The 57,213-nt window shown below is 33.1% G+C and carries 61 protein-coding genes (1 of these 61 running past the window's edge); 31 read left to right on the top strand and 30 right to left on the bottom strand.

Annotation, left to right across the window (positions count from 1 at the left end; translation table 11 throughout):
- On the top strand, window positions 1–874 hold the 3' portion of the coding sequence (locus LUU93_RS05700) for an aminotransferase-like domain-containing protein (RefSeq protein WP_232679230.1). Its footprint begins 608 nt before the window's first position; only the last 874 of its 1,482 coding nucleotides appear in the window; the start codon falls outside the window, past its left edge; the stop codon is at window positions 872–874.
- A gap of 231 nt (window positions 875–1,105) precedes the next feature.
- On the opposite strand, the gene LUU93_RS05695 is transcribed toward LUU93_RS05700, so the two are convergent.
- The 8 genes from LUU93_RS05695 to LUU93_RS05660 all read right to left on the bottom strand — a co-directional run bounded on the left by LUU93_RS05695 (window position 1,106) and on the right by LUU93_RS05660 (window position 8,802).
- Window positions 1,106–2,224, bottom strand: a complete 1,119-nt coding sequence (locus LUU93_RS05695; RefSeq protein ID WP_232679228.1) for an ABC transporter permease — start codon at window positions 2,222–2,224, stop codon at window positions 1,106–1,108.
- Entirely contained in the window at window positions 2,221–3,327 is a 1,107-nt protein-coding gene (locus LUU93_RS05690) for an ABC transporter permease (RefSeq protein WP_232679225.1), read from the bottom strand. Before LUU93_RS05690 ends, LUU93_RS05695 begins: the two co-directional genes overlap by 4 nt.
- A 199-nt stretch (window positions 3,328–3,526) precedes the next feature.
- A complete protein-coding gene (locus tag LUU93_RS05685) occupies window positions 3,527–4,267 on the bottom strand; it encodes an ABC transporter ATP-binding protein (RefSeq protein ID WP_232679223.1) in 741 nt (246 codons plus the stop codon).
- Between the two features lie 205 nt (window positions 4,268–4,472).
- Entirely contained in the window at window positions 4,473–5,381 is a 909-nt protein-coding gene (locus LUU93_RS05680) for an ABC transporter ATP-binding protein (RefSeq protein ID WP_232679221.1), read from the bottom strand.
- Complete coding sequence (locus LUU93_RS05675) at window positions 5,381–6,274, bottom strand: HlyD family secretion protein (protein WP_232679219.1); 894 nt, start codon at window positions 6,272–6,274, stop codon at window positions 5,381–5,383. The genes LUU93_RS05680 and LUU93_RS05675 overlap by 1 nt, the downstream gene beginning before the upstream one ends.
- 7 nt (window positions 6,275–6,281) lie before the next feature.
- Complete coding sequence (locus LUU93_RS05670) at window positions 6,282–7,547, bottom strand: TolC family protein (RefSeq protein WP_232679217.1); 1,266 nt, start codon at window positions 7,545–7,547, stop codon at window positions 6,282–6,284.
- Between the two features lie 65 nt (window positions 7,548–7,612).
- Window positions 7,613–8,215 carry a TetR/AcrR family transcriptional regulator gene (locus LUU93_RS05665; RefSeq protein WP_232679215.1) on the bottom strand — a complete coding sequence of 201 codons (603 nt, stop codon included), beginning with the start codon at window positions 8,213–8,215 and terminating at the stop codon, window positions 7,613–7,615.
- Window positions 8,216–8,376: 161 nt separating this feature from the next.
- Window positions 8,377–8,802, bottom strand: coding sequence for an NUDIX domain-containing protein (locus tag LUU93_RS05660; protein WP_232679213.1), 426 nt, complete (start codon window positions 8,800–8,802; stop codon window positions 8,377–8,379).
- 115 nt (window positions 8,803–8,917) lie between these two features.
- Here LUU93_RS05660 and LUU93_RS05655 point away from each other — a divergent pair, with 115 nt between their 5' ends.
- From LUU93_RS05655 to LUU93_RS05645, 3 genes are all read left to right on the top strand, one after another.
- A complete protein-coding gene (locus tag LUU93_RS05655) occupies window positions 8,918–9,826 on the top strand; it encodes a helix-turn-helix domain-containing protein (protein ID WP_232679211.1) in 909 nt (302 codons plus the stop codon).
- 72 nt (window positions 9,827–9,898) lie between these two features.
- Window positions 9,899–10,729: a Rossmann-fold NAD(P)-binding domain-containing protein gene (locus LUU93_RS05650; RefSeq protein WP_232679209.1), complete on the top strand. Its 831-nt coding sequence runs from the start codon at window positions 9,899–9,901 to the stop codon at window positions 10,727–10,729.
- 4 nt (window positions 10,730–10,733) lie between these two features.
- The gene (locus tag LUU93_RS05645) at window positions 10,734–11,123 is read left to right on the top strand and encodes a DUF5367 family protein (protein WP_232679207.1); all 390 of its coding nucleotides are present in this window, start codon (window positions 10,734–10,736) and stop codon (window positions 11,121–11,123) included.
- 51 nt (window positions 11,124–11,174) lie between these two features.
- On the opposite strand, the gene LUU93_RS05640 is transcribed toward LUU93_RS05645, so the two are convergent.
- The 3 genes from LUU93_RS05640 to LUU93_RS05630 all read right to left on the bottom strand — a co-directional run bounded on the left by LUU93_RS05640 (window position 11,175) and on the right by LUU93_RS05630 (window position 14,519).
- Window positions 11,175–12,611: a glycosyltransferase family 2 protein gene (locus tag LUU93_RS05640; protein ID WP_232679205.1), complete on the bottom strand. Its 1,437-nt coding sequence runs from the start codon at window positions 12,609–12,611 to the stop codon at window positions 11,175–11,177.
- A 361-nt stretch (window positions 12,612–12,972) separates the two neighbouring features.
- Window positions 12,973–13,389: a lipocalin family protein gene (locus LUU93_RS05635; RefSeq protein ID WP_232679202.1), complete on the bottom strand. Its 417-nt coding sequence runs from the start codon at window positions 13,387–13,389 to the stop codon at window positions 12,973–12,975.
- Window positions 13,390–13,487: 98 nt separating this feature from the next.
- Complete coding sequence (locus LUU93_RS05630; RefSeq protein ID WP_232679200.1) at window positions 13,488–14,519, bottom strand: hypothetical protein; 1,032 nt, start codon at window positions 14,517–14,519, stop codon at window positions 13,488–13,490.
- 344 nt (window positions 14,520–14,863) lie between these two features.
- Here LUU93_RS05630 and LUU93_RS05625 point away from each other — a divergent pair, with 344 nt between their 5' ends.
- From LUU93_RS05625 to LUU93_RS05570, 13 genes are all read left to right on the top strand, one after another.
- Complete coding sequence (locus LUU93_RS05625) at window positions 14,864–15,055, top strand: hypothetical protein (protein WP_232679197.1); 192 nt, start codon at window positions 14,864–14,866, stop codon at window positions 15,053–15,055.
- 57 nt (window positions 15,056–15,112) lie between these two features.
- Window positions 15,113–16,816 (top strand): tetratricopeptide repeat-containing sensor histidine kinase, encoded by a 1,704-nt coding sequence (locus LUU93_RS05620; RefSeq protein ID WP_232679195.1) that lies wholly within the window; start codon window positions 15,113–15,115, stop codon window positions 16,814–16,816.
- Window positions 16,817–16,822: 6 nt separating this feature from the next.
- Window positions 16,823–17,491, top strand: a complete 669-nt coding sequence (locus tag LUU93_RS05615) for a response regulator (protein WP_232679193.1) — start codon at window positions 16,823–16,825, stop codon at window positions 17,489–17,491.
- Between the two features lie 156 nt (window positions 17,492–17,647).
- On the top strand, window positions 17,648–17,854 hold the full coding sequence (locus LUU93_RS05610; RefSeq protein WP_232679191.1) for a hypothetical protein: 207 nt from the start codon (window positions 17,648–17,650) through the stop codon (window positions 17,852–17,854).
- 6 nt (window positions 17,855–17,860) lie between these two features.
- Entirely contained in the window at window positions 17,861–18,085 is a 225-nt protein-coding gene (locus tag LUU93_RS21825) for a DUF4236 domain-containing protein (RefSeq protein WP_369010195.1), read from the top strand.
- 8 nt (window positions 18,086–18,093) lie between these two features.
- Complete coding sequence (locus LUU93_RS05605; RefSeq protein ID WP_232679188.1) at window positions 18,094–18,363, top strand: excalibur calcium-binding domain-containing protein; 270 nt, start codon at window positions 18,094–18,096, stop codon at window positions 18,361–18,363.
- Between the two features lie 13 nt (window positions 18,364–18,376).
- Window positions 18,377–18,772, top strand: a complete 396-nt coding sequence (locus tag LUU93_RS05600) for a tellurite resistance TerB family protein (RefSeq protein WP_232679186.1) — start codon at window positions 18,377–18,379, stop codon at window positions 18,770–18,772.
- Between the two features lie 3 nt (window positions 18,773–18,775).
- Window positions 18,776–20,047, top strand: coding sequence for an ABC transporter permease (locus tag LUU93_RS05595; protein WP_232679184.1), 1,272 nt, complete (start codon window positions 18,776–18,778; stop codon window positions 20,045–20,047).
- 1 nt (window position 20,048) lies between these two features.
- Window positions 20,049–20,948, top strand: a complete 900-nt coding sequence (locus tag LUU93_RS05590; RefSeq protein ID WP_232679182.1) for a hypothetical protein — start codon at window positions 20,049–20,051, stop codon at window positions 20,946–20,948.
- Between the two features lie 165 nt (window positions 20,949–21,113).
- On the top strand, window positions 21,114–22,169 hold the full coding sequence (locus tag LUU93_RS05585) for a type I restriction endonuclease (RefSeq protein ID WP_232679180.1): 1,056 nt from the start codon (window positions 21,114–21,116) through the stop codon (window positions 22,167–22,169).
- A gap of 104 nt (window positions 22,170–22,273) precedes the next feature.
- A complete protein-coding gene (locus LUU93_RS05580) occupies window positions 22,274–22,684 on the top strand; it encodes a single stranded DNA-binding domain-containing protein (RefSeq protein ID WP_232679177.1) in 411 nt (136 codons plus the stop codon).
- A gap of 9 nt (window positions 22,685–22,693) precedes the next feature.
- Complete coding sequence (locus LUU93_RS05575; RefSeq protein WP_232679175.1) at window positions 22,694–22,903, top strand: hypothetical protein; 210 nt, start codon at window positions 22,694–22,696, stop codon at window positions 22,901–22,903.
- A 210-nt stretch (window positions 22,904–23,113) separates the two neighbouring features.
- Entirely contained in the window at window positions 23,114–24,466 is a 1,353-nt protein-coding gene (locus LUU93_RS05570; protein WP_232679173.1) for a GH1 family beta-glucosidase, read from the top strand.
- A gap of 150 nt (window positions 24,467–24,616) precedes the next feature.
- Here LUU93_RS05570 and LUU93_RS05565 read toward each other — a convergent pair whose 3' ends face one another.
- The 3 genes from LUU93_RS05565 to LUU93_RS05555 form a co-directional block, all read right to left on the bottom strand.
- A complete protein-coding gene (locus LUU93_RS05565; protein WP_232679171.1) occupies window positions 24,617–24,982 on the bottom strand; it encodes a hypothetical protein in 366 nt (121 codons plus the stop codon).
- A 343-nt stretch (window positions 24,983–25,325) separates the two neighbouring features.
- A complete protein-coding gene (locus LUU93_RS05560) occupies window positions 25,326–25,706 on the bottom strand; it encodes a hypothetical protein (protein ID WP_232679169.1) in 381 nt (126 codons plus the stop codon).
- Window positions 25,706–25,867, bottom strand: a complete 162-nt coding sequence (locus LUU93_RS05555) for a hypothetical protein (protein WP_232679167.1) — start codon at window positions 25,865–25,867, stop codon at window positions 25,706–25,708. Before LUU93_RS05555 ends, LUU93_RS05560 begins: the two co-directional genes overlap by 1 nt.
- A gap of 278 nt (window positions 25,868–26,145) precedes the next feature.
- Between LUU93_RS05555 and LUU93_RS05550 the strand changes: the two genes are divergently transcribed.
- The 3 genes from LUU93_RS05550 to LUU93_RS05540 all read left to right on the top strand — a co-directional run bounded on the left by LUU93_RS05550 (window position 26,146) and on the right by LUU93_RS05540 (window position 28,798).
- Complete coding sequence (locus LUU93_RS05550; protein ID WP_232679165.1) at window positions 26,146–26,955, top strand: helix-turn-helix transcriptional regulator; 810 nt, start codon at window positions 26,146–26,148, stop codon at window positions 26,953–26,955.
- Window positions 26,956–27,058: 103 nt separating this feature from the next.
- Entirely contained in the window at window positions 27,059–27,541 is a 483-nt protein-coding gene (locus LUU93_RS05545; RefSeq protein WP_232679163.1) for a YybH family protein, read from the top strand.
- Window positions 27,542–27,676: 135 nt separating this feature from the next.
- Window positions 27,677–28,798: a nuclear transport factor 2 family protein gene (locus tag LUU93_RS05540; RefSeq protein WP_232679161.1), complete on the top strand. Its 1,122-nt coding sequence runs from the start codon at window positions 27,677–27,679 to the stop codon at window positions 28,796–28,798.
- A gap of 121 nt (window positions 28,799–28,919) precedes the next feature.
- Here the strand turns inward: LUU93_RS05540 and LUU93_RS05535 are convergent, their stop codons facing one another.
- The 5 genes from LUU93_RS05535 to LUU93_RS05515 all read right to left on the bottom strand — a co-directional run bounded on the left by LUU93_RS05535 (window position 28,920) and on the right by LUU93_RS05515 (window position 35,837).
- The gene (locus LUU93_RS05535) at window positions 28,920–30,359 is read right to left on the bottom strand and encodes a TolC family protein (RefSeq protein ID WP_232679159.1); all 1,440 of its coding nucleotides are present in this window, start codon (window positions 30,357–30,359) and stop codon (window positions 28,920–28,922) included.
- A complete protein-coding gene (locus LUU93_RS05530) occupies window positions 30,352–33,519 on the bottom strand; it encodes an efflux RND transporter permease subunit (protein ID WP_232679157.1) in 3,168 nt (1,055 codons plus the stop codon). Before LUU93_RS05530 ends, LUU93_RS05535 begins: the two co-directional genes overlap by 8 nt.
- Window positions 33,520–33,616: 97 nt before the next feature.
- A complete protein-coding gene (locus tag LUU93_RS05525) occupies window positions 33,617–34,699 on the bottom strand; it encodes an efflux RND transporter periplasmic adaptor subunit (protein WP_232679155.1) in 1,083 nt (360 codons plus the stop codon).
- 172 nt (window positions 34,700–34,871) lie between these two features.
- Window positions 34,872–35,240 (bottom strand): hypothetical protein, encoded by a 369-nt coding sequence (locus LUU93_RS05520; protein ID WP_232679153.1) that lies wholly within the window; start codon window positions 35,238–35,240, stop codon window positions 34,872–34,874.
- Window positions 35,241–35,426: 186 nt separating this feature from the next.
- Entirely contained in the window at window positions 35,427–35,837 is a 411-nt protein-coding gene (locus tag LUU93_RS05515) for a GNAT family N-acetyltransferase (protein WP_232679151.1), read from the bottom strand.
- A gap of 173 nt (window positions 35,838–36,010) precedes the next feature.
- On the opposite strand from LUU93_RS05515, the gene LUU93_RS05510 reads away from it, so the two are divergent.
- Window positions 36,011–36,577, top strand: a complete 567-nt coding sequence (locus tag LUU93_RS05510; RefSeq protein WP_232679149.1) for an outer membrane beta-barrel protein — start codon at window positions 36,011–36,013, stop codon at window positions 36,575–36,577.
- Window positions 36,578–36,628: 51 nt separating this feature from the next.
- Here LUU93_RS05510 and LUU93_RS05505 read toward each other — a convergent pair whose 3' ends face one another.
- The 6 genes from LUU93_RS05505 to LUU93_RS05480 all read right to left on the bottom strand — a co-directional run bounded on the left by LUU93_RS05505 (window position 36,629) and on the right by LUU93_RS05480 (window position 42,902).
- On the bottom strand, window positions 36,629–37,246 hold the full coding sequence (locus tag LUU93_RS05505) for a hypothetical protein (protein ID WP_232679147.1): 618 nt from the start codon (window positions 37,244–37,246) through the stop codon (window positions 36,629–36,631).
- An 85-nt stretch (window positions 37,247–37,331) separates the two neighbouring features.
- Window positions 37,332–37,724 (bottom strand): ACT domain-containing protein, encoded by a 393-nt coding sequence (locus tag LUU93_RS05500; protein ID WP_232679145.1) that lies wholly within the window; start codon window positions 37,722–37,724, stop codon window positions 37,332–37,334.
- 323 nt (window positions 37,725–38,047) lie between these two features.
- The gene (locus tag LUU93_RS05495) at window positions 38,048–38,662 is read right to left on the bottom strand and encodes a hypothetical protein (protein ID WP_232679143.1); all 615 of its coding nucleotides are present in this window, start codon (window positions 38,660–38,662) and stop codon (window positions 38,048–38,050) included.
- A 193-nt stretch (window positions 38,663–38,855) separates the two neighbouring features.
- Window positions 38,856–40,727 carry a M1 family metallopeptidase gene (locus LUU93_RS05490; RefSeq protein WP_232679141.1) on the bottom strand — a complete coding sequence of 624 codons (1,872 nt, stop codon included), beginning with the start codon at window positions 40,725–40,727 and terminating at the stop codon, window positions 38,856–38,858.
- A 207-nt stretch (window positions 40,728–40,934) separates the two neighbouring features.
- A complete protein-coding gene (locus tag LUU93_RS05485; RefSeq protein WP_232679139.1) occupies window positions 40,935–42,515 on the bottom strand; it encodes an NADP-dependent glyceraldehyde-3-phosphate dehydrogenase in 1,581 nt (526 codons plus the stop codon).
- Window positions 42,516–42,590: 75 nt separating this feature from the next.
- Window positions 42,591–42,902, bottom strand: coding sequence for a rhodanese-like domain-containing protein (locus LUU93_RS05480; RefSeq protein ID WP_071634709.1), 312 nt, complete (start codon window positions 42,900–42,902; stop codon window positions 42,591–42,593).
- A gap of 505 nt (window positions 42,903–43,407) precedes the next feature.
- Here LUU93_RS05480 and LUU93_RS05475 point away from each other — a divergent pair.
- The 3 genes from LUU93_RS05475 to LUU93_RS05465 all read left to right on the top strand — a co-directional run bounded on the left by LUU93_RS05475 (window position 43,408) and on the right by LUU93_RS05465 (window position 45,591).
- Window positions 43,408–44,034: a Crp/Fnr family transcriptional regulator gene (locus tag LUU93_RS05475; RefSeq protein WP_232679137.1), complete on the top strand. Its 627-nt coding sequence runs from the start codon at window positions 43,408–43,410 to the stop codon at window positions 44,032–44,034.
- 398 nt (window positions 44,035–44,432) lie between these two features.
- On the top strand, window positions 44,433–45,218 hold the full coding sequence (locus LUU93_RS05470) for a sulfite exporter TauE/SafE family protein (RefSeq protein ID WP_232679133.1): 786 nt from the start codon (window positions 44,433–44,435) through the stop codon (window positions 45,216–45,218).
- Between the two features lie 151 nt (window positions 45,219–45,369).
- A complete protein-coding gene (locus tag LUU93_RS05465) occupies window positions 45,370–45,591 on the top strand; it encodes a hypothetical protein (protein ID WP_232679130.1) in 222 nt (73 codons plus the stop codon).
- A gap of 51 nt (window positions 45,592–45,642) precedes the next feature.
- Here LUU93_RS05465 and LUU93_RS05460 read toward each other — a convergent pair whose 3' ends face one another.
- From LUU93_RS05460 to LUU93_RS05440, 5 genes are all read right to left on the bottom strand, one after another.
- Window positions 45,643–46,080 (bottom strand): hypothetical protein, encoded by a 438-nt coding sequence (locus tag LUU93_RS05460; RefSeq protein ID WP_232679126.1) that lies wholly within the window; start codon window positions 46,078–46,080, stop codon window positions 45,643–45,645.
- Window positions 46,080–46,529 (bottom strand): Panacea domain-containing protein, encoded by a 450-nt coding sequence (locus LUU93_RS05455; protein WP_232679124.1) that lies wholly within the window; start codon window positions 46,527–46,529, stop codon window positions 46,080–46,082. Before LUU93_RS05455 ends, LUU93_RS05460 begins: the two co-directional genes overlap by 1 nt.
- Before the next feature lie 390 nt (window positions 46,530–46,919).
- Complete coding sequence (gene cydB, locus LUU93_RS05450) at window positions 46,920–47,996, bottom strand: cytochrome d ubiquinol oxidase subunit II (RefSeq protein ID WP_232679122.1); 1,077 nt, start codon at window positions 47,994–47,996, stop codon at window positions 46,920–46,922.
- 2 nt (window positions 47,997–47,998) lie between these two features.
- A complete protein-coding gene (locus LUU93_RS05445; RefSeq protein WP_232679120.1) occupies window positions 47,999–49,345 on the bottom strand; it encodes a cytochrome ubiquinol oxidase subunit I in 1,347 nt (448 codons plus the stop codon).
- Between the two features lie 351 nt (window positions 49,346–49,696).
- Complete coding sequence (locus LUU93_RS05440; protein ID WP_232679118.1) at window positions 49,697–50,287, bottom strand: HD domain-containing protein; 591 nt, start codon at window positions 50,285–50,287, stop codon at window positions 49,697–49,699.
- 213 nt (window positions 50,288–50,500) lie between these two features.
- Here LUU93_RS05440 and LUU93_RS05435 point away from each other — a divergent pair, with 213 nt between their 5' ends.
- From LUU93_RS05435 to LUU93_RS05405, 7 genes are all read left to right on the top strand, one after another.
- A complete protein-coding gene (locus tag LUU93_RS05435; RefSeq protein ID WP_232679116.1) occupies window positions 50,501–51,916 on the top strand; it encodes an MBL fold metallo-hydrolase in 1,416 nt (471 codons plus the stop codon).
- A 124-nt stretch (window positions 51,917–52,040) separates the two neighbouring features.
- Window positions 52,041–52,610, top strand: coding sequence for a YeeE/YedE family protein (locus LUU93_RS05430; protein ID WP_232679114.1), 570 nt, complete (start codon window positions 52,041–52,043; stop codon window positions 52,608–52,610).
- Window positions 52,611–52,620: 10 nt separating this feature from the next.
- A complete protein-coding gene (locus LUU93_RS05425; protein WP_232679111.1) occupies window positions 52,621–53,100 on the top strand; it encodes a DUF6691 family protein in 480 nt (159 codons plus the stop codon).
- 468 nt (window positions 53,101–53,568) lie between these two features.
- Entirely contained in the window at window positions 53,569–55,146 is a 1,578-nt protein-coding gene (locus LUU93_RS05420; protein ID WP_232679109.1) for a glycerol-3-phosphate dehydrogenase/oxidase, read from the top strand.
- 225 nt (window positions 55,147–55,371) lie between these two features.
- Window positions 55,372–55,833 (top strand): MarR family winged helix-turn-helix transcriptional regulator, encoded by a 462-nt coding sequence (locus LUU93_RS05415; RefSeq protein WP_232679107.1) that lies wholly within the window; start codon window positions 55,372–55,374, stop codon window positions 55,831–55,833.
- A gap of 4 nt (window positions 55,834–55,837) precedes the next feature.
- A complete protein-coding gene (locus tag LUU93_RS05410) occupies window positions 55,838–56,470 on the top strand; it encodes an NAD(P)H-dependent oxidoreductase (RefSeq protein WP_232679105.1) in 633 nt (210 codons plus the stop codon).
- A gap of 30 nt (window positions 56,471–56,500) precedes the next feature.
- Window positions 56,501–57,067 (top strand): YceI family protein, encoded by a 567-nt coding sequence (locus tag LUU93_RS05405; RefSeq protein WP_232679102.1) that lies wholly within the window; start codon window positions 56,501–56,503, stop codon window positions 57,065–57,067.
- Window positions 57,068–57,213 lie beyond the last annotated feature (146 nt).

Below are 57,213 nucleotides of genomic sequence, written 5' to 3'. Positions count from 1 at the left end.
TCACGAAATTAGTTTGTATCTGGTTACAAAAGTGTTGATTTCTCCGGGCGATAAAGTGGTTGTGGCTTCGCCGGGATATTATATTTCAAACATGACTTTGACCAATACCGGAGCGCAGATTATCACGATTCCGGTTGATCAGGACGGAATTGATACGAATCGTTTGAAAGAGATTTGTGAAGAAACCAAAATCAGGGTTTTATATCTGACTTCCAATTATAATTATCCAACGACTATTTCTTTGAGTGCCAAAAGAAGAAAAGAATTACTGGAACTTGCTAATCAATACGGTTTTGTGATTTTGGAAGACGATTACGATTTTGATTTTCATTATGATAATAATCCTATTTTGCCTTTAGCCGCTTTTGATTCGAATCAAAAAGTAGTTTATATTGGTTCTTTCGGAAGATCGCTTCCGTCTGGATTTAGCTATGGTTTTGTGGCTGCTCCGCCCGAATTTATTTCGGAATTAGAAAAACATCAAAACATTCTGGAACCCGGAATTGATGTTTTGAAAGAACAGGTTTTAACAGAATGGATTAACGAAGGCGAAATGCATCGTCTTTCTAAGAAAAATAAAAAAATCTATAAAGAGCGCCGGGATTATTTCGTTTCCTTATTAAATGAAAAGCTGAAAGGTAAAATTAAATTTAAAATTCCGGCACGAGGTTTAGCCGTTTGGATTGAATGGCTTGATAAATTTAATTTGATTACGCTGCAAAAAGAATGTGCCAAAAATGATTTGTTACTGCCAAAAACCATTTTATACCAAACAAAAGATCTAACTGCCACAAGATTAGGTTTTGGACATTTAGAAAAAGAAGAAATGGAACAGGCTGTTTCTATTTTGTGCAAATCTATTGAGGCTATTTAGGCTATTTAAAAAAACATAGCCCGTGGTTGAAACCACGGGGACGCAGGATAATTCACAATACGTTTCCAGTGGTTGAAACCACTGGCTATATTTAAATACAATATCCTTTTATTTATTCTAAAACATAGCTATCTATGTTTGTTTAAACAAATGAAACGCCTTTTAGCTCAAAGAATACCTATGTCTCTATGTGTTAAATTAATTTTGCCCAACTGGTTAAAACATTATTTTTTAAGATGTTTTTCTATAATTTAAAACCGCGGCGATATTCAAAACAATGGCAAAACCTACTATAATTAAAATATGTTTTTGAACATCTTTAAAACCGCTTCCTTTTATCACAACCATTCTCATTACATCAATAAAATAAGTTATCGGGTTGAATTTTGAAACTGTTTTAGCCCAATCCGGCATACTGTCTATTGGGGTAAACAAACCGCCCATTAAAACAAAAATCATTACAAAAAAGAACATAATAAGCATTGCCTGCTGCTGTGTATCGCATATGGTAGAAACCAATAATCCGAAGCCTAAAATGGCCAGTAAATAAACGGCTATAAAAGCGTATAAAACTAGAATGTTTCCAAGCGGAATAATTCCGTAAAAAATCCAGCCAACCAATAATCCTAATGTAAAAACTACATTACCGAGAATCCAGAACGGAATTAATTTTCCTAATATAAAATGGTATTTTTTTACCGGAGAAACATTAATTTGTTCGATTGTTCCGGCTTCTTTTTCTTTTACAATATTTAATGCCGAAAGAAAACCGCCAACAAGCGTAACCAGAATAGCCAGAATTCCCGGAACCATATACAGCCTGTAATTTAAATGCGGATTGTACCAGTTTGACGATGTAATTTCTATTACCGGAATAGCATTAAAACTTGTAGAAACATTCATTTTTTTTCGCAAACCATTATTGTATTCTCTTATAATATCGTTGATATAACCTGCACCCAATCCGGCTTTTGTTCCGTTAATGGCGTTTACACCAATAAAAAGCTGCTGTTTATTTTCTTTAATAAGATCTTGTTCAAATCCACGCGGAATTTCCAGAATCAAATCGGCATTATCTTCTTCTAATTGTGTGAAAGCCTGTTTATATGAATCGTTATACGTTCGCAGTTTAAAATAACCAGAAGCCACAACCTGATTAATTAAATCTCTGGAATAATCTGAACGATCGTTATCTACCACAGCCAGATTAATATTTTTGATTTCATAATTTGCAGCAAGCGGCAAAATAATAAGCTGTATAACGGGCATTACCATTATTACGGCTAAAATGGCGCGATTACGAAATATTTGTTTAAACTCTTTGATGAGCAAAAATTTGATGATTCTCATGACAAACGTATTTTAAAGCTTTTAAGACTTATGATCAATAAGAAAATAGTGATTCCGAAGAGAATTAAAGTTTCCTTCCAGACATAGGAAAATCCCAGTCCTTTTATCATGATTCCTTTTACGATAATGTAATACCATTTTGAAGGCACAACATTTGAAAACCATTGCAAAGGCAGAGGCATATTTTCGATAGGAAACATAAATCCGCTGAAAAGTAAGGTTGGTAAAAGCATTCCGAGTAAAGAAATCAACATTGCAGTTTGCTGCGAATCGGTTTTAACCGAAATAAATATTCCTAACGTCAAACAGGTTATAATAAACAAAGTACTTTCTGCAAAAAGTAAAAATATATTCCCTTCAATTGGTAAATCGAGAACAAACACACTCAATAATAAAATCGAAATCACATTTACCATCGAAAGTAAAAGATACGGAACTGCTTTTGAAAGTATAACCATTAAAGGTTTGAATGGTGAAACCAAAAGAATTTCCATCGTTCCGGTTTCTTTTTCTTTTACGATAGCAATTGCTGTCATCATAACACAGACCAGCATTAAAACCAGAGCCATAACGCCGGGAACAAAATTTGGCGCTCCTTTTAACTGCGGATTGTATAACATTTTTACCTCCGGTTTTATCTGTAATGGCAACGGATTTTCCTGATTCAATTCTGTCTGATAATCGTTTATGATTGATGAAACATAATTGGTCAATGTTGTCGCATTATTCGGATCTGATGCATCTGCCAAAACCTGAATTTGAGCTTTATTTTGATGTAAAAGCTGGTTGTTAAAACCCTCAGGAAATATAACTGCCATTTTTATTTCTCCGGTTCTAAATGCGGCTTCCAGTTCTTTGCTTCCGGCAAGGCTTTTTCTTATTTCAAAATAACGGCTTGCTTCTATTTTGGTAATGATTTCTTGTGAAGCAATATCTTTGGCATAATCTACCACAACTATTTGGGAGTTTTTTACTTCATTGGTCAAAGCAAAACCAAAAATAAGAATCTGCACCACCGGCATTCCAAAGAGAATGAGCAGTGTTTTTTTGTCACGCAGTACGTGCAAAAATTCTTTTTTTACGAATGTTAGAAATTGTTTCATATTCGGTTTTTTTTATCCTACAAGGTTTTGAAAACCTTGCAGGATTGGAATTCGTTTAGAATGTGATTCTAAAATATTTTTTCTTTTCTTGAATCCGATCTTCTCCTGCAAGGTTTTCAAAACCTTGTAGGTATCATAATTATTTTCTACACTTTATATTTTAAACCTACAAGGTTTTGAAAACCTTGCAGGACGAATACTATTCGCCGCGTTTGGCTTCTCTGGCAAGATGATAAAATACCTCATCCATTGTGGTTACGCTAAATTGTTTTTTTAGGTTTGTTGGCGTATCGAGTGCTTCTACTTTTCCGTCGACCATTATCGAAACCCGGTTACAATATTCGGCTTCGTCCATATAATGCGTTGTTACAAAAATGGTAATTCCGTTTCCCGATGCTTCGTAGATCAAATCCCAAAACTGTCTGCGTGTTACGGGATCAACACCGCCTGTAGGTTCATCCAGAAATACAATTTCAGGTTTATGAATAATTGCGGTTGAAAAGGCCAGTTTTTGTTTCCATCCTAACGGAAGTGAACTTACTCGCTTGTCTGCCTGATCTTCCATTCCTAATTGTTTCAAAAGTGCTACACTGTTTTCTTTGATTGCTTTATCACTTAAGCCATAAATTCCGGCAAAAAAGGTAATGTTTTCCTGAACCGTCAAATCATCGTACAACGAGAATTTCTGACTCATATATCCTATACTTTTCTTTATTTTTTCGGTTTCTTTATAAATATCAAAACCTGCAATTTTTGCTTCGCCGGATGTTGGGTTCGATAATCCGCAAAGCATTCTCATGGCTGTTGTTTTACCTGCTCCGTTTGCACCGAGAAATCCAAAAATTTCTCCTTTTTCCACTTCAAAAGTGATGGCATCTACGGCGGTAAAATCTCCAAATCGTTTGGTTAATGCTTTGCACGAAATTACTTTCTCGTTCATAAAATGTTTTTAATTCGTTGGTTATGCGCATTTTTTGTCATTTAACGTAATTACGATCTTGTCATCCTGACGAAGGAAGGATCACACGCAAAACGCGACAACAATTGGCGATTTACTTTGCGGAGCTTCTAATGCGATCCTTCCTTCGTCAGGATGACAAAAATGCGCAGACAAACTTTGACAAAGTTCTAAGCCTGGCAATATTTTAACTTAAGAGCTTAATAAAACTGTCTTCAATTGTTACGGCAGCTTCTTTTATCTCTATATTTTTAATTCCTTTTGTTTCCAAAAACTGTAATAAATCTGCTTTGTTTGGATTTTCTTTAAAAGAAAAATGAGCAAATTCTCCAAAAGCATAACTCATTAACCGATTTGGATATTCAGCCAAAGCCTTTAAAAGCTCATACATATTAGCTGCTTTTACAGCAAAAAGCACATCAGGATAATTTTGGATTATATTTTTCGGACTGTCAATCGAAAGAATTTTTCCATCCTGAATCAATGCAATACGATCACAAAGATTGGCTTCATCCATATAAGGTGTCGAAACGATAATGGTAATATCCTGTTTTTTCAGTTTTTGAAGCATTTCCCAAAATTCTTTTCTGGAAACAGGATCAACTCCGGTTGTAGGCTCATCGAGAAATAAAACATTTGGTTTATGAATTAAGGCACAGCACAAAGCCAGTTTTTGTTTCATTCCGCCGGATAATTTTCCTGCTCTACGGGTTTTAAAAGGTTCAATCTGAATATAAATATCTTTGATTAAATCGTAATTTTCCTGAATCGTGGTTTCGAATAATGTGGCGAAAAAATTCAGATTTTCTTCTACCGTTAAATCCTGATATAAAGAGAATTTCCCAGGCATATAACCAATGGTATTTCTAATGGATTTAAAATCTTTTACTACATCGAGTCCGTCAATAGAAGCCGAACCATTATCTGCCAGTAAAAGCGTGGTCAGGATTCTGAAAATACTTGTTTTTCCTGCGCCGTCCGGACCGATTAATCCAAAAAGTTCGCCTTTGTTTACAGAAAATGAAACATCATTTACAGCAGCTTTTTTTTCCTTTCCGTAGGTTTTGGTAATATTTTTTACAACAACCGATTCCATTATTTTAAAAGTTTGATTTCGCCGTACATTCCAATTTTCAGATACCCATCATTTTTCACTCTCACTTTAACAGCATAAACCAAATTGGCACGTTCGTCTTTTGTCTGAATTGTTTTTGGCGTAAACTCAGCTTTGTCGCTAATCCATTCTACAACACCGCTGTATTCTTTATAAGTTTTGTCTGCTGCATCTGTAAAAACTTTTACATTGTCGTTTAATTTTACGCTTGGCAATTGATCTCCGGTAATATAAGCTCTTAAAATTATTGTTGATAAATCGGCAATTTTATAAAGCGGTTTACCAATTGCCGCCATCTCTCCAGCCTCTGCATATTTTGTCAAAACCGTTCCGTTCGTTTTATTGACAATTTTTGATTTAGCCAGCTGATCTTTAATTTGACTTACCTGAACTTTTAAGGTTTGGGTTTCATCATCGATTCCGGTTGTACTAATATTAAGCTGTATTTGTAAAGCGGTAATTTGTTTTTGAATAACCGAAACTTTTGTCATTGCATCATCGAGCTGTTTTCTCGTTGCTGCATCGGCTTTTACCAGATTCTGCATACGCTGCTGATCTAATTTTGCTTGTTTTAGTTCTTCTCTGTAAACATCTAACTGTGAGTTGATATCTGGCTTTTTACTCTGCGTTGCTTTTATTTGTGCCAAAAGCTGATCTCGTTTCAGCGAAAGCTGTATCGTGTCTATATAACCTACAACTTGGTTTTCTTTTAAAACATTTCCTTCTTCAACTTTTAACTCCTTGATTATACCGCCCGCTTCTGCCGGAATAATGGTTTCTACTGCTTCAAAAGTTCCTGTTGCATCAAATTCGTTCTTATTATCAGAACATGATATTGCCGCTGCGGCTATTATTATAAATGCTGTTTTTTTCATCTTATGCTTAATTACCGGTTATTAATTTTTGTCTATATTTTGCCAAAAGCAAATCTGTTTCATGAATGATTTTATTTTGCGCTGCGGCATTTTCTTCATTTACTTCTCGCAGATAATCACTGGAATCAATTACGCCATTGTCTAATTGTGCCAAAGCTGCTTTTTTAACATTGTTTCTCAGAGTTATAATTTCATTGTCAGAAACCAGATATTCTTCGAGTTTTGCTATTTCTGCACTTTGCTGTTTTATAGATTGGTTGGTATTAAAAAGAAAAACTTCTTTATCGACTTCTAGCTGCTGCTTATTAATGTCAATAATCTGTTTTTGCTTTTTATCTGTATAAAGTCCCGTTAAAGACCAGTTTAGTCTTACTCCGCCAATGTAATAGGATTTCCAGCCCACTTCAAGCATATTTAGCCCCGGATTTCCGTAACCGCCCTGCAGGAAGAAATTAAACTTTGGCAGATTGGCAATATCAACTGTTTTTTTACCCAGTTCCAAACTTTCATTTTTGTAATTAAAAAGCTGTAATTCAGGGCGGTTAATTTCTATTGAATTTACAATATTATCCGGAGTTTCTAATTTTGTGTTTTGAGATAATTCTAAATTGATAAAAAGCCCAAGCATGTCTAAATACGCTTTTTTATAATTGCGGATTCCAATTGCTGTTTGGTCTGCTTTTAGATATTCTGCTTTAAGCAAATCAAGACTGCTTCTGTAAGCTGTGCCGTTATTAAGTTGTGCCTGAACCGTTTTGATTCCAATATTAATATCATTTTTGAGTAAATCACTTTGGTGCAATTGTTCGTCAAAAACCAATATTCCAAAATAAAGTTCGGTTACTTTTTGTTTTACCGCATACAAATCAACCTGAAGCTGCTGCTCTGACACTTTGGTTTGTTTTTCTACGATTTCTTTCTGCTGTTTTAAGTTTCCTCCGTCATAAATGAGCTGGTTTACTTCTGCGTAAGCGCGGTATTGATCTTTATTTAAAATCGGGACATCTACCCCCGGAAGACTAACCGGCAGCTTTGTAACATCTGACTGATACGCTGCCTGACCAAAAATGTCGAATTTGGGATAATAACCTTTGGCAATATTATCAATCGTGAATTGACTGCTTTTGGCAATTAAATCCCTCTTTTTAGATAACGGATAATTTTCTTCTGCTAATGCATAACAATCCTGAAGTCGTAACAACTTGTCATTTTGCTGTGCATAAAAGTGAAATACTGGAAGAAAAACCAGTATAACTACAAATAACCTTTTCATACTCAATTTTTTAATATTTAATAATCCGTTTTAATCATTTGATTAAATTTAGTCCAAAAAAATAGCTACGAATTTATCATAGCTTTAAACCACTGCACAATTAATGTTTTTCTTTCTTCTGCAAAGTTGTCTAACTGCTCTGAAGTCATTACTCCAGCCGATTCAAAAACAGGTTTGGCAATGAAAGGAAAAATCGACATTGACAAAACATTTACTATAAAATGCAGCGGATGTATATCTGGCTTTTTTTCTTTTAATTGTTTTACCAAATAGGAATCTGTCAATAATTTTCCGGCCTGCATTCTGTTTCCAAAATGTTCGGGATTATTTCGAATTTCGCTTAAAACGAATAAAGGCAAACCCGGATTTTGGCTCAGCATTTCAATATATGCTTCTACAATCAAGGCTACTTTTTCTTCTAATGAAGTTTTATCGTTGTTAACTATGGGCGCAATTACACCAAATAATTTTGCAACTTTCTCGGCCATTACGAGTTCAAAAAGTTTTTCTTTACTTCTGAAATAATAATTTAAAAGCGCCAGATTAATTCCTGCTTCTTCTGCAATATCACGAGTACGCGTAGCAGAATATCCTTTTTGAGTGAATACAATTCTTGCCGCTTCTTTTATTTTTTCTTCGGTACTTGCGTCTTTGCTTTTTGGTGCCATATTGTGGTAAATCTTTGGCAAAGATAAAAATGATTTTGAATTAAACAAAAGATTTAATCAAATGATTAAAAATATTTTTTAAACTGATATTAAAATCCTGAAATCAATTACGCAAAAAGAAGGATTTTTATTTATGATTTAAAGGAAAAACCAAACAAATATTAAAGAATATAATCGCTTTTTAATTTTTCAAAGGCGATTTTATCGGTAGGAAGAACCAAAGGATTAGTCTCTGAATTAATATCGAACCATTCTAATTTTTCAATAGTTGGAATTTGAACATCTAACGCTTCAATATTAAGGATCTTAACAAGATAATAAATAGTAAAAATCTGCTTATTATCTTTCATTCTGGACTCTATAAAATTTTCTTGTGTATAAATATGCTTTACAACTTCTATTTTTAAATTCAGTTCTTCCTGAAATTCTCTATGCAGGCAGTCAATTGTGCCTTCGCCAAATTCAAGTCCGCCTCCCGGCAGTTTGCAAAGATTTGTTCCGGCATAGCTTTCGTGCAGCGCTAAAACTTTGCTTTCATTTACACAAAACGCATAAACTCTGACATTAAATCCAATTAATTCGCTCATAAAATTTAAATAATATATTAGTTTTTGGGCATAACGACCTGTAACCCTGCAAAAATAAGCAAATGATCGCCCGCATTTGAGCAATCTCTATTTAAAAAATAAATGGTAACTTTTCATGCTTTTTATTCTAACATCAGCTTCAATTATGACTACAGATATTATAGAATTACATGATTGTATTGTTTTAGTAGAGCAGTCTGATACTACCAAAACTATAGTTCAGAAATGTGAAATAGACGGAGATGCCGTAGGTTTTGCATTTTATGGTTCTGGCAATGTTGAGCTGGAAATCAAGCATAATAAACAAACAAAATATTTGACGAATACAACGGGTTTGGCAATTTGTTTCTTTGGAAATCAAAAAGTAGAATTCTCTCATAAAATCGAACCCGATAAACCTTTGCAGTCAATTAGTATTTTTACAAAACTGAAAAATCTGAATTCGCTTCCGCAGGCTGAAAGGGAAATTTTTGAAAATTATCTGCCGCAGTTATTAAATCCGAAAGAGCATTTTGTAAAAGGCCCGTCTTTTTATATGACGCTAGAAATGCAGCTGGCGGTTCAAAAAATCTTTAATACATCGTATACCGGAAATACTCGTTTGCTGTTTTTAAAAAGTCAGGTCAATGAACTTTTGGCTCATTTTTATGCACTTTTAGCTTCTGATAAAAAACCAGATTTATCTGAAATTGATAAAAACAAACTTTTTCAGGCTAAAGAAATTGTTACTACCAATTATTCTACGCCGCCGTCGATTACTCAATTATCACAAATGGTTGGGCTGAACAGTAATAAACTGAAGAAGAATTTTAAAGAACTTTTTGGCATTCCGGTTTTTAAATATGTCCAGGAAGAACGGTTGAATAAAGCGTATGAATTACTTCGCGAAAGCGAAAAAACAGTTCAGGAATCGGCTTGGGAAGTTGGTTATGAAAGTCTGAGTTCGTTTTCGAATGCTTTTCATAAAAAATTCGGAATGCGTCCAAATGATGTAAAACAGCAGTTCTTTTCAAACAAATCATAATTCTTTTACGACAAATGATTCTTTTTTAATCTAACCAACTTTGTATCAGTAATCATTTAAAACGATATTGATATGAAAAAGAAAATTTTAGTTCTGGGTTCTAATGGAAAAACAGGACGCAGAGTCGCCGCAAGATTAGAAAATAATCCTGAAGTTGAAATTAGTTTAGGTTCCCGAAATGAAAAAATTCCATTTGACTGGGAAAAACCAGAAACCTGGGAAAATGTTGTAAACGGAATCGATACGGTTTACATTACTTTTCAACCGGATCTGGCTGTTCCTTTTGCGGCAGATGCGATAGAAAATTTCACCAATCTTGCCACAAAATCTGGAGTACAAAAAATAGTTTTACTTTCTGGAAGAGGCGAACAAGAAGCACAGGTCTGCGAAGAAATTGTAAAGAAAAATGCCAAAAACTGGACCATTGTACGTGCAAGCTGGTTTAATCAAAACTTTAGCGAAAGCTTCTTTTTAGATCCAATTTTGTACGGAATTGTCGCTTTACCAAGAGCTGAAGCACTCGAACCTTTTACCGATGCCGATGATATTGCCGATGTTGTAACAGCAGCACTTCTGGATGAGAGTCATAACGGAAAAACGTATGAATTAACCGGGCCGAGATTACTAACTTTTAAAGATGCGGTAAACGAAATTGCCAATGCAAGCAGCAGAAACATTTCTTTTCAGAGTTTGAGTTTAGAAGAATATGCACAAATGCTAAAAGAATATCAGGTTCCTGAAGATCATATCTGGCTGGTAAATTACCTTTTTGAACAGGTTTTAGACGGAAGAAATTCGAATGTAACTTCTGATATTGAAAAAGTTCTGGGCAGAAAAGCGAAAGATTTCAGCGCTTATGCAGAAGAAACTGCCAAAACCGGAATCTGGAATCCTGAAAATTAAGAACATGAAATATATCAGAGCATTATTTTCAGGAATTTTGATTTGGTTTGCCGTTAGTTTTTCCTTTTATATTTTAGAACAAATTCCAGTTGTAAAAGATTCCTTTTTATGGCAGTCGGTTATTGCGGCGATTTCCATAGTGTTTTTCGCCATTGGTTCTGCAAAGTTTTATTATCGGAAAAATTATAAAATAAATGGTCTGCAGCTCGGGATTATAATGTCGCTTACAGCTTTGTTTCTGGACGTTATTATTACGGTTCCTTTTGTAGAAATTCCTAACGGAAGAAGTTACGAGAGCTTTTTTACAAGTCCAATTTTATGGATTCTGGCTTTTGTAAATGCAGTTTCTGTTTTTCTCTGGCGAAAGCAGATCAATAAAAAAACTCCTGTTTAGTGGAACAGGAGTTTTTCGGATTAAAAATATAATAGTAGTCTGTGGAATTTATCAACCTCGTGTCAGCCACCCTTTTTTATGGGCTGTAATAATAGAGTACGGCGCAATCCAAAACAATGAAAAAGTATAGAAAACGCTGTAAGAATAGGCCCAAAATGCTTCTCCTAAAGAATATCTTTTTGCATAAAATACAACTGAAAAACTTGATACAAGCAATATTCCTAAAAGCGTAGAGCTAATAAACAATAAAGGATGTGTTGCAATAAAATAGAACATAAAAATAAAAAAAGGATACGTCAAAATGATTCTCAATGACTGCTCTGTAAACAATAATCTTGCTCCAACTTTAGATTCTTTTCTAAAATCTTTCCAAACATATTTTGCCATCATAATGTTTTCACGAACATTACTTCTTCCCCATCTAATGAACATTTTATATAAACCTTTGTAATCTTCAGGAACGTTTGTTAATACGTAAGCATTTCTTTGAAACAATACGTGATGTCCTTGTTTTAAGATCATGTTGGTCATCGCACGGTCTTCACCAATATCTGAAGGCTGTCCCATAAAAGTCTGGTCAATCCATTCCGGCAGACAGGCAAAAACAGCGTTTCGTCTATAAGCTGCTAAAGCTCCGGGCGTACAAAGTACTGAACCAAGTGAGCTTTCTGCAGAACGCATGAATTCAAAACTCATTACAAAACTTACGTTTAGCATTTTTGGCAAAATTGCTTTTTCATTATTCAAAACCTGAACGTTTCCTGCAACGGCACCGCATTTTTCGTCAACTACAAACGGACTTACCAGGTTTCTTAAAGTGTCTTTTTTAACAATTGAATCAGAATCAACAGTTACAAAAATCTCTCCTTTTCCTAAATTAAATCCACGGTATAGGGCGTGGCGTTTTCCTTTATTTTGTGGCTGCTGAAAAATAGAAACACGATCACCTAATTTTAATTTTGCCTGCTGAATCCAGTACCACGTATCATCTTTGCTTCCATCGTCGATTGCCAAAAGCTCTAATTTGTGAGCAGGGAAATCACTTTCGGCCAAACTCATTAAAGTTTCATAAACTAATTTTCCTTCATTATAAGCCGGAACAATTACAGTACAAGCTGGCAGTAATTCATCTGAAACAGATTCGATTGGCTTATATTTAAAGTAAAGAAATACGTTGTAAAGGAACATTCCGGCTTTAAAAAGGAATAATGTTACGGTAATTATCAGGAAAATAATTCCTCCCGTTGAGTTTAATCTTTCTAAATGCAGCTGATCAAAATCCGGCTGTAATTGAAGAACTAAAAGAGATCCTGCAATCAATACTAAAAATGTTGCTGCAAGAACCATAAAGCCAAAAATACTTTTTGGTCTTTCGATATGTTTTTTTGCTGAGTTGTTATTTATTTTAAAAATAGACGGGCTGATTACTTCGCTGCTAATATCGCCTCCTGCATAAAATTGTTTTGAAATAATTGTTTCGCTTTCCATGTCCTGTTTGTTTGTATTAATTCTCTAAAATGGCTTTTATCAAATAGTTTTCTTTGCATTTTTCTAAGTAAACATCAAAGAAATTAAAGAATGACATGTTCCCAATTTGCAAGCGTTGTGCCATTTAGGTTTTAAACTGAATTTAAGCAGTTTATGAATTATTACATAAAATGATGTGTATATTTTTTTTACACTTTGTAGAATGTTTATACAGTTTTTAATGTGTAACCAGTAGCAAAATAAGGGATTTTTGCAACCGCAAAGAAGTGCGTAAATAAAAAAACGGAAACAACTTTACTAAGTTATTTCCGTTTTCGTTCCTGATTCTCCTGAATTAGGAATTTACCTTAAAGCCAATTTCTTATCTGGTATAAACTGTAATTACACCAGTAGTTTTATCTTTTATTTTCAACTCTTTATTAGTAAGGTTCATAATATCACTGGTTGTACTTGCATTACCAATAGTAATAGTTAAATCATTATGAGATCTTACGTAAGTTCCTGTAGTTTCTACTAAGGCACAATTTGAGCCGTCATAATCACCTATGACTGCTGCATTACTCAATTTTAGTTCTAAATAATCTCTGCTGCATCCTTCTTGGTTTTGTGGAGCATCGACTAAAACTTCTTGTCCATTAACAATTGTCCCGGTTTTACTTAGGTTGTACTTCCCTTGTAATGGAATTATTGTTTCTCCTTCATTATCATCGCTGCTGCAAGACGCAGCAAACATTCCCAGGCTTAAGGCTAATACGAATAATATCTTTTTACTTTTCATGCGATTTGTTTTTTATCGAATTAATTTAATAATACTAAATTAAACGTATATACTTACAAAATCTTCCATTATTTTGGGTTTATTTTACATAAATCGCATTATTGACAAGGTTTTCCTTTTAAATATTTACCAAAAATATAATGCGTAACTGGTCGTAATGATCCTTTTGTTTCCGGATGTCTGCCATTACCATTATCGTTAAAAAAGTCAATTCCGTTTGCCGTCTTTCCATACCACACAAAAGCTTCCCCGTTTTTCAAAAAACAAGTAGTTGTATCGCAAGCTTTTAGTTTTCTAAAATCTAAAAGATCTTCATCAAGAGGAATTATTTCATTAAAATTTCCATTATCTTTTGAAGAACAATCCACAACTTCATAATGATCTTCTGACCATTGCATGCAATGATTTTTAAAGAAGGCGAAGTAAATTACTATACCAATCAAACCAAAAATAACTATTGTAGCGGCAGCGGTTTTCTTTAATCTATTCTTGAAATTATATAAAATTCTTTCTTTAGCATTTACAAATAGATTAATACGTGCAGGATTTGATGTATTTGGTAAAAATGCCTTTTGGACCTCATCTATTATATTTACTCCTTCCTCATTAAATTCCAAATTTGATTGTTCCTGGCTTGTCGCAATAAATGGTTCAGGAACTTTAGGCAGTCTTTTCTCATTCAATTCAAGAATTAATTTCTTTTCATTATATGTAATAAATGGTTGTGGAACTGTAGAATTATCAGGATTTAACTGCGTTTCATTACCAATTACGCCTATACCTCTAAACTTTCTAAATGGTCGCGGCTGAAAATCTACAAGTATTGCGGCAAGTTCAACAGGTTCAATATTTAGAGGATCAGTTTCCTCTTTTAAAAAACTTCCAATAGGCCTAAATCTATCTGTCTGCTCCCTAAACTGATTTCTTTTTGTGGGATCAAAATCAAATCCAAAAAAAGATCTAAAAATAATTAAGTCATTTGAATTTGGATTCTCATTTCTTTCAAATATTTCCCAACATAAATTTCTAAGATTTGCTTGCGATGGATTTGGAAAATTATCTGCTACTATTTCCCTTTTATATTTCTCTTGTATAGCTCTTTTATAATCTTCAATAGTAAAGTTAGACATAGGCAAGTTGTTTTTTTTTAGGAATTTTTAGGAATTCCAAAGAATTGTTAAACATTTTAGGAATTCCGGGAATTCCTTATCAATACTGGCGCCAAAGCGTCTTTACTTTGCCTCAACAAAATTAGTTAGCGCTTTGATCTGCAGGTCAAAACAAATGTACAAAACTAGTTCAATTAAAAAGTGCGGAAAACCGTAAGGCGGATTTTATTCCGGGAAGTATAGATGAAAATCTTACTGTTCTACGCACTTCACTTCCCAAACAAAATTTGGTATTGCTGCCATTAAAAAAGATCTGGAAAAGTTCCGGCCAGCAATACTCATGTCCAATTTTTAAATCTAAAAACATGAAAAATTTATTTGTGATGTGCACATTTGCACTATTGAGTATTACTTTATTTTCTTGCACTGCTGACGAATTTGATACAACGAATAAAAAAACTGAGGCAAAAAGAGATGTTGTTCGAGACAGTATACAAGCAGATGCACCACCAGATGGTCCTGGTGATGCACCAATAATTGTTCCACCACCAAAATAATCTGAATAAGATTACATAGTTTAGAATTAATTAGTATTTTCGGGGAAAGTAAGTGTTATGCTGCGTTCCCCGTTTTTTTATTCTCTTTTTTTTGTTTTTTTTCTTTCCTGCCAAAAAGAAAAAGACATTGCTGTGCTACAAAATAATCCCGAAAAAAAAGAAGCTATGATTATACGGGATAAAGCCATTTTGAATTTTCAGGATAAAAATTATAATAGTGCATTTTATAATTTTAATAAATCTAAAATACAGTTTGAGAACATAAAAGACAGTTCCAACATTGTTTATAATCTTATACAAATGGCCTCTATTCAGCAAATAAATGGAGACTATTACGGCAGTAATGAAACGCTGACAGAAGCTTTGCCTTATATTAAAAAAAAGGATATTTACAGCGCTGCAATTAATAACCTCTTTGGTATAGCTTACAAAGAACTTGTTATTTATGATGAAGCAATCTATTACTATAATGAAGCTTTAAAAGACTGTACTGATTCTATATCAAGACAACCACCTTTAAACAATATTGCTGTTGTTTATATTCAACAAAAAAAATATAATGAGTCTATAAAAATTCTTGAATCAATTCTAAGTGAAAAAATACTAAACGAAAAAGTTTTCATACCTAACAAAGCTCGTTTTATAGATAATTTAGGTTTTGCTTATTTCAAAAAAGGCTTAAATGATAAAGGTTTACAATTAATGACTGAAAGTCTTGAATTGAGAAAACAAATCGGCGATTCGTACGGAAGTATAGAAAGTTATTTCCATCTGGCAGAATTTTATTCGAAAACCGATATTCAAAAATCAAATGAGTATGCTAAAAATGCTTACGAAATTGCTACTAAATTTAATAGTGTCGACGAACGCCTGAAGGCATTATCTTTTTTAATTTCTAATGGTTCGGGAACAAAATATGCCCAACAGTATATTTCAATAAATGATAGTATAATCAAAATCCGTAATAACTTTAAAAATAAATTCGCCAAAATCAAATACGATTCTAAAAAAGAAAAAGAGGAAAACCAAAAACTTCGTTTAGAAAAAGCCGAAAATCAATTATCACTTCAGGAAGCTAAATATCAAAGAATGTTTTTTATAATTGGAATTGTATCGCTATTCTTTCTATTACTTTACTTAAGAAAGTTTTATCAGAACCGAAACAGAATTGAAAAAATAAAAACTGCCTACGATACCGAAACCAGAATCGCAAAAGACATTCACGATGAACTGGCAAATGATGTTTTTAATACCATTACTTTTACACAGACCCAGCCCTTAGAAATTCAGAATACAAAAGAAACTTTAATTCAAAAACTAGATCATATTTATGTTCGCGTCCGCGGAATTTCGAGAGAGAATAATGATATTGATACTAAAGCAAATTATGCTGTTAACTTAAAAGAAATGCTTTCTACTTATAATACTAATGAGACGAACGTAATTATTAACAGTATTGAAAAAGTGAATTGGGACTTAGTAGATGAGATTAAAAAAGTTACGATTTACAGAGTTTTGCAGGAATTAATGGTGAATATGAAAAAGCATAGTCAGGCATCAATAGTTGTTGTAAAATTTGACAGCAATGGAAAAACGATATTTATTGACTATACAGATAACGGAAAAGGTGCTGAAAAATTAAAAATTATAAAAAATGGTTTACAAAATATGGAAAACCGTATTCTGGCCATAAAAGGAACTATTACTTTTGACACTGAACCCGATAAAGGTTTTAAAGCAAAAATAACAACGCCTAAATAAGAGTTTATGTTTAAAAAAGTAATTATAGCCGAAGATTTTGAAGAATTTAATTTAGCAGTCGAACAAACTTTAAAAGATTTTAACATTGCCGATTTTCAACATGCAAAATATTGTGACGATGCTTTTCTAAAAATAAGAAAAGCCATTCAGGATAACGAGCCTTATGATTTATTAATTAGTGATCTTTCGTTTAAAAAAGATCATCGTGAAGTAAAAATATCCAGTGGTGATGAACTAATTCAAAAAGTTCGTGAGCTTCAGCCCAATATTAAAATCATTGCCTATTCTATCGAAGATAAAAACCTTCGTATTAAATCACTTTTTGAAAATTCTGAAATTGATGCTTTTGTACTCAAAGGCCGAAACAGTCTCATAGATCTGAAAAAAGCAATTAATACCATTTCTACATCTGATCAAAAATTTATTTCGCCTGAAATTGCTTCTGCATTACAGGAAAAAAGCAACTTTGAAATAGACGATTTAGATATTAAGATTCTGAAATATTTATCTGCCGGTACTTCGCAGGATGAAATAATAGAAATTTTTAAAAACTCAGATATCAAACCTAACAGTAAAAGTGCTGTAGAAAAAAGACTTTCAAAGTTAAAGGATTTTTTTAAAGCTAATAACACCGTTCATTTGGTTTCTATTACAAAAGATATGGGAATTATTTAATTCCTTACAATTATACTTTTTTCAAGCTCCTTCGGGGGCTTTTTTTATTGCTTTAATTTAAAATTTACAGATTATGGATTTCCGTAAAATCATGGTTTCAAATAGGATTAAGTTTGAATTGTTAAATCAATTAAATATTAATAAAACCTTTAAATCATGAAAAATTACTATGTAAACAACACTGCCCAATTAAATGGAGATCATGAAGTTCATACTGATGACTGCCAATACTTTAAAAGTATTGTAAGTAAAAATTATCTTGGACAGTTTTCTAGCTGCGAACCCGCAGTAGATGAAGCTAAAAAAACTTACTCAACATCAAATGGCTGCAGAACCTGCTGCAATGACTGCCATACTCGCTAATCTATTATGGGCTTTCGATTTCAAAAAAGAGTAAAACTTGGAGGAGGACTTGGCTTAAACATTAGCAAATCTGGAATTTCTCCAAGTCTTAGAACCAAAATGGGCACATTTAGCAAAAATGGCTATTCAACAAAAACAGGCATCCCAGGAGTACGATACCAAAACAGTGGCTGCCTTGTACTATTTGTCTTTACAGGCTTTCTCGCATTTTTAATTTATCACCTAAAATAATACTAACCATGAAACACAAAAAAATTACAACAATTCTATTTTCACTTTTCGCATTCTTAATATTCACAATTTCTTGTTCAGAATCTTCAGATTCAGCAGATGAAAGTTCAAAATCAGGATCGAGTGCAAATTCAGGCTCAAATTCAAATTGTCCAACTAAAACTTGTGGAAGTTTTAAAACTCAGGCAGAAGCACAAGCTGCATACAACAGTAATAAAAGTTGTTATAAAAATCTGGATGGAAATGGTGACGGAATCGCATGTGAATCTTTAAAATAAACAACTACAAACCATGATAACACTAGAACTTAAAAGCCATTTTTTGAGATTATATCAAATGGCATTATCCGATGATCAATTTGATGTATTAGAACTTCAAATGCTGTATCATTTTGCTGATGAAAGAGGAATTCCGAAAGAGGAACTCGATAAACTTTTTCTAAACCCTGTTAATACAGAATTCATCGTTCCTGAATCTTTAAACACCAAAATTGAATATCTGTATGATCTAACCAGAATTATTTGGGCTGATGAAAAAATTACTGATGATGAGCTGAATATGCTTAGAAAGTATTGCAGAAAATTTGATTTTATCGAAGAAAACATCAATGATTTATCGGATTATCTTATTGACTGCGTCCAGAAAAACATCGGAAAAGAAGAAATTATTAGTCAACTAAACTCTTAAGTTATGAAACCACTTGCCCAATTATTTAGTTTAAAAAAACCTGAAGATTCTTCTTTTAAAGTTTTCGAAGAAAATGAAGAAGACAGAGAACAAATTAGAATAACGTACTATCAAAGCGGATTTGCCGCATCTGTAAAAGCAACCGGAAAACCTATTGTTTTAAAAGCTTGTCTTCAAAATTTATATATGAGTTTTGAAGATCAGTGCCGAAAACAAAAAATGGAACAAGACAGATTAAAGCAGCCTTACCGCGAAGAACAGGAAAAAAACAGAACCGAACTTAAAAAGTCTGAAACCGCAATTGGTATCTATGAAAAAAAGGAACAGGATATCAATGAAAATATCGATCAGATTAAAAACGAGATTATCGAGGTAAAACGTAATCCTGATAAATACGGAATTGAAGAAGGAAAAGGCTTAAAAGCACAATTTTATATTGGTTTGATTTTGCTGCTGCCAATTACACTTTATGTTTTGGTATTTTATATTTCAGCATCTTATTCTGCTTTTTTTAAAGAATTTTCAAATGACAGCTTAACTGCTGCAATTTTTGACGCCGATGCTTTTACAAATGCCTTTAAAGCAAGCTGGCTCGAAGGAGTTTTGGTAGTTACTATTCCGTTTGTTTTTATGGGATTAGGTTATGTAATCCATATGGTTCAAAAAGGAAAAGGCTTCAAAAACATACTTAGATTGGCTGCACTTTTTGCTATTACATTTTTATTCGATTCGCTTTTAGCTTACATCATTGAGAAAAAAATATATGAATTTAACAAAACAACCGAATCTTCGCCCTACAATTTAAACATCGCTCTGGGAGAACCAGAATTCTGGATGATTATATTTGCCGGTTTTGTGGTATATATTATCTGGGGACTTGTGTTTGATTTTGTAATGAAGGAGTTTGAAAACATTGATAAAATCAGGGCATTTATTAGAGGTAAAAAAGAAAACTTACTAAACCTTGAAAAGCTAAAAACAGAATACATCAATAAAACCAACGATTTTAAACAGCAGATTGTAACCATAAATGGAAAAATCTCTGAGCTTCAGTCTAAAATAGATGGTTTTGTTTTTCCTGTAAAAGAATATCTGCATTATCATCATCAATACAAAGAAGGCTGGTTTCAGGCCATTAATACAGAAATTGCTTTACCTCATAAAGAAAAAGTAGAATTACTGGAAGGCTGCGAAAATTTATCTGAAGAACATCTTGGAAAATTAAATTTAGTCGATCCCGATTTTCAACATTTGATATATTCTAAAATTAATTAAAATGAAAAATACTTTACTCAAAATGGCGATGTCCTTATTATTGATTTTATTTTTTTCATGTAAAGAAGAACCCAAAAATGAAGAAAAAGAAACAGCTGTTAAAAGTTCTGTTTCAGAAAATTATAACATCAGTATTCTTGTGGATTTATCAGACAGGATAAGCCTCAAAAAAAATCCAAATCCAACGATGGAAATCTATCAGAGAGATTTAGGATATATCAAAACGGTTTCTGAGGTTTTTACACAGCATTTAAAATCAAAAAGAATGAGGCAGATTGATGACAAAATGCAATTATTCTTTAATCCGGAACCCGAAAATCCTGAAATTAATTCTATTTCCAAACAATTAAGAATTACAGTTAACAAAGACAATGCATCAAAAGAATTCCTGAATTCTATTAATGATACTTATGCTGCAAAAACCTCAAAAATATACGAATCTGCAATTAAGGATGATAAGTATATTGGTTCTGATATTTGGAACTTTTTCGACAGCAAAGTACAAGATCAATGTATTGATAAAGGTTATAGAAATATCCTGATTATTTTAACTGATGGTTATATGTTTTATGAAGGAACGCAAATCAAAGATGGAAATTTATCCAATTATTTAACGCCGCAGTTAATTAAACAAAATGGTTTAAATACAAACGACTGGCAGAAAAAATTTGAGGACAAAAAATTGGGCTTTATTAAAATTGATAAGGATTTATCTAATCTTGAAGTTTTGGTTTTAGGGATAAATCCAAGCAAAAATAATCCGTACGAAGAAAAAGTCATTAAAGAATATTGGCGAAAATGGCTTTCTGAAATGAAAATAAAACATTTCGAAATTAAAAATGCCGATCTGCCTTCAAACATGGATAAAATTATCAAAGATTTCATTTTAGAAAAAGAATAAAAACAAAGCCTGTCTGTTTTAAAGAGGAACTTCATTGTCCTCTTTTTTCTGTTTAAATCCATTTCATAAAAACTTCTTTTAAAAAAATTACTGCATTACGGATTTCCATACAATACTGATTTTTATTGGTTTTACATTTGAATTATTAATTTAAACTACAAACCTATGGAAATGAATATTCAACTAAAATCATTAGCCGATAAAATAAATCAGCTGAAAAACAAAATTGAAACCGAAGAATCTACAAAACATGCTTTTGTACTGCCCTTTATACATATTTTGGGTTACGATGCTTTTAACCCGCTTGAAGTTGTTCCTGAATTTACCGCCGATCTTGGATTAAAAAAAGGAGAAAAAGTAGATTATGCCATTTTTCAAAATGGAGAACCAATTATAATTGTTGAATGCAAAAGCTGGAAAGAAAACCTGACGGTTCATAATTCACAATTGTTTCGCTATTTCCATGTTACAAAAACCCGATTTGCTCTTTTAACGAATGGTATAAATTATCAATTTTTTACTGATTTAGATGATCAGAATAAAATGGATGAAAAACCTTTTTTAGAATTTGACATTAGCAATCTTAAGGAAAATACGATAAACGAAATAGCTAAATTTCATAAAGCTAATTTCGATGTAGATAATATTGTAAGCAATGCCAGTTCATTAAAATACATTAAAGAAATCAAAAAGCTGATAAATGCTGAATTAGAAAGCCCGTCAAACGATTTTACAAAAGTATTTGCCAGTAAAATATACACAGGGAGATTAACAGAAAAAGTGGTGGATGAATTTAAAGATTTGGTTCAGAAATCAGTTAGTCAATTTATTAATGATAAAATTAATGACCGATTAAATGCTGCTTTAACCAAAGAAACGATTAAACAGCAAGACGAAAAAATTACAACAATTGAAGACGATAATAAAGTTAATACTACCGAAGAAGAACTTGATGCTTATCGTATAGTTCTTGCTATTTTACGTCGAAAATTACCAACAAATAGAATTGTTCATCGTGATACACAGTCTTATTTTGGAATTTTACTAGACGATAACAATCGTAAACCTTTATGCCGACTGCATCTTAATGGCAGTAAAAAATATATCAGTTTATTTAATGATAATAAAACTGAATCAAAAATTGCAATTTCATCTATTGACGATATTTATCAATATGAAAAAGAATTATTAGAAACTGCTGCTCTTTATGAAATTGAATAAAATCAGGTATAAGTACTCATTATAAAGAACTTAAATCTAATTAGATTTATCGCTCCTTAAATTAACAATAAAATTTTAAGTCTAACCAAATACCACAAAAGCCTATGCTAAAAAACTACCTCATCTTACTTTTATTATTTACGTTTTATTCCTGCAAAAAAGAATCTGCTCCCCCGCCGCCGCAAATAAATACATTTTATAAAGCGGTAATTACTGCTGATGACCGAAAAACCATTACGCCCGAAGAAGCAAAAACATTTCATGTCAATAAAACGTATCAATACGAATACCGAACCGGAAATCCCGGAAACTATGAATACAATTATGATGTAAAAGGGATAAATATCAAAGGCGATTCGGTTTGCGGGAATATTAACGTACAGGGAAAATACGGTGCCGGAATTTTAACCAGCGATACCGTTGCCGAAATTGAAATTAATACCGAATGGATTGCATACGGAAAATTAAAAGCTGTTGATAAAAAAGGAAATGAATACAATTTAATTGTTAAATAATGCAGGCTGATGAAATATGCTTTACCCTTACTTTTTGTTTTTTTAACTTCATTTCGACCGTCGGAAACCAGCGTTTATATTTGCGGTTCTACGGGTGCAAAAAAATATCATTATAATGAAAATTGCCGCGGTTTAAGTTCATGCAGTCATGAAGTGGTAAAAACATCGCTTAAACAAGCACAGCGTTATGGTTTGACCCTTTGCGGGTGGGAAGATTAAACAATCTCTTATTTTTTATTTAATTATTTGATAATAATCACTTTACAATAAATTCATATTAGTTTTATTAATTTGAATAAAACTAATCGTTATGAAATTCTTTAATCTAAATTTTCTGGTATCATTCAAAGAATGGCTTTTTTTAAGAGCTATGCAATCTTCTTTCCTTCATTAATAAACTATTTAAAAATAAAGGAAAGTACTATTTGAATGAATAAAGTTGAAAACTCATTTTTGAACAAAAACCAATTTGGTGAAGATTTCTTGTGGGGTGTTTCTACCGCCGCTTTCCAAATTGAGGGAGCACATGATTCTGACGGAAAAGGTTCTTCTATCTGGGATGTTTTTACTTCTCAAAAAGGGAAAATAAAAAATGGCCATCATGCTCTAACCGCCTGCGATTTCTATAATTCTTATCAGGGTGATATTGACTTAATTCGGGAATTAAATATTCCGAATTTTAGATTTTCTATCAGCTGGCCGCGAATTATGCCAACGGGAACTCATCCTGTAAATCAAGCCGGAATTGATTATTATAATAAAATTATCGATTCATTGCTTGCTTCTGGAATCGAACCCTGGATTACGATTTATCACTGGGATTTACCGCACGCTCTCGAAGTAAAAGGGGGCTGGACAAACCGCGAATCGGTTTCCTGGTTTTCAGAATATGTTGAAGTATGCGCGCAGTATTTTGGCGATCGTGTAAAAAACTGGATGGTAATTAATGAACCTTCTGTATTTACGGGAGCAGGATATTTTTTAGGAATCCATGCGCCGGGAAAAAAGGGAATTACCAATTATCTAAAAGCTATGCATCACGTAACGCTGGCAACGGCTGCGGGTGCCAGGATATTACGAAACAAGGTTCCAAATGCTAATATCGGAACTACGTTTTCGTGTACGCACATCGAACCAGCAACTGATAGTCAAAAAGATGTTGAAGCCGCAAAACGTGTCGATACTTTACTAAACCGAACTTTTATCGAGCCAATTTTAGGACTTGGATATCCGCAAAAAGATCTTCCGGTGCTTAAAAAGCTTAATAATTATATTCTTGAAGATGATTTAAACAATCTCGATTTCGATTTTGATTTCATCGGCTTGCAGTGTTATACACGAGAAGTTGTAAAATCAGCAATGCTCATTCCGTATATTGGTGCCGAATTAGTAAGTGCTGAAAAACGTAATGTAATTTCCACCGAAATGGGCTGGGAAGTTTATCCGCCTGCTCTTTATCACGTTCTAAAAAAATTCAACGAATATAAAGGCATCAAAAAAATTATCATTACTGAAAATGGTGCCGCTTTTCCCGATACTGTTACAAACGGAAAAGTATTCGATATAAAACGAACGCATTATATTCAGGATCATTTAGAACAAATCTTAAAAGCAAAAGAAGAAGGTTTAAATGTTGAAGGTTATTTTGTATGGAGTTTAACTGATAACTTCGAATGGGCTGAAGGTTACAACGCCCGTTTTGGATTAATCCACGTTGATTTCGAAACTCAGAAAAGAACGATCAAAAATTCAGGATTATGGTTTAAAGATTTTTTATCTTAAACCTTCTTAAATATTTTTAGAAACCGCAAAGTTCGCAAAGCTTTATGTTACTATTAGCTTTGTGAACTTTGCGGTTAAATCATATAAACTAAAAGCCTTTCAGAATTTCACTTCCGAAAGGCTTTTTTAATTAAATATCATTCTAATCGATTAATGAAATCTATATTTATATGCTTGTTTTAAGATTCCGATATGGATTTTCCCATTCTCTTTTAAATGGGCAGTCACCATAATATATTTTTCTTCCGGATATTTTATATCATAATTAAATATCGTGTCTCTTACTTTTACCTGAAGCTGGTGTTTTCCTGCGTCGGATACTGACAAGGCAACCGTTTCATAAGCCGGCATTGCATTTGTTGCTTTTAAGTTAATTTCCTGAACTTTCTTTTTATCCAGAAGTACTTCCAGCTTTAAATTATCTAACTTCATATTTGTTGGCTGCTCAAATGAAACAACAAATTTTTTACACCCAAAAATGCAAAAAATGATTAATAACAATAGAAACTTTTTCATGGAAATAATCTTTATAATTTTATAAATATAAATATTTTTATTGATCTGGCTGTTATTTTATCTTAGGCACTAACTACTACTCTGTTTAAATATAAAAAGCCTTTCAGAATTTTTCCAAAGGCTTTTCTATTAAACTGTTTTTAAATGAAGAAATTAACTTCAAATTTCATTTAATGTATTCATTAAAGGCCTAAGATCATAAAACATTTGTCTTGTATCTTCTCCATTATCATTTTCCGAAAGAAATTTAAATCCTAATTTTTCATAAAAACCAAGTGATTTGTCATATGCATCTACAGTAAGTAATTGGCATGCACATTTACTATTTTGTTCTAATGCCAGGTCAATAACAAAATTCACTAAGGCCTGGCCTTCCCTTTCTCTCTTTTTTTGTAGTCTCGCAAACTGCTAATCTGCCTATTTTTATAGCTGGAAATTGTCTCAAATGTCGTTTACGGTGACTAAGGATTTCTTTTATCCATCTTTTAAACGCTGTTTTAGATGCAAACTGATTTTCCTGAACTGCTAAAGCATCATTATATATACTTAAATATGCGATAGTTTTGCTTTCGTTTTCAAGAATATAAGTAGTAGCTAATAAATCTTTTTTATAGGGAATTGCTTTGTCATTTAGAAAACCATTCAAATCTGTATCGCCGCATTCAAAAGGTTTAATAATTGTAGCAGCATGTAATTCGAAAAATGAAAATCCTGTAAAAGGCATTAGTTAACCTTTAAAAGTTCTTTTAATTTATTAGCATCAGTACGGATTGCCGTTAAAGAATCTATACTGACTTTTTTATCTCTATTTAAATCAATAGTTTTATAAAAGTCAACTGCCTCTTTACCTTTCAAAACAGGAGTATTTTTAATTGGCTTTGCCATTTTCTTTATTATTTATTCCAAAAGTACAAACAAAAAATAGAAATGCAACGTTTTTTGAATTAAAAAGTAAAAATATTCCTATAATTTAAAATTTTGTATTGCATTAAAAAACCTTTCAGAATTTTATTTTTGTCTGCCTAATAAAAAATATTAATATAAATAGTAAATCATTATTTCGCCAAAAGTTGAAATCCTAAAAATTTATAAAAATACCAATTTAACTATCCTTTAATTTTATAACTTTACTTTAGACAATGAGTTAACATTAATCTAGTACAATGGAATTCCAATATTTTCTGCCTTCAGAAATTCTGAAACCATATATAAAGCATTATTATATTTTTGAATCAGATTCAGATATAGAATTTCAGGATACTGTATTTCCGAGCGGTGAAATGGAAATGATTTTTAATCTTGGCGATGGTATTTGGGAATCCCTGAAAGATGAAAAATTTCACAAAACGCCTAAAATTGAATTGTGGGGGCAAATAACAAAACCGCTTGCTATTAAATCAAAAGGTAAACACACAATGCTTGGCATTCGGTTTTATACACATTCCGCAGCTTATTTTTTTAATGATGAAGTCGGGGTATTTAATGATCAGATTTTAAATTTAGAAGATGTAATTGGTAAACCAATAACAACCCTGCATTTACAGCTTTTGGAAACTTCAGACATTAAAAAAAGAATTGAACTTATCGAAACATTCTTAATAAAGAAATTAATAACAAACGATAAAAAGTCGCAAAAAATTCAAAAAGTTGCCCATATATTATCCAGCTTAATCAGAGATCCATCGGAAAATAATATAAATATTGTTGCTGCTAAATATGGAATGACACCTCGCTATCTTCATAAATTAGTTTTTCAGCATACTGGTCTTGCCCCAAAATCATTCAACAAAATCAGACGCTTTCAGCATAGTTTAAAGCTTATTACAGACAATAATTCTCCCTTAACGTCTATTGCTTACGATTGTGGTTACTTTGATCAATCACATTTTATAAGGGATTTTAAATCTTTTACAGGAACTACACCAACAGCATATTTGGAAAATCAGTTTACTATAAACCATTTATTGATTTAAAAGAAACTGTTCCGATTTGTACAATTTAAAAGTTTTTAGCCTTACTACCTTTGATTAAAATAATATCAATCTATATTTTTAATTAAAACTAAAAACTACTGTTATGAAAAATTATGCTCTTTTTACAATCTCAAAACTAATTATATTCACCTTATTATTAAGCAGCTGTAATTCTACATCAAAAAAAGAAACAGCAAATTTAGACGAAGCAAGAAAAGCAATTCAGGAAAGTAACGCCATTTATTTTGAATCATTTAAAAAAAATGATGCTTCGATATTCATAGACAGATATGCCGAAGATGCCTCTATATTACTCCCAAATGCACCGCAAATTTATGGCAAAGAAGGAGCTGCTAAATTTTTTAGAAAAGCCTATGACGAGTATGGTTTAAGAGGCGGAAAATTTATTACTACTGCAATATATGGCGATGGTGTAGAATATGTTACCGAAGAAGGTTTATGGCAGTCATTGAATTCAAAAGGAGAACTTATGGACGACGGGAAATTTCTTGTTCTTTGGAAAAAAACTTCTAAAGGCTGGAAAATGTTCAGGGATTCATTTAGCAGTAATCGCAAAGCTAAATGAAAAGCTTCTGCAATTATGCAAAACCTGATTTTTTAGTCCTAATTTATAAATCAGGAGTACTGAATTCATACATCTGTACAGGTTAACATTTTACTAATCATAGCTTTGTGAAAAATTAATTTTCAAAAAAAGTTTATGAAAAAAGTTATCTGTTTTATCGCGCTATTATTTTCGCCGGCTTGTTTATTGGCACAAACAGAAGAGGCATTAGTTAAAAAATGTATTGAAAGTTACATTGAGGGTACTTCTTATAACAAACCTGACAGCATCGAAAAGGCATTTTATCCCGAAGCCAGTCTGTTTTTAAGTAATAAAGACAAAGAACTATGGATTGTACCTGCCAGCGAATATGCTAAATGGTTTAAAAAAGACAATCAGGGGCAGTTTAATGGCCGTATAGGCAGGGTTATTTCGATTGATGTGTACAACAATATAGCTTCGGCCAAGGCAGAAATACTAATACCTGGCAAAAAAATGGAATTTATTGATCTGTTTTTACTCAAAAAGCTTCAGGGCGAATGGAAAATAATCAGTAAATCGGCAAGCAGTTTAAGTACCAATAAATCAGGACAGAATATTCTATTTATAGTTTCTAATACCGATCATTATGGTAAATCAACGATAGCCGCAGGCAATAGTTTTTCTGAAATAGTAAACGCTTACAATACTTTTAAAACAGAGGGATACACCGTCGATTTTGTAAGTCCCGAAGGAGGAAGTATTCCATTGGCTTATATCAATACATCTGACACTTTACAAAAGCAATATTTATTTGACCCTGATTTTATGTATGCCCTAAAAAACACTAAAAAGCCCAACGAAATTGATTCAAAAAATTACAAAGCTGTTCATTACATTGGCGGCGGATCTGCGATGTATGATGTGCCGGAAAATAAAGAAATTCAAACTATTGCCTTAAAAGTATATGAAGAAAATAAGGGTATTATCTCCTCTGTTTGTCATGGAACTGCAGGAATTGTAAATTTAAAAACTAATGATGGTAATTATTTAGTAGCAGGAAAAAAAATTAGCGGCTACCCGGATTCATTCGAAAAACAAGATGGGGAATATTTTAAGTACTTTCCATTCTTAATTCAAAAGACAATCGAAGAAAGAGGAGGAATTTTTAAGTTTTCTGCTCGTAATGTCTCACATGTAGAAACAGACGGAAGAATCGTCACAGGACAAAATTTTCAATCGTCAAGCGGTGTAGCTTTAAAGATTATAGAATTAATAAATAATGCAAAAAATGAGTAATGATTTTATTTCGTTTTAATTTATCTTCCAATTTTTGATTACTCTTTTCATCGGACAAATAAAAAAAGCCTTTTAAGATTACTCTTAAAAAGGCTTTTTCATTACAAATTAACAGGCAATATTATTTCCATCCGCCGCCCAAGTCTCTGTAAACATGAACTGCAGCATTCAATTGTTCTTTTTTAGTATCTATTAATTCCAATTTCGCTTCTAATGCATCTCTCTGCGTCATCAAAACTTCAAAATAATCTACTCTGGCAGATTTAAACAAATCGTTTGAAACATCAATTGATTTATTTAAGGCATCAACCTGCTGTGCTTTTAAGTCGTAACCTTTTTGAAGATTTTCGATTTTAGAAAGCTGTGTTGAAACTTCTAAATAAGCATTTAAAATTGTACGATCGTAATTGTACAACGCCTGAAGCTGTCTTGCATTAGCACTGGAAAATTCTGCTTTAATGGCATTTCTGTTAATCAAAGGTGCTGCTAAATCTCCCGCTAATGAATATAAAATTGATTCAGGAAATGTAAATAAATAAGATGGTTTAAAAGCCTGAACTCCAAAAGCTGCCGAAATATCCAATGAAGGATAAAATTCTGCACGAGCAGCTTTTACATCTAATTTTGCCGCAACCAATTCTAATTCTGCCTGCTTAACATCTGGACGATTTGTTAATAATTGAGAAGGAATTCCTGAGTTTACAGCTGCCGGAAGCAAATCTGTAAAATTGGTTTTATCTCTTTTAATATCCTGCGGATAACGTCCTAACAAAAAGTTGATTTTGTTTTCAGATTCTTTAATTTTCTGCAGAATATCAAATTCCAGACTTTTTGAAGTTAAAACCTCAGCCTGAAATTTCTGAACTCCAAGTTCAGTCGCTCTTGCTGCTTGTTTTTGAATCTTAACAATTTCTAAAGCGTTACTTTGCAATGCAATAGTTTGTTTTACAATCTCTAACTGGCTGTCTAAAGCTAATAGTTCATAATAATTATCAGCAATCTCCCCAATAAGGTTTGTAATTACAAAGTTTTTACCTTCAATAGTTGCTAAATAGCGGTTTACGGCTGCTTTTTTAGAATTACGCAGTTTTTTCCAGATATCAACTTCCCAGTTTGCATAAGCTGCAATGGTATAATCCGGTAACGGGTCTGGCATTTCTATTCCCGGTTTAATTTCTGTTGTTGCATCACCGGCACCCTGACTTGTATATCGGCCTACTTTTTCGATTCCTGCGCCCGCACGAACTCCAACTGTTGGCAATAAGGCGCCTTTACGAACTCTGATATCGTTCTTTGCAATTTCAATTTCCTGCAAAGTCATATTTAGTTCCTGATTGTTCTTCAAAGCAATATCAATCAGCTCTACAAGGTTTTGATCTTTAAAGAAATCTTTCCATTTTAGAGAAGAGATATTAGTTGTGTCCTGAGATTTTATGTTTCCAAATGCTTCAGGAACCGGAACACTTGTGCTTGCTGTTTCAGCTGCAGGGGCCTTACATCCTGCCACGGCAAGACATAAGCAAAATGCAATACTGTATTGATATAATTTAACTTTATACATGATTGTTATCAATTTCTTCTGTTAATGGATTCTCTTCTTCATGTTTTACCAGTTTGTGTTTCTCGGCAATTTTGGCAAATATGTAATACAAGCCCGGAATCACAAATACTCCGCAAATAGTTCCTATAAGCATACCTCCTGCAGCAGCAGTTCCAATGGTTCTGTTACCAATTTTACCCGGGCCAGTTGCAAATGCAAGCGGTAATAGTCCCGCAATAAAAGCAAATGAGGTCATCAAAATAGGACGGAATCTTGCTTTTGCACCTTCCATTGCTGATTGTAATACTGATAATCCTGCCGCATGTCTTTGTATCGCAAACTCAACAATCAATACAGCATTTTTACCCAATAAACCAATAAGCATTACCATGGCAACCTGAGCATAAATATTATTCTCTAATCCTGTTAATTTCAATAAAAGGAAAGCTCCAAAAATACCCGCTGGTAAAGAAAGAATTACGGATAATGGCAGAATAAAACTTTCATACTGGGCTGCTAAAACTAAATAAACGAATCCTAAACAAATTAAGAACACCCAAATAGCCTGATTACCCTGAGCAACCTCATCGGCAGAGATACCTGCCCAGTCAATGTCATATCCTCTCGGCAATTTTTCGGCAGCCACTTTCTGAATTACTTTAATCGCCGTACCAGAACTATAACCCTGAGCCGGAGAACCACTAATCTGTGTAGAAGTATACATATTATGACGTGTAATTTCCGAAAGACCATACACTTTTTCTAATTTCATAAAAGCAGAAAAAGGTACCATTTCATCACGATTGTTTTTCACGTACAATTTTAAAATGTCTTCAGGCAGAGCACGATATTCTGGTGAAGCCTGAACAATTACTTTATAATTGATTCCGAATTTAATGAAACTGATTTCATAGTTACTTCCCACAAGAGTTGACAAAGTATTCATGGCATTTTCGATAGAAACACCTTTTTGCTGTGCTAGGTCATTGTCGACTTTCATCATGTATTGAGGAAAACTAGAACTGTAAAAACTAAATACGTTTGATAATTCCGGCTGTTTGTTCAATTCAGCAACAAAGTCGTTATTTACCTGTTCCATTCTCTTATAATCTACAGAACCGGTTTTATCTAACAAACGAAGTTCAAATCCTCCGGCAGCACCGTATCCCGGTACAGCAGGCGGTTGGAAAAATTCGATATTAGCTCCAGTAATATCTTTACATTTTTCCTCCATTTCATGCATAATCTCAACAACAGATTCTTTTCTGTCACTCCAGTCTTTAAGGTTAACCAAACAAGTTCCTGAGTTTGCTCCTGTACCTTCAGACAGAATCTCATAACCTGCTAACGAAGAAACTGATTTCACTCCATCAATATCTTCAGCAATTTTTTGAACTCTTTCTGCAATATTATTAGTTCTTTCTAAAGATGAACCCGGAGGTGTCTGAATTACGGCATAAAACATTCCCTGATCCTCATTAGGAATAAATCCTGAAGGAACAGAACTGCTTATTAACCATGTTCCGGCACAGAAACCCAGAAGTGCAACAATTGTAACTCCTCTTCTGTTTACTATTTTACCTAATGCATTTTGGTATTTACCTTGTGCGAGGTTAAACTTATTGTTAAAACCATCAATGAATATGTTTACAGGTGTTTTCTTTTTAGGTTTACCGTGATTATTTTTTAACATCATCGCACAAAGCGCCGGTGTTAAAGTCAAAGCCACAATACCCGAAAGGATAATAGCTGTTGCCATAGTAACCGAGAACTGTCTGTAAAATACTCCAACAGGACCTGACATAAATGCAACAGGAATAAATACCGCAGCCATTAAGAATGTAATCGCAACAATTGCTCCTGCAATCTCGTGCATTGCTTTTTTAGTCGCTTTAAATGGCGAGAGATGTTCTTCTTCCATCTTGGCGTGAACGGCTTCAATTACCACAATTGCATCATCGACGACGACCCCAATTGCCAAAACCAAAGCAAATAACGTAATCAAGTTCAATGATATATCAAAGAATGTCATAAACACAAAAGTTCCTACCAATGATACCGGTACGGCAATTGCGGGAATAACCGTAGAGCGCCAGTCTCCTAAGAAAAGGAAAACTACCAGACCTACCAGAATAAAAGCTTCAACAAGAGTATGGATTACTTTTTCGATAGAAGCATCAAGGAATTTAGAAACGTCATACGAGATTTCATAATCCATTCCTTTAGGAAATCTCTGTTTGATTTTTTCCAATTTAGCCTTTACTTCTTCAATAACCTGATTTGCGTTACTTCCAAAAGATTGTTTCAATACAATAGCGGCAGATGGTCTTCCATTCAAATTAGAATAGATATCGTACATCGAGCTTCCAAATTCAACTTTAGCAACATCTTTCAATCTCAAAAGCTCCCCGTTTGGATTTGCTTTTACCACAATGTTCTCGTATTGTTCTTTTGTTGTAAAACGGCCCGAATATTTCAATACATATTCAAATGCCTGAGAACGTTTACCGGAACTTTCTCCTGTTTTACCCGGAGAAGCCTCCAAACTCTGACTGGATAATGCTTCCATTACCTCATCTGCAGAAATTTTATAAGCCAGCATACGATCTGGTTTCAACCAGATACGCATTGCATATTCACGTGTTCCCAAGATATCTCCGGATCCAATACCATTTACCCTTTTCAATTCTGAAAGCACGTTGATATCAGCATAGTTGTACAAGAACTTCATGTCGGTATTTTTATCTGTACTGTAAAGGTTCACGTACATCAGCATACTCGGCACTTCTCGGGTAATTTTAATACCCTCTCTAATTACTAATGGAGGTAATTTGTTCGTAACTGAAGCAACACGGTTTTGAACATTAATTGCAGCCTGATTAGGATCTGTTCCTAAGTTAAACACTACTTTTATATTAGCTTCACCATCATTTCCGGCATCAGAAGTCATGTATTTCATTCCCGGAACTCCATTTAAGGCTCTTTCTAAAGGAATAACAACCGACTTGATCATTAACTCACCGTTAGATCCCGGATAATCGGCAGTAACATTCACCATTGGCGGTGAGATTGTAGGGAATTGGGTAATGGGTAAATTCAACACCGACAATACCCCTAAAAAGACAATAATCAACGATATAACTATCGACAATACGGGTCTTTGAATAAATTTATTAAACATTTTTATATTTTTTTAATGATTAAACCTATTTGAAGTTTAAAAAGTGTTTCAGGTTTCAGCATAAAACTTGAAACCTGAAACAATTAAAACAAAAAACTTACTCTGCTTTTAAGCGCAGGTTATTAATTATCTTTTTAGGAGATTCAAATTCGTATTTGATTTTGTCATTTTCTTTTACTTTCTGAACACCTTCAAGTAAGATTTTATCATTTTCATTAAGTCCGCTTTTAATCACATACAAATCAGGAATTTCGCCTGTAATAGTGATTTCTTTTGAGCTTACCTTATCATTTTTATCAACTATAAAAACATATTTTTTATCCTGAATTTCGTAAGTCGCTTTTTGTGGAATTACGATGGCATTTTTAAGAGGAACCAACATTTGAACTTGTCCTGTTTCTCCATTTCTAAGCAGTTTTGCCGAATTTGGGAATCTTGCTCTAAAAGCAATATTTCCTGTTTCATTGTCAAATTCACTTTCGATAACTTCTACGTTTCCTTTTTCTTTAAAAGTATCTCCGTTGGCTAGAACTAAGCTTACCTTATTGTCTGCGCGATCTTTTACATCTGTTTGGTATTGTAGATATTCTGGCTCTGAAACATTGAAATAAGCAAACATCTGACTGTTGTCTGAAAGACTTGTCAATAATTCGCCTTCATCGATAAGACTTCCTAATTTTAGAGGAATCCTGTCGATTGTTCCGTCAAAAGGAGCTCTGATTTCTGTGAATGATAAATGAAGTTTTGCCAGTGCAACTTCTGCTTTTGCAGATTGCAGTTTTGCCTGAGCTACGCTTAATTCGTTTTTAGAAACGATATTTTTATCTGCCAGTAATTTTGAATTTTGTAATTCAATTTCTACTGATTTTTGTTCAGACTGTGCTTTAAGCAATTCAGCCTGATACATGTTTGGCATAATTTTAAACAACAGCTGTCCTTTTTTTACAAACTGTCCTTCGTCAACATAAATATTTTGCAAAAACCCTTTTTCCTGGGCGCGGATTTCAATATTTCGAACAGATTTAATCTGCGAAACATATTGTTTAGTAAATGAAGTGTCAATTCTAACCGGGTTTGTAACAGTGAATTTTTCTGCTTCTTCTTTCTCTTCTTTTTTAGATGTACAGCTAGTTAAGCACACTAAGGCCATAAAGCCTGTGAACAAGATAATTCTTTTCATGATTTAGTTTGGAAATTAAGCGATTGAATGCTTGGAATAATGATTTCTTTAAATGATAAAATGCATCAGCCAGCCTGAGTCAGAACTTAATTTTCATATAAGCAGAAGTAAAAAAATATACATCAACGAGATATGCAGATCACGACTTAGGTAACCGATGTATATTGTAAAATCAAATTCTTAATACGCGCTGCGTAATGTAGATAGGATTTGAATGCCCTAAGAAAGGCGTAGAAATTTTAAAACGATTGGAATCATTCGCTGCAGACTGATCTGAAAGTGCCAGATACAAAGTGTCTACCAAACTGTACGAAACTGCAAAAAACTTATTCGTAAGTAAATCATCATTTCCCGGAAGATCTTCTTCAAGATCAACATCGGCATCTTCAATTATAGAAGTTCCACGATCCTGGCTCGTAAATTTAACTCTATGTTTCTGCGAAAGATTATGATGATGAGAAAAAGTACTGGCATTAAGATATTGGCCTCCGCCCAGCAGAAGCAAATTCATGAATACTAAAAATACTATTAACTTTCTCATTTGGGTGCGAAAGTAGTAAAACTATCAAAACAAAAAAAGAATTTTTAACAAGGTTTAACAGTTATATAAAACGAAAACGTTTTCATTTTTTTATTACATTAAAATTACATTCAAAAACGATTTTTTTTAAAGTATTTTAAGACAATAAACATCTTAAAGTTAAATTATTTAGAAGAATACGGGGATCTATTTTGAGAAATTGATTTCCATAACGGTAAATTCCTGCCCGGCTTTGGTAAAAGTTTTATAAGTATCTTTCATTCCAAATTTTTCATAAAAAGACCTTTTATTCGTTCTGGCATTACACCATACTTTTTCCAAATCTCTTTCTTCTGCAAATTGTAAAATATATTCTAAAAGATGAGAAGCGATTCCTTTTCCCTGATATTCTGTTAAAGTTGCTAGTTTTCGAAACTGCATTTCTCTGCCTTCAATAAAACAGGAAATTATAGAAACTAATTTATGATCTTCAAAAACTCCAAAATGAAATCCTGAATTATCTGTTTCTAATTGTACAAAATCAAAAGGCTGATCCGGCCACATTACTTCATGTCTGATCTGCCAGGTTTCTGAGGCTTCAATTCTCTTTATATTCATGTATATTTATTTTCTTTTTTTAATCAAAAATAGAATAATGGCAATTTATACACAAAACAGACTAAGTTAATCAACAGATTTTCTTAATTGATTTAATTTAACAATAGTAAGATTTACCTTTCTTTTTTAATAATATAAGATTATATTTACATTTAAAATTAGAAAAAATAAATATGAAAAAATTAATCTTAGCAGTATTACTATCTATTAGTGCAAACAGCTTTGCACAATTAATACAAATTGGCCCGCAGGTTTCTTACAACTTTACCTCTCCTATCACAAATGATTTCAGCTCAAAAAGCAGCGGTACCGGAGTTGGCTTCGCTGGATTCGCAAGAGTAAATCTATTAATGTTTTATGCGCAAGGTGAGTTTGGATATACAAAATCAGAATTTAGTATTGCCCAAACAGAAACTGAAAAAACTGATTATGAATTATCAGGAACAGATGCAACATTAATAGCGGGGTTTAAAGTAATTCCTTTAGGAAAACTTGGTAATATTCGTGTATTTGCAGGATATAACTGGAAAAATTATTCAAATACTAAGACGAGTAATACTTTAAATTATGTTGAAATTGCAAAAAACAACCATAGTTTACTAGGTGGGGTTGGTATCGATTTATGGAGGCTGACTTTAGATTATAGATATATTGCCGGTATTACAGATCTGGATCCTTCTTCTGATCAAGATTTAAAAACAGGAACTTCCAGTCTTTCACTTGGCTTTAAATTTTTATAAAAAAAGGGAATCTTAAACAGATTCCCTTTTTTGTTATATTTATTTGCAACATTACTTCATTCTTACAAAATAAACTTCTGGATTATTTTCGGTTATTTTTTGAATACCTTTTTTTCCATGTTTTGCTATATTAATGGCACGCATTACTCTTATATCTTCATCAAAAATACAATCCCAAACCCTGCCGTCTGATAAAATAAAAGCAGAATATAAAGAATCAGCTCTGTCTGTATTAAAGTAAAGTAAATCTTCTGTTTTGATTAGTTTTTTTACTTTTGAAGCACGATCCTGCTCATAAAACAAAATTTTATCCTGTGCTACTTCTACTAATTTATCAACTTTTTGGTTATTAAAATTTTCGCTGGTTTTAACAGTCCAAATTGGTTTATCGCCCGTAACTAACCAGGTTCCGCTTATTTTTTCTAAAACATCTTTTCTTAGAATTTCTTTTAAGGTATCTATCTCTCTTAATGATTCCTGTCCAATTTTGTTTTCCGGTTTAATTTTCGACGCAAGCGAAAACAAATCAAGAGCTTTTACATACTCTGATTTCTTTAAATAAGAAAGAGCCAATTCGTATTTATTCTTCTGAAATGTCTCCTTTGAGGCATTTTGTGCTATACTTTTAACTGAAAAAAGCAAAATGATAAGGATCAGATAATTTTTCATCTATTTAAACTTTATTTTTATTTTGCAATATTAGAATATTTTTCTTACAAAATAAAATAAAAATAAGTTTAATCTGATAATATTTTTAATTTGAGAATGAATTTAAAATCGCTATTGCTTTTTTAACATCTTTTTTATTGACAAAAATATGGTCGTGATAAAATGCCGCAACAACATTACAACTTATATTACTGTCTGAAAGTGCCTTTGAAAATGCGGCTGTTAATCCAACAGCTTCCAGCGAAGAATGTACAGAAAATGTTATCCAGGACATTACAATGGCATAATCCAACTTTAGGCTGTCTGCTGTTTCTTTTTTAAGAATTATTGTAACTGCCTCATTTTCTTTAAAGAACATCACAATATCGTCTAGATTTATTGGATCTAATTTTTCGATTTTACAAAAAACATAATCTCCTGAATTATGTTCTGGTTTCATGCTTTTAAGCAATGTCTGTAAATCTTTTTCTCCCGACATGTACGTTATTATTTTGAAAGTTTCCTCTTAGTATTTTAATAATCGAAAAATAAATCGGAATGTATCATAAGCAGCAATCAACGGAACCGACTCGTAGTTATCACTTTTATATTGGTATTGGTAACGCAAATTGATCTTAATTCAGACCTAAAATTCGATTTTCTTTTGAGCAATCCTAAATTATCAATAACCTTAAAAACAAAAAAAGACTATTCTCTTTCTGAAAATTGTTTGTACGTTATAATATATGATATTTCTAACTGATTAAATTTCAATTAAATATAATCAAAAAGTAAATCGAAATTGGGTCTTATTATAATTCTTTATCCTTTACTATAGAATCGCTCCAGATTATTAGTCTCTATTTTTTCAACACCTTTTTCGGTTTTTTTCGCAATATTAATTACATGCAGGGTACGGCCATTTTCATCTATCGTCCAATTCCAGACAGTTCCGTCAGATAAAATAATGGCTGAAAATAAAGAATCTGACTCGTCTTTATTGTAGAAAACCAAATTTTCAGTTTTTAAAAGCTTCTTAGCTAAAGTCTTTTTATCCTGCTCATAAAATAAAATCTGAGTATTATTTATTTCAATAGATTCTTCAACTAATGCATTTTTTAAATCACTTTCCGTATTTACAGACCAAACTGGTTTATCACCTATCAGTTTCCATATTCCAAGTGCTTCATCCAGGATTTCTTTTCTTAAAATTTTTTTTAAGGTATCTACTTTTTTAATAGATTCTTTCCCTAAATCATTTTCAGGTCTAATTTTGGACGCGACAGAATATAAATCGAGTGCATTTTTAAAATCTGCTTTTTTGTAGCAGGACACAGCCATTTCATATTTATTTTTTTGAAATTTAGCTTTTGCATCATCTTGAGCTATACAATGAATAGATAGCAATAAAATAATTAGGTTAAGATAATTTTTCATTTAAATGGGGGTTTTAAATTGACTGCAAACATAAGCTAGATTAATGAAATAATTTCTTAAAGTTTATATATATTTATAAAGAGGAGAAATTCACAACTACAAAAAGCACAATAGTCAGTTCCTTAATGTTTTAAACAAAAAATCATCTTTCTCAATATTGAGAAAGATGATTTTTTATACAACTAATTGCTTATTATTTTGCTATCCAGGTATTGTTTGCCGGTGTAAAATCCATAAAAATACCACCATCAACAGTTATCTGTTTAACTTGTTTTTTACCATTTAAAGTAATTGCAGCCAGTTTTTGATTTGATTCCCAAATTGCAGGAGTTTGATGCAGGCTTTCTTTTAAACCATCAGTGTAAACCACATTTACATCAAACGGAATTGCAAAACCTCCAACGTTTTCTACAGAGACTGTATTCTTTGTTACGCTTTTTACTGAAAGATCAATATAATTATTAGTGAAGAACCAGTTATTGAAAAACCAATTCAGGTTTTTTCCTGAACCTGTATTCATTGAATTAAAATAATCCCAAGGAATTGGGTGTTTCCCGTTCCAGGTATCCATATAATGATGCAGTGATTTTTTGAATAAATCGTCTCCAAGCAAATCTTTTAATGCTATATAAGAAAGAGAAGCTTTTCCGTAAGAGTTATTTCCATAACCCGGACCCGAAACTTGTGTAGACATTGAAATTATGGGCTGATCTTCTTCTGTTGATTTATCATTGATATAATCTTCAACCCTAAATTCTTTATAGAATTTATCTGCTGCTTCTTTTCCATGTTCAGCAATTCCAATTAAATATTCAAAAGTTGTTGCCCATCCTTCGTCCATAAAAGCGTAACGTGTTTCATTAATTCCCATATAAAAAGGGAAATACGTGTGTGCTACTTCGTGATCCTGAACTAATTGAGCAAATTTTGGGTCATTCATTTGTGAATCGTTACACATCATTGGGTATTCCATATCTGCAAAGCCCTGAAAAGCTGTCATTTTAGAAAATGGGTACGGAACTCCCGGCCAGTTATTTGAAAACCAATCTAAGGCAAATTGATTGTTTTTAATTGAATTTACAAAATCAGTTCCTTTCACATCATAAGCAGCCTGAACACTGGCACGGCGATTTGTTTTTTTATCGACCACAACGCTGCTCGCATCCCATAAATAATGATCGCTTAATCCAAAACACACATCTGAGATATTTTTAACTTCAAATTTCCATACATTCCATTCGTTTTGCTTAGTCACGATACCGCTTTTCATTTCCTGTTCGTTTGCAATATGCATGATTTCATCTGTTATGTATGATTTTTTCAAACGTGCTGCAAACTCAGGCTGTAAAACCTCATCTGGATTTAAAAAATCTCCGGTTGCATACACCACATAATTTTTTGGTGCTTTTACAGAATAAACATAATCGTTGAAATCATTGTAAAATTCCTGACGATCTGTGTGTGCTAATCTGTCCCAGCCATTATAATCATCAAAAACAGAAACGCGGGGATAACTGTAAGCCGCAAAAAATGTAGTTTCGTCAATTTGTCCTTCTCTTCCGCTTTCTTTTGATAATGGATAATTCCAGTCGATATTAATGGTAATTTTAGAATGTGGCGCAATTGCTTTTTTCAATTTCACATTTCCAACAGTTCCCCAGCTTCTGGCATCTTCTTTATACACTTCATCCGCAACTTTTAGAGATGTAATGGTTAATCCGTTACTTAAAAAATCGTCACTTACACTCCCGCCTCTTGGCGAAGAAGGTTTATGAAGATTATTTACAAATCGAATTGCAAGATTTCTTAAACTATCGTTACTGTTGTTTTCGTAAATAATTGTTTCTGTTCCGCTGACCAATTTTGTTTTAGCATCAACAGTAATATCCATCGTATATTTTCCGTGGTTCTGCCAATAGTTTTTTCCGGGTTTACCATCTTTAGAACGAGTTCCTTTGGCGTAAGCTTCTTTAATATTTCGGGGCATATAAAGCTCTTGTGCAAAGCTGGTTTGTGCCAAAAACAAAAAAGCAATAAATGCAAATTGAGATAGTCTTTTTTTCATAAGTTTTTTTTGGTTTGATGATTTAATGATGTTAATAAGACCCAATTTTTGAAATAATGTTACAAAACTTTATAAAATTATATTTTTAAAACATAATAAAGAAAACTTAGAACCTCAGAATCTTAGAATCTCAGCATCTTAAAAAAGAAAAACCGTCTCATTCAAAAAGAAAAAGACGGCGTCTACAATTAATATATAACCTTGATACTACAAAATATAGTCGGTATTAATGAAGTTTGATTCTTTGCTGTTTAGCAGTTCCTGCAAAATTTCATTGTTATAAGCGATATCTTTTGAAGCGACAAACGTACGAATTGAGAAAGAGCGCAAAGCATCTGGAATACTTAATGTACCAACTGCAGAATCTTTACGGCCTGTAAATGGAAAAGCATCCGGGCCTCTTTGACAAGAACTGTTTAAGTTTACACGACACACTAAGTTTACCAAAGCATCAATAAGCGGCGCAAGGGTTTTAATATCTTTTCCGAACAAACTTACCTGCTGCCCATAATTTGATTCGGCCATATCTTCTAACGGCTGCTGAATATCTTTAAAAGAAATAATTGGAACCACCGGCCCAAACTGTTCTTCGTGATACACACGCATTTTGCTGTTTACAGGATACAAAACTGCCGGGAAAATAAAATTATCAGTATGTCTTCCTCCTTTTTCATTCAGGATTTTAGCACCTTTATGAACAGCATCGTCAATTAATCCCTGAATATAATGCGGCTTATCTGTTTCAGGAAGCGGTGTTAGTGCAACTCCTTTTTCCCACGGATTTCCAAATTGTAATGCATCTACTTTTTCAGAAAATCTTTTATTGAATTCTTCTGCAATTGATTCATGAACATATAAAACTTTTAAAGCCGTACAACGCTGTCCGTTGAAAGACAAAGTTCCTGTAATACATTCCTGAATTGCCAAATCTAAATCGGCATCTGGAAGAATAATAGCAGGGTTTTTAGCTTCAAGACCTAAAATTAAACGAAGTCTGTTTTTATTTGGATGCTGATCCTGCAAAGCAATGGCTGATTTACTGTTTCCAATTAATGCCAAAACATCAATTTTTCCAGATTTCATAATTGGAGAAGCGACTTCGCGTCCTCTGCCATAAACGATATTGATAACACCTTTAGGGAAACTGGTTCTAAAAGCTTCTAACAATGGCGAGATACATAATACACCATTTTTAGCAGGTTTAAAAATCACTGTATTTCCCATAATTAAAGCCGGAATCAACAATGAAAAAGTTTCGTTTAAAGGATAATTATAAGGACCAAGACATAAAACCACTCCCAAAGGTCCGCGGCGGATCATGGCATTTACACCCTGCACTTTTTCAAAATGTGCGCTGCGTCCGTTTAATTCTTTGTAGCTGGCAATAGTATCGTAAATATATTCAACCGTTCTGTCAAATTCTTTTTGAGAATCACCTAATGATTTTCCAATTTCCCACATTAAATACTTCACTACTTCTTCGCGGGTTTCTTTCATTTGTTTAACGAAATTCTCCATGCATTTAATACGGTCGGCTACTTTCATAGTCGGCCATAATCCCTTACCCTTATTGTAGGCAGCATTTGCAGCTTCAACAACTTCGGCAGCTTCTGTTTCTGCCATAAACGGAATAGATCCTAATAATGTCGGCGTATATTTTTCTGTAGAAGAAATAGTCGAAAACACAGGTGTGGTTTGTCCTGTCCATTGTTTTAATTCTCCATTTACAAGGTAAGTATCTTGGTTTATAAGGCTTTTAATCTCAAATTCTTCTGGTATTAAACTCATAATCTGGTAATTTTTATTTGGTTATTAATCGCATTTTAATGAAAAAAGAGGCTTTTTTTCGCCTCTTTTTTCATTTTATGGTTGTACGGTTTCGCCTTCCCAGTCTAGGATTCCGCCTAGCAGATTGTAGGCATTTTCAATACCTAACTCATTCATAATCTGACATGCTTTAGCGCTTCTGGCTCCAGAACGACAATACACGTAGTAATTTTTATTTTTATCTAATTCTTCAATTTCATAAATAAAACCCTGACCTTTATTGATATCAATGTTTAAAGCATTTTCAATATAGCCGTCATTAAATTCGTCTTCAGTTCTTACGTCCAGTATAACTGCATTCTCGTCAGCAGCAAGCTGATTAACCCAATCTTCTTGTGATAAATTCATAATAAATGTGTTTTTGTAAAATTACGACGTTTCTATTAATTAAAAACGTACCAAATGCGATTTCGATTATTATTCTCAGAAAACGTTTTAGAGAAAGTATTATAATCAGTGAAACACAAATTTACTTACTATTTTTAAAAATACACTCTATAAAATCGATAGAAAATAGGATTTTTTCATTTGCACAAAATACCCTTAAATATGGTTTTCTGATAATTTATGACAGCTGAATCTATTATCTTTGTAAAAAATTATAATTTTTAATCTCTTTTTGATAAAAATATTTGTCGCGAATTACACGAGTTTTCGCGAAGTATTTTTTGGAAATTTGTAAAATCTGTGTCAAAAAAATAAATTTCAACACATAGAAACATAGATTAAATTTTTAAGTAAAGTTCAAAATAGATAATATATTATCAACACATAGCTATGTGCATTTATGAAAGTGAAATGCCTTTATTGAGTTTCAAAATCCTATGTCTCTATGTGTTTAAAAATACAATAAATGCAAAATTCATTAAAAACCATCTTTCCTAATTTCTCCGGCGAACTTATCGCTACGATAGAAGAAAATGGAAGCCTTCAGGATTTTAAGGCCGGAACTATTTTAATGCGTACCGGACAATACATCAAAAACACCGTTTTAATAACCAAAGGTAAAATCAAAATTTACCGGGAAGGCGAAGACGGCGGCGAGTTTTTAATGTATTATCTACAGCCCGGACAAGCCTGCGCCATCTCTATGATCTGTACTGCAAAAAGTGAAAAAAGCCAAATCATGGCAAAAGTGGTCGAAGATGTTTCGGTTATGATGATTCCGCTGCAAATGATGGATAAATGGATGATGGAACACAAATCGTGGTATGAATTTGTAATTGAAACTTACCGAAGCCGTTTTGAAGAAGTTCTGGAAGTTGTCGATAATATTGCTTTTCGTTCTATGGACGAACGTTTAGAATTTTATTTAAAAAGACATTCTGATGCCTGCGGCTGTTCTGAAGTCAAACTTTCGCATCAGGAAATCGCCACCGAATTAAATACTTCAAGAGAAGTGATTTCCAGATTATTAAAAAAAATGGAACAGCGCGGTTTGGTCAAACTAAACCGAAACCAGATTGAATTATTAAAGTAATATTGCCCACAGATTTTACGGATGAAACGGGTTTTCACTGATGTTTTGTCACATTGAGCGAAGTCGAAATGCTTTGCGGGTTCTCGACTTCGCTCGAACTGACAAACTTTATCTTCAATTTTAAACACATAGAAACATAGATTTTTTTTTCTTAGTAAAAGGTTGAAATAAATAATACATTATTTACACATAGCTATGTGTGTTGATGCAAGTGAAACGCCTTTTTTTGAGTTAGTAAAGCTATGTCTCTATGTGTTAAAATTTATCTGCTCAATGCAACAAATAATCTGTGTCAACCCGTTTCATCCGTAAAACCCGTGGGCAAAAAATATCCATATGTGATAAATGTTACTGTAGATTCATAATTAACGAAGCAACTTTGCATAAAAATAAATGCAATGGAATATTTAGGATATTTTGCTTCAATCATTATTGGGATTTCACTAGGCTTAATTGGCGGCGGCGGATCAATCCTGACAATTCCTATTCTTGTATATTTATTTAGAGTAAATCCAGACCAGGCCACTTCTTATTCCTTATTTATTGTTGGATTAACCGCTTTATTTGGAAGTTACAGCCATTATAAAATGGGAAATCTTAAGATAAAATCAGCTCTTTATTTTGCGATTCCTTCTGTGATTTCAATTTTAATAATTCGTGAAGTCATATTTCCTCAAATCGCTGCGACACTTTTTTCTGTGGCATCTTATACCGTTTCAAAAGATTTTCTGATTATGATAGTCTTTTCGGTTTTGATGATAACGGCGGCAATTTCTATGATTCGAAAAAACCTTCCGGAAATAAAAAGCACCGAAACCAATTATGTTCAATTAGGTATCATTGGCTTTTTAGTGGGGATTGTAACCGGGTTTCTTGGCGCCGGCGGTGGATTTTTAATAATTCCTGCACTTTTATTTTTTGCAAAATTACCAATGAAACAAGCTGTGGGAACTTCGTTATTAATCATTACGATCAATTCTTCAATAGGTTTTGGAGGTGATTTATACATTGGAACTCCAATTAATTATTCTTTTTTATTAGGTGTTTCGGGAATGGCCCTTTTCGGAATGTTAATTGGAAGCCAGCTTTCTAAAAAAATTGACGGAACTAGATTAAAACCGCTCTTTGGGTGGTTTGTTCTCGTAATGGGATTTTATATAATTGCTAAAGAGGTTTTGTTTTAGAGATTATTTTCTCTCGCAGATTTGGCAGATATTTTTTAATTTAATTTTGCTTGTAGATAATCTTTGTCAAAGTTTAAAACCAAGACTGTAAGGAACTCTGATAAAACAATAATTTTTTTATTTTGCAGATATATTTTAACCGATTTAAGAAATGCAGAACAGAACAGAAGTCAAAGAAATCTTAGATTATATTTCAGAGGATCATCTGGATTTTTTTGCTAAAGAAACGATGGTTGATTGGAATGTAAAAAAATTAAAAGGATATAAGATTCCCAAAATTTCATTTTGTAATGAATTGCAAAATGAAATTATAAAACAAGTAGTAATACATTGCGGAGGGGATCCTGATAAATTACAAACATTTAATACATGAAAGAAAGTTCCTTACAGTCTTGGTTTGAAACTTTAACAAAGATGAAACTATTTAAGCTATTTTCTTCTCGACCATTTTAGCAATTGGTTTTCGATAAAATAAATACCTCAAAACCAAAGTATAAAAAGTAAAAATAGAAGTCGTTAAAGTTCCAACAACAAATAAAAATTCGGTTTGCGATAAAATAAAGAATTTATACGATGCACCTGCTCCGTGCAGTAAAATAACAAGAGCAATAAAAATAGCCCATCTTGACGAAAAAACAAAAGCTTTTCTGGCATTTTCCTGTCTTAACTTTCGTTCCAAACTTTCATTTGCCTGTTCGATTTCAAATCTTTTAAGTTCTATATATTCCGAATGGCTTTTAGGATCATAAGGCCTCATTAAATGATCTTCTTTTTCTGCCTCTTTTGTTACATCTTTTGGAACATTAATAATATCGTTTCCTAAAGCACTTTCCGGTAATTTTTCTGCTAAAGTTTTTTCCATTAACTATTTAGTTTTTCCTGATAATATTCTTTAATTAAATCATTTCCAATTACAACATCATGCGTTCCATCCCAGGTTTGTGACCACGGACTCCCCTCTTCATGTGTTAGTGCAGAAAGCTGCAATCCGGATAAACCTTTGTAATTATCCCAGATTTTTTTCAGGAACTCTTTATCTTCCTCTTTTAATGGCGTTTTCGCAGATATATTCAACAAAAAAGGATCAACAGGATCTTTCCCAAACATTCGTATTGCATAATACAAATCTGGAATAACCGCACCATATTTCCAGGCCTGAATTTCGTTTTCAAAAAGCGGTTTTCCAGTAATTCCCAAATGCCATCCATCCGAAATATAAGTCAGCTTTAGCAATTTCATCGGGTCAAGTCCCTGACCTTCTTCTTTTGCTAATTCTATGAAATACTTTGCTATATCAAAACAATTATACATTTTCTAAAATTTTAATTATTTCTCTTCTAACAAAACTAATAAAAAGCAGATCAAATACAATATCTGTAAAAATTATATTAAAGAAATTTAATGTGAAGTCTTTGTGTGTTGCCTATCCCGATAGCCATCAGGAAGCTATCCGCTATATTCACGATTAACAAAAACTACAACTAAAAGCCTTTTATAAATTGCCTCCAGCTTTAGCTGGAGGTAAATAAGTCTATATAACTAAAAGGCTTTAGCCAAACTTTACAATTTGGGCTAAAGCCTTTTGAATACCAATAAAAAAACCTCCAGTTAAAACTGGAGGCAATTGATTTTATATCAAAATAAAAATTCGTGAATTGCTTCGTCCGTTATCGCTCGGGTCGTGACAAAAAATAAAAACCATCAATGTTCTCCATACCCAATATCATCCATTTTACCGCTAAAAACTCGATACTGAATAATAAAATAAATTATCACAAGAAATAAAGCCACAAAAAACCAGCTCATTCCGGCATTTAATCCATATTCTCCGGCGGCAGTATTATAAATTGTTAACGACGGATTTACTTTATTAGTCGAAGGCAGAACATTCGGAAAAATAGAAACGGCTGTCGAAGCAAATCCCCCCACTAAAAAGAAAGTCGAAAACATAAATCCGTAACCGTCTTTTTGAAACGAACGGACTTTAAACAATCCCAGAATTCCAACGAAAGTCAAAAGCGGGAAAAACCAAAGAATAGGATTTTCGACAAAATTATGAAACGGTTTTGGCTCTATAAAATGCCAAACCTGCAATGAAATACAAACTAAAACCAACAGAACAATATTCAATGCAAAAACAACCTTTTTAAGCTTCGGGTTTAAAGATGAATTTGTTTTATAAATAATCCAGTTGGCGCCATGAATCGTTAAAGCGACAGTGCTTACAATTCCAAGAAAAAGCGTAAACCAGTCAATAATTCCCAATTCATTTGCCTGCGGACTAAAAGTTGGATTCCACAAAGGCAGAAAGAAATAATGTGCTTCTTGCGTTGAAACACCATTTTGCACCATTCCGAGATTTACGCCTCGAACAATATTTCCCAAAGCAATCCCGAAGAACAGTGCCAAAAGTAAACTTGCAATTCCGAAAGCTTTATCCCAAATGGTTTCCCACATTGGGTTATGAATCTGTCCGCGCATTTCCAATCCGATAGCTCGGAAAATCAAAAGCCATAAAATCATAATCAAAGGCAGATAAAAGCCACTGAAAGAAGAAGCATATAAAGTAGGGAAAGCAAAAAATAAAACCCCTCCGGCTGCAATAAGCCAGACTTCATTGGCATCCCAAAACGGACCTATTGCACTTGTAATTGCTTTTTTATCTTTTTCTGTATCGGCAAAAAATAAATGAATAATTCCTGCCCCAAAATCATAACCGTCTAAAACCAGATAAACAGCCAGGATTCCCATTAAAACTACGTACCAAAAAAATTCCATACTTATATTTTTTCTGTTGAAAGTTCCACATTATGAGGCCCTTTATTGATAATTTTTCCAATCAAAAGTAAAAACAACATTCCCAGTAAAAGGTATAAACCAATAAAGCCAAGTAATGTAAACAGTGTATTTCCTGATGAAACCGTTGGCGAAGCACCGGCAGCAGTTCGCATTAAATTGTAAACCAGCCAGGGCTGTCTTCCTAATTCAGCCGTGTACCAGCCTGTTGTATTGGCAATGTACGGAAATGGCATCATAAACATAAGTGACCATAAAATCCATTTAGTTTGAAATAATTTTCCCCGGATTAATTGAAAGAGAGAAATAACCATTAACCCAATAAATACAGTTCCAAGTCCTACCATAATATGATATGCATAATACAATCCTGAAATATTTGTTGGGTGAAGATCTTCTTCAAATTGATCTAAGCCTTTAATTTCCTGTTCCCAGTTTCCGTAAGTCAGGAAACTTAAAATATTAGGAACGGCAATTTTATTATCGAGTTTTTTATCTTTAACATCGGGCTGACCAATTAATACAATTTCGGAGCCCTTTTTCTCGGTATGAAAAATTCCTTCCATTGCAGCAAAAGTCACCGGCTGATGTTTCACAACATTTTTTGCCAGTAAATCTCCCGTTGGAACAGCTACTATAACACTAGAAATCAATCCGAAGACAACTCCTGTTTTAAGGAACAATTTCCCGAAAGAAACATTCTTTTGGCTTAAAATATAGAAAGCCCCAATTCCGGCAACAACAAACGAGCTTGTCACCAAAGAAGCGGCCTGATTGTGGAGATAAGAAGGCCATAGCCACGGATTTAAGAATAAAGCCTGAAAATTATTCAATACAAATTTTCCGTTTTCAAGGATTTCATAACCAACCGGGTTCTGCATCCACGAATGTGTCGCAATAATTAAAAATCCGCTGGCCCAGGAACCAATACAAATTAATAATCCGGTTACAAAATGCCATTTATGGCCAAGGAGTTTTTCTCCAAATAAAAATAAACCTAAAAAAGAAGATTCGAGAAAGAAAGAAAACATTCCTTCCATTGCGAGCGTCTGGCCAATAATTCCTCCGGTTAATTCAGAGAATTTTGCCCAGTTCGTCCCAAATTGAAATTCCATGGGAATTCCCGTTACAACGCCCATCGCAAAATTCAGAGCGAAGATTTTCATCCAGAAATGGGTGGCGTGATTGTATTGTTCGTCTTTAGTTTTTAAGTATTTCCATTTGAAATAAACAATAATGAGCGAAAGACCCATTGTAAGCTGTGGAAAAAGATAATGAAAAGTAATGGTGAAGGCAAATTGCATTCGGTCATAAAAGAGCATTTCTTCCATAAGTGGTATTTATTTATGAAGTTCAACAAATTTAACCATTACAACCCGAATTAATACCTTTTAAAAGAAGTTTATCACCTAATATTTGTTAAACTTTTCAACAATTTAAAAGTAGAAATCACATTTATATTTTATGATAAAGTATGTCATTTCGACGAAGGAGAAATCGCACTAGAAACTCCGCAAAGAAAATCGCCAATCTTTATCTATCAGCGCGTACGATTTCTCCTTCGTCGCAATAACAAGATTTCGTATAGATTTGCATAAAACATAACCCGTGGTTTCAACCACGGAAACACAATGTATAATCCTGATACGTTTCCCGCAGTTGAAACCGCAGGCTATATTTGATTATTTTTTTAAAATTCCTTTTTCTACACTTTCATTTATCAAACCTTCGGCGTAATTCCATAACGATGTTGAACCATTTTTTATAATGCTCTTTTTCTCGTAAACCTTATTATAATTCACTCCAAACTCTTTCCAGGTCCCGCCGTTGTTAGAAATATTCTGCAGTAAAGGCTCTAATCTGTCCATAGATTTTGCGAATTTTGCTTCGTTGGTTTCACCAGCTTCAAACTCTTCCCAAATAGAAATCAATTCTTCAGCTTGTTTTTTCGGAAGTAAACCAAAAATTCGATTCGCGGCCAATCGCTCTTCATCTGTATTATCATGACTTTTTACAGTATCATAAATAAAAACATCTCCGGCATCAATTTCTACAATGTCATGTATCAAAACCATTTTTACGACTTTCAGAACATCAATTGGTTCATTAGAGTGTTCTGCCAAAACAATTGCCATTAAAGCCAAATGCCAGCTGTGTTCTGCATCATTTTCATTTCGGTCACTATTAAACAGCTTCGTTTTACGCTGAATATATTTTACTTTATCAATTTCTTTTATAAAGGTAATTTGATCTAATAAGTCTGCTGTATTCATCTTTATAATTGTTTTTTTTCTTTTAAAATGATATTCGTCATGTACAAAATTATAAGTTAAAACTTAATTGCTCGGGTTTAAACCAAATTATATAATGCACATGACAAAATCCATATTTTTTTTACACGAAAATCCAATTTCTGTAACATTAGTCACCTATTTTAATAAAAAACAAAGTTACCTTTGTATTCCATCATTTTTACAACACGTATTATGAAAATAGAACAAATTTATACCGGATGTCTCGCACAAGGTGCATACTATATAACTTCTAACGGAGAAGCAGCGATTATTGATCCGTTAAGAGAAATTCAGCCTTATTTAGATCGTTTAAAACGCGATCAGGTAAAGTTAAAATATATTTTTGAAACACATTTTCACGCTGATTTTGTTTCGGGACACATCGATTTAAGTAAAGAAACTGAAGCTCCAATTGTTTACGGGCCAAATGCAGCCTGTGAGTTTGACTGTATTTCTGCAAAAGACGGACAGGAGTTCAAACTTGGAAATGTGACGATAAAAGTACTGCATACTCCAGGTCACACTATGGAAAGTACAACCTATTTATTGATTGACGAAAACGGAAAAGATCATGCTGTTTTTTCTGGAGATACTTTATTTATTGGTGATGTTGGCCGTCCTGATTTGGCACAAAAAGCTGCGGGAATGACTCAGGATCAATTGGCCGGAATTTTATTTCATTCACTTAGAGATAAAATTATGACTCTTGCCGATGATGTAATCGTTTATCCTGCACACGGTGCCGGAAGCGCCTGCGGAAAAAACATGAGCAAAGAAACAGTTTCAACAATTGGAAATCAAAAAGCTACGAATTATGCTTTGCGTGCGAATATGACGGAAGCTGAATTTATCAAAGAAGTGACCGACGGATTATTGCCTCCTCCAGCTTATTTCAGCATGAACGTGGCCATGAACAAACAAGGTTATGAAAGTTTTGAAACAGTTTTACATAACGGAATGAAAGCTATTGAGGCAAAAGATTTTGAGGCAGTTGCCGAAGAAACTGGAGCTTTGGTTTTAGATACACGAAAAAGCAGTGATTTTGCTAAAGGATTTATTCCGCAGTCTATTAATATAGGGATCAATGGTGATTTTGCGCCGTGGGTTGGAACTTTAGTGGGCGATGTAAGACAGCCTATTATATTAGTAACCGAACTTGGTCTTGAAGAAGAAACCGTTACGCGTTTAAGCCGTGTTGGTTTTGATTTTATAATCGGGCATTTAGAAGGCGGTTTTGAAGCTTGGGAAAAAGCTGGTTTTGAAATTGATAGTGTTAACCGAATTTCGGCAGAACAATTTGCCGGTAAATTTAATATCAAAGAAGATAAAGTTATTGATGTTCGTAAAGAAACGGAATATGAAGCAGAACATATCGAAGATGCTTACAGTAAACCTCTTGCTTATATCAATGACTGGGTAAAAGACATTAACCCTAACGAGCATTTTTATTTACATTGCGCAGGTGGTTACCGCAGTATGATTGCGGCTTCGATTTTGCAGGCACGAGGCTTTAGAAACTTTAGCGAAATTGACGGCGGTTTTGGAGCCATCGCAAAAACTGAAATCCCAAAATCAGATTTTATCTGCCAAAGCAAGGTTCTAAAATAGATTTTTGCCACAGATTAAAATGATTAACACAGATTAAAATTAAATATAAAATTAGCAGGCAGACTTTACAGATAAAAAAGATATCCTTTTGAATCTGTGAAATCTGTGGCAAAAAAACTAACAAATGAATCTACTGGAAATTATTCAAGAACCTTGGCCTTGGTACATTGCTGGTCCTTTAATCGGATTGACTGTTCCTATTTTATTAATTATCGGAAATAAATCTTTTGGGATTAGTTCTTCGCTTCGCCACATTTGTGCGGCTTGTATTCCTTCTAACATTTCGTTTTTTAAATACGACTGGAAAAAAGAAAGCTGGAATTTATTCTTCGTTTTCGGAATATTTCTTGGCGGTGTTATTGGTGCCTACTTTTTATCAAACCCAAATAATGTTCAAATTACTCCAGAACTTTCAGAACAATTAGCTTCTTACGGAATCACGGATCATTCTGGTTTAGTTCCGGCGCAGTTATTTTCCTGGGAAAGTTTATTAACCCTTCGCGGATTTATTATGATTGTTGTTGGCGGATTTTTAGTTGGTTTCGGAACTCGTTATGCCGGCGGATGCACGAGCGGACACGCCATAATGGGATTATCAAATTTACAATGGCCTTCATTAATCGCTACAATCTGTTTTATGATTGGCGGTTTTGTAATGTCACTTTTGATTTTACCTTATATTCTTTCACTTTAAAATTTCAAAAATGAACAATTTAGAAAATAAAAATACAGATAGCGAAGGAATCAATGCAAGTCATAAAAAAGAAACAGGATTCGCAAACCTTAAATATTTAATTGTTGGAATATTTTTTGGGATTGTATTTGTAAAAGCAGAAATCATCAGTTGGTTTCGTATTCAGGAAATGTTCCACCTGCAGTCATTCTTTATGTATGGCGTAATTGGAAGCGCAGTTGCTGTTGGTGTTATCTCGGTTTTCATCATTAAAAAATTCAATATTAAAACGCTTCAGGGCGAGAAAATCGAAATTCAGCCAAAAACGTTCAGTAAAGGACAAATCTATGGCGGATTGTTATTCGGTTTTGGATGGGCTATTACCGGAGCTTGTCCGGGACCGCTTTTTGCACAAATTGGAACTGGTGCTACTGTAATTATTGTTACTTTATTAAGTGCTATTGCAGGAACGTGGTTTTATGGCTGGATAAAAGACAAACTTCCTCATTGATATATTTTTTGTTTCAGGTTTCATGTTTCAAGTTGCTTTACGAAACTTAAAGAAAATAAAATCCAATTTCATTCCGAAGGAATGTCTGGTTGGTAGAATTAAATTTGAGCTGCGGTTATACGTTCCGTAGGAACGTTTGATTAACGAGCCTAGTCTTATATTCTGTTGAAAACGGTGTCCCTACAGGACACAATTCAATTCAAAACAATTCTATTTTTTTCTATCGACGAAATATTCCTAACGGAATATTAAAAATTGTCTTTAGACTAACTTAGACGAAAATATAATCTACAACAAACCCGACAGATTTTAAAAATCTGTCGGGTTTGTTTTTTGAAACCTAATGAATCAACCTGAAACCTGAAATAAAAACAAACTTTAACAACCAAGACATTTCTTCATCTAAATCTAATTTCGTTTCGCTAAGTTTGCTTTAAACAAAAAATCCAAAAAAAAAGAGCATTATATATGAACCGTTCAGAACAGCTATCGATATTAAAAAACACTGAAAAATGGGATGTAATTATTATTGGAGGCGGTGCCAGCGGTTTAGGAACTGCTCTTGATGCTGCTAGCAGAGGATACAAAACAATTTTAGTCGAAGCGGTTGATTTTGCAAAAGGAACTTCTAGCAGAAGTACTAAATTGATTCATGGCGGCGTACGTTATCTGGAACAAGGAAATATTCACCTGGTCATAGAAGCGCTGAAAGAAAGAGGCTTAATAGTTAAAAATGCGGGTCACTTAGTCAAAAACCAATCTTTTGTGATCCCAAATTACAATTGGTGGAGCAGTTTCATTTATACTATTGGATTAACTGTTTATGATTTATTGGCCGGACGTTTAAGTTTAGGCCGTTCAAAATATATTTCTAAGAAAAAAACAATCGAAATGCTTCCTAACGTAGAAGAAGCTGGTTTACTAAATGGCGTTATTTATCATGACGGGCAGTTTGATGATTCGCGTTTAGCTATTAATATCGCTCAAACTGCCGTAGAAAAAGGAGCTTGTATTTTAAACTATGTAAAAGTTATAAATTTAATAAAAGACAATAAAAACCATGTTATTGGTGTTGAAGCAGAAGATCAGGAAACAGGAGATAAATACAATTTAAAAGGTGCCGCAATTATAAACGCTACGGGTGTTTTTACAAATGCCATAATGAAACTAAACGATACTGTTTATAAAAAATATATCGTCCCTAGCCAGGGCATTCATCTAGTTTTTGATAAATCTTTTTTACCCGGAGATCATGCTTTGATGATCCCAAAAACAAGTGACGGACGAGTTTTGTTTGCTGTACCCTGGCATAACCGGATTGTAGTAGGCACAACAGATACATTAATTAAAAAACATAGTTTAGAACCTATTGCTTTAGAAAGTGAAATCAAATTTGTATTAGAAACAGCACAGCATTTTTTAGCGAAAAAACCAACCAGAGCAGATGTTTTATCGGTTTTTGCAGGCTTACGTCCTTTGGCAGCACCCGAAGAGGAAGGCAAAAAAACCAAAGAAGTTTCCCGAAGCCATAAAATTATTGTATCTGAAACAGGCTTAATAACTATAACTGGAGGAAAATGGACAACATACAGAAAAATAGCTGAAGATATTATAAACAAAGCAATTAGTATTGGTAAACTGCCTAAAAAACGATGTATTACAGAACATCTTGCGATTCATGGAAATAAAACTACTGCAGCTTTAGACAGAGAAAATCATTTGTATATCTATGGTTCTGACATTCCTAAAATAATCGAATTACAACAAAACAATCCTGAATTAAAAGAAAAAGTACATCCCGATCACGAATTCACTATGGCAGAAGTGCTTTGGGCTATACGATATGAAATGGCAAGAACTGTTGATGATATTTTAGCAAGACGCGTTCGTTTATTGTTCTTAGATGCCAGAGCCGCAATTCAATCTTCAGAAAAAGTAGCAAAACTGATTGCTAAAGAACTTGGACATAATGAAGAGTGGATAAATAAAGAAATTTTAAATTTCAAAAAAATAGCAAGAGGCTTTCTTTTGTCTGAATTTCAATAAGCCTTTTGTCAAAATCTAAAACTTTGACAAAGTTAAATTCAATTTTAAGTAATCATTAAACATTTATTAATCAATATTTTACATTTAAAATTAGAGTATTTTTATTCTGTTTTTTGTACACTTTCAATTTCACGCTAATTCAATTAACAAAAAATTAACGAAACACTTGTATATACAAATATTAAAAACCATACATTTGTATATACAAATTATACACTTACGACTATGACAATTGAAGAGGTTATTAAAAGTACAGTTAAGATGGATAATGCGAAAAAAGTTATTCTGAATATCATGTACACACAGAATGTGATTCAGGATCATTTCAACGAGTTGATAAAGCCGTATGATTTATCTGGAGAACAATATAATGTACTGCGTATATTAAGAGGACAAAAAGGAAATCCTGCTAATATGTGTGTGATACAAGAACGCATGTTAGCTAAAACGAGTAACACAACCCGATTAGTTGATAAATTATTACTGAAAGATTTTGTAACAAGAAATGTCTGTCCGGGCAATCGACGAAAAATTGAAGTCTTGATTACACAGAAAGGACTTGATGTTTTAAAAGAATTAGACCCAAAGGTAGACGAGCACGAGCGTTCGTTTGCCAAAAATATAAGTCAGGAAGAATTAGAATTATTAAACACATTATTAGAAAAATACCGAACCCAACAAAATTAAAATTATGAGTACATTATTAGATAATTTAAACTGGAGATATGCAACAAAAAAATATGATGCTTCTAAAAAAGTATCTTCAGCAGATTTAAATACTTTAAAAGAAGCTGTTAGATTAAGTGCTTCTTCATACGGATTACAACCATACAAAGTTGTTATTGTAGAAAATCCGGAAATTAGGGAACAATTAAAAGCTGCAGCTTACGGACAAACACAGCTTACAGATGCTTCTCAAATATTTGTATTTGCAAATGATGTAAATCTTGGAGTACATTCTGTAGACAATTATATCAACAATATAAGCAAAACAAGAGGTGTTCCTGCTGATGCTTTAGCTGGATTTAGCGATATGATGAAAGGTACAGTTGCAAACTTATCTGATGAAGCTAAAAACATCTGGACAGCAAAACAAACTTACATTGCTTTGGGTACTTTATTAAGTGCTGCTTCTGAATTAAAAATCGATGCTACACCTATGGAAGGTTTCAATGCAGCAGAATTCAACAAAATCTTAGGTTTTGATAAACTAGGCCTAAGTACTACAGTTATTGCTGCTGTAGGTTACAGACATGATGAGGACGATGCTCAGCATTTCAAAAAAGTTAGAAAATCTCACGAGGAATTATTTATCACTATATAATTATTATTAATCAAATTCAATTTTAACAACATGAAAAATTTAAAAACAATTGCAATTGCATTATTCGTAGCAGCAGCTGGTATCTCAGTAAACGCACAAACTAAAAAAATCGACGTAAAAGCGTCTACTATCAAATGGGTAGGTAAAAAAGTAACAGGAGAACACTCTGGAACAGTAAACTTTAAAGAAGGTGCTGTAGTTTTCAAAGGAAAAAAATTAGTTGGAGGAAGCTTCACAGTTGATATGACTTCATTAACTTCTACAGATTTAAGTGGAGAATACCAAGGTAAATTAAACGGTCACTTAAAAGCTGACGATTTCTTTGGAACTGATAAATTCCCAACTTCAAAATTAGTTTTCAAAACTATTGGTGCTAAATCTGCTGACGTTTACACAGTAACTGCTGATTTAACTATTAAAGGAATCACTAAACCAGTAACTTTTGATATTACTGTAAGTGGAAACACTGCTACAACTGCATTTAAAGTTGACAGAACTAAATATGATATTAAATACGGTTCTGGAAGTTTCTTCGAAGGTTTAGGAGATAAAACTATCAGCGATGATTTCGAATTAACAGTAGCTTTAAAATTCTAATTTCAGGCTTACTAATTCATATATAAGAAAAACCCCAATAGTTGATTCTATTGGGGTTTTTCTTTTTTATTTATGTCTTTTAATATTTATTGGATTTTGTCTGGTATCAAATACATCCAGAATTTCAATTGAATTTCTTTCAGAAT

The sequence above is a fragment of the Flavobacterium soyae genome (assembly GCF_021245985.1).
GTDB lineage: Bacteria > Bacteroidota > Bacteroidia > Flavobacteriales > Flavobacteriaceae > Flavobacterium > Flavobacterium soyae.
Note: the sequence above shows the minus strand (reverse complement) of the source record. Positions and strands in the feature narration are given on the sequence as shown.

What these genes read in the sequence shown, in the direction of transcription:
- LUU93_RS05695 (WP_232679228.1), bottom strand. Translation starts at nt 2,224, where the DNA reads ATGAGAATCATCAAATTTTTGCTCATCAAAGAGTTTAAACAAATATTT.
- LUU93_RS05690 (WP_232679225.1), bottom strand. Translation starts at nt 3,327, where the DNA reads ATGAAACAATTTCTAACATTCGTAAAAAAAGAATTTTTGCACGTACTG.
- LUU93_RS05685 (WP_232679223.1), bottom strand. Translation starts at nt 4,267, where the DNA reads ATGAACGAGAAAGTAATTTCGTGCAAAGCATTAACCAAACGATTTGGA.
- LUU93_RS05680 (WP_232679221.1), bottom strand. Translation starts at nt 5,381, where the DNA reads ATGGAATCGGTTGTTGTAAAAAATATTACCAAAACCTACGGAAAGGAA.
- LUU93_RS05675 (WP_232679219.1), bottom strand. Translation starts at nt 6,274, where the DNA reads ATGAAAAAAACAGCATTTATAATAATAGCCGCAGCGGCAATATCATGT.
- LUU93_RS05670 (WP_232679217.1), bottom strand. Translation starts at nt 7,547, where the DNA reads ATGAAAAGGTTATTTGTAGTTATACTGGTTTTTCTTCCAGTATTTCAC.
- LUU93_RS05665 (WP_232679215.1), bottom strand. Translation starts at nt 8,215, where the DNA reads ATGGCACCAAAAAGCAAAGACGCAAGTACCGAAGAAAAAATAAAAGAA.
- LUU93_RS05660 (WP_232679213.1), bottom strand. Translation starts at nt 8,802, where the DNA reads ATGAGCGAATTAATTGGATTTAATGTCAGAGTTTATGCGTTTTGTGTA.
- LUU93_RS05655 (WP_232679211.1), top strand. Translation starts at nt 8,918, where the DNA reads ATGCTTTTTATTCTAACATCAGCTTCAATTATGACTACAGATATTATA.
- LUU93_RS05650 (WP_232679209.1), top strand. Translation starts at nt 9,899, where the DNA reads ATGAAAAAGAAAATTTTAGTTCTGGGTTCTAATGGAAAAACAGGACGC.
- LUU93_RS05645 (WP_232679207.1), top strand. Translation starts at nt 10,734, where the DNA reads ATGAAATATATCAGAGCATTATTTTCAGGAATTTTGATTTGGTTTGCC.
- LUU93_RS05640 (WP_232679205.1), bottom strand. Translation starts at nt 12,611, where the DNA reads ATGGAAAGCGAAACAATTATTTCAAAACAATTTTATGCAGGAGGCGAT.
- LUU93_RS05635 (WP_232679202.1), bottom strand. Translation starts at nt 13,389, where the DNA reads ATGAAAAGTAAAAAGATATTATTCGTATTAGCCTTAAGCCTGGGAATG.
- LUU93_RS05630 (WP_232679200.1), bottom strand. Translation starts at nt 14,519, where the DNA reads ATGTCTAACTTTACTATTGAAGATTATAAAAGAGCTATACAAGAGAAA.
- LUU93_RS05625 (WP_232679197.1), top strand. Translation starts at nt 14,864, where the DNA reads ATGAAAAATTTATTTGTGATGTGCACATTTGCACTATTGAGTATTACT.
- LUU93_RS05620 (WP_232679195.1), top strand. Translation starts at nt 15,113, where the DNA reads ATGCTGCGTTCCCCGTTTTTTTATTCTCTTTTTTTTGTTTTTTTTCTT.
- LUU93_RS05615 (WP_232679193.1), top strand. Translation starts at nt 16,823, where the DNA reads ATGTTTAAAAAAGTAATTATAGCCGAAGATTTTGAAGAATTTAATTTA.
- LUU93_RS05610 (WP_232679191.1), top strand. Translation starts at nt 17,648, where the DNA reads ATGAAAAATTACTATGTAAACAACACTGCCCAATTAAATGGAGATCAT.
- LUU93_RS21825 (WP_369010195.1), top strand. Translation starts at nt 17,861, where the DNA reads ATGGGCTTTCGATTTCAAAAAAGAGTAAAACTTGGAGGAGGACTTGGC.
- LUU93_RS05605 (WP_232679188.1), top strand. Translation starts at nt 18,094, where the DNA reads ATGAAACACAAAAAAATTACAACAATTCTATTTTCACTTTTCGCATTC.
- LUU93_RS05600 (WP_232679186.1), top strand. Translation starts at nt 18,377, where the DNA reads ATGATAACACTAGAACTTAAAAGCCATTTTTTGAGATTATATCAAATG.
- LUU93_RS05595 (WP_232679184.1), top strand. Translation starts at nt 18,776, where the DNA reads ATGAAACCACTTGCCCAATTATTTAGTTTAAAAAAACCTGAAGATTCT.
- LUU93_RS05590 (WP_232679182.1), top strand. Translation starts at nt 20,049, where the DNA reads ATGAAAAATACTTTACTCAAAATGGCGATGTCCTTATTATTGATTTTA.
- LUU93_RS05585 (WP_232679180.1), top strand. Translation starts at nt 21,114, where the DNA reads ATGGAAATGAATATTCAACTAAAATCATTAGCCGATAAAATAAATCAG.
- LUU93_RS05580 (WP_232679177.1), top strand. Translation starts at nt 22,274, where the DNA reads ATGCTAAAAAACTACCTCATCTTACTTTTATTATTTACGTTTTATTCC.
- LUU93_RS05575 (WP_232679175.1), top strand. Translation starts at nt 22,694, where the DNA reads ATGAAATATGCTTTACCCTTACTTTTTGTTTTTTTAACTTCATTTCGA.
- LUU93_RS05570 (WP_232679173.1), top strand. Translation starts at nt 23,114, where the DNA reads ATGAATAAAGTTGAAAACTCATTTTTGAACAAAAACCAATTTGGTGAA.
- LUU93_RS05565 (WP_232679171.1), bottom strand. Translation starts at nt 24,982, where the DNA reads ATGAAAAAGTTTCTATTGTTATTAATCATTTTTTGCATTTTTGGGTGT.
- LUU93_RS05560 (WP_232679169.1), bottom strand. Translation starts at nt 25,706, where the DNA reads ATGCCTTTTACAGGATTTTCATTTTTCGAATTACATGCTGCTACAATT.
- LUU93_RS05555 (WP_232679167.1), bottom strand. Translation starts at nt 25,867, where the DNA reads ATGGCAAAGCCAATTAAAAATACTCCTGTTTTGAAAGGTAAAGAGGCA.
- LUU93_RS05550 (WP_232679165.1), top strand. Translation starts at nt 26,146, where the DNA reads ATGGAATTCCAATATTTTCTGCCTTCAGAAATTCTGAAACCATATATA.
- LUU93_RS05545 (WP_232679163.1), top strand. Translation starts at nt 27,059, where the DNA reads ATGAAAAATTATGCTCTTTTTACAATCTCAAAACTAATTATATTCACC.
- LUU93_RS05540 (WP_232679161.1), top strand. Translation starts at nt 27,677, where the DNA reads ATGAAAAAAGTTATCTGTTTTATCGCGCTATTATTTTCGCCGGCTTGT.
- LUU93_RS05535 (WP_232679159.1), bottom strand. Translation starts at nt 30,359, where the DNA reads ATGTATAAAGTTAAATTATATCAATACAGTATTGCATTTTGCTTATGT.
- LUU93_RS05530 (WP_232679157.1), bottom strand. Translation starts at nt 33,519, where the DNA reads ATGTTTAATAAATTTATTCAAAGACCCGTATTGTCGATAGTTATATCG.
- LUU93_RS05525 (WP_232679155.1), bottom strand. Translation starts at nt 34,699, where the DNA reads ATGAAAAGAATTATCTTGTTCACAGGCTTTATGGCCTTAGTGTGCTTA.
- LUU93_RS05520 (WP_232679153.1), bottom strand. Translation starts at nt 35,240, where the DNA reads ATGAGAAAGTTAATAGTATTTTTAGTATTCATGAATTTGCTTCTGCTG.
- LUU93_RS05515 (WP_232679151.1), bottom strand. Translation starts at nt 35,837, where the DNA reads ATGAATATAAAGAGAATTGAAGCCTCAGAAACCTGGCAGATCAGACAT.
- LUU93_RS05510 (WP_232679149.1), top strand. Translation starts at nt 36,011, where the DNA reads ATGAAAAAATTAATCTTAGCAGTATTACTATCTATTAGTGCAAACAGC.
- LUU93_RS05505 (WP_232679147.1), bottom strand. Translation starts at nt 37,246, where the DNA reads ATGAAAAATTATCTGATCCTTATCATTTTGCTTTTTTCAGTTAAAAGT.
- LUU93_RS05500 (WP_232679145.1), bottom strand. Translation starts at nt 37,724, where the DNA reads ATGTCGGGAGAAAAAGATTTACAGACATTGCTTAAAAGCATGAAACCA.
- LUU93_RS05495 (WP_232679143.1), bottom strand. Translation starts at nt 38,662, where the DNA reads ATGAAAAATTATCTTAACCTAATTATTTTATTGCTATCTATTCATTGT.
- LUU93_RS05490 (WP_232679141.1), bottom strand. Translation starts at nt 40,727, where the DNA reads ATGAAAAAAAGACTATCTCAATTTGCATTTATTGCTTTTTTGTTTTTG.
- LUU93_RS05485 (WP_232679139.1), bottom strand. Translation starts at nt 42,515, where the DNA reads ATGAGTTTAATACCAGAAGAATTTGAGATTAAAAGCCTTATAAACCAA.
- LUU93_RS05480 (WP_071634709.1), bottom strand. Translation starts at nt 42,902, where the DNA reads ATGAATTTATCACAAGAAGATTGGGTTAATCAGCTTGCTGCTGACGAG.
- LUU93_RS05475 (WP_232679137.1), top strand. Translation starts at nt 43,408, where the DNA reads ATGCAAAATTCATTAAAAACCATCTTTCCTAATTTCTCCGGCGAACTT.
- LUU93_RS05470 (WP_232679133.1), top strand. Translation starts at nt 44,433, where the DNA reads ATGGAATATTTAGGATATTTTGCTTCAATCATTATTGGGATTTCACTA.
- LUU93_RS05465 (WP_232679130.1), top strand. Translation starts at nt 45,370, where the DNA reads ATGCAGAACAGAACAGAAGTCAAAGAAATCTTAGATTATATTTCAGAG.
- LUU93_RS05460 (WP_232679126.1), bottom strand. Translation starts at nt 46,080, where the DNA reads ATGGAAAAAACTTTAGCAGAAAAATTACCGGAAAGTGCTTTAGGAAAC.
- LUU93_RS05455 (WP_232679124.1), bottom strand. Translation starts at nt 46,529, where the DNA reads ATGTATAATTGTTTTGATATAGCAAAGTATTTCATAGAATTAGCAAAA.
- cydB (WP_232679122.1), bottom strand. Translation starts at nt 47,996, where the DNA reads ATGGAATTTTTTTGGTACGTAGTTTTAATGGGAATCCTGGCTGTTTAT.
- LUU93_RS05445 (WP_232679120.1), bottom strand. Translation starts at nt 49,345, where the DNA reads ATGGAAGAAATGCTCTTTTATGACCGAATGCAATTTGCCTTCACCATT.
- LUU93_RS05440 (WP_232679118.1), bottom strand. Translation starts at nt 50,287, where the DNA reads ATGAATACAGCAGACTTATTAGATCAAATTACCTTTATAAAAGAAATT.
- LUU93_RS05435 (WP_232679116.1), top strand. Translation starts at nt 50,501, where the DNA reads ATGAAAATAGAACAAATTTATACCGGATGTCTCGCACAAGGTGCATAC.
- LUU93_RS05430 (WP_232679114.1), top strand. Translation starts at nt 52,041, where the DNA reads ATGAATCTACTGGAAATTATTCAAGAACCTTGGCCTTGGTACATTGCT.
- LUU93_RS05425 (WP_232679111.1), top strand. Translation starts at nt 52,621, where the DNA reads ATGAACAATTTAGAAAATAAAAATACAGATAGCGAAGGAATCAATGCA.
- LUU93_RS05420 (WP_232679109.1), top strand. Translation starts at nt 53,569, where the DNA reads ATGAACCGTTCAGAACAGCTATCGATATTAAAAAACACTGAAAAATGG.
- LUU93_RS05415 (WP_232679107.1), top strand. Translation starts at nt 55,372, where the DNA reads ATGACAATTGAAGAGGTTATTAAAAGTACAGTTAAGATGGATAATGCG.
- LUU93_RS05410 (WP_232679105.1), top strand. Translation starts at nt 55,838, where the DNA reads ATGAGTACATTATTAGATAATTTAAACTGGAGATATGCAACAAAAAAA.
- LUU93_RS05405 (WP_232679102.1), top strand. Translation starts at nt 56,501, where the DNA reads ATGAAAAATTTAAAAACAATTGCAATTGCATTATTCGTAGCAGCAGCT.